51 protein-coding genes, 1 rRNA gene and 1 riboswitch (1 of these 53 running past the window's edge) are annotated in these 57,671 nt (G+C 49.9%); of the genes, 21 read left to right on the top strand and 31 right to left on the bottom strand.

Annotation, left to right across the window (positions count from 1 at the left end):
* From ACO1NT_RS04510 to ACO1NT_RS04475, 8 genes are all read right to left on the bottom strand, one after another.
* A protein-coding gene (locus tag ACO1NT_RS04510) for a PepSY-associated TM helix domain-containing protein (protein WP_449047209.1) crosses the window boundary here: on the bottom strand, positions 1-711 show its start. It extends 879 nt beyond the left edge of the window; only the first 711 of its 1,590 coding nucleotides appear in the window; its start codon is at positions 709-711; its stop codon lies beyond the left edge, outside the window.
* Positions 712-719: 8 nt separating this feature from the next.
* On the bottom strand, positions 720-995 hold the full coding sequence (locus tag ACO1NT_RS04505) for a hypothetical protein (RefSeq protein ID WP_449047208.1): 276 nt from the start codon (positions 993-995) through the stop codon (positions 720-722).
* A 2-nt stretch (positions 996-997) separates the two neighbouring features.
* Positions 998-1,282, bottom strand: coding sequence for a hypothetical protein (locus ACO1NT_RS04500; RefSeq protein ID WP_449047207.1), 285 nt, complete (start codon positions 1,280-1,282; stop codon positions 998-1,000).
* Between the two features lie 122 nt (positions 1,283-1,404).
* The gene (locus ACO1NT_RS04495) at positions 1,405-3,516 is read right to left on the bottom strand and encodes a M3 family metallopeptidase (protein WP_449047206.1); all 2,112 of its coding nucleotides are present in this window, start codon (positions 3,514-3,516) and stop codon (positions 1,405-1,407) included.
* Positions 3,517-3,581: 65 nt separating this feature from the next.
* Positions 3,582-4,967, bottom strand: a complete 1,386-nt coding sequence (gene hisS, locus ACO1NT_RS04490) for a histidine--tRNA ligase (protein WP_449047205.1) — start codon at positions 4,965-4,967, stop codon at positions 3,582-3,584.
* Positions 4,968-5,070: 103 nt separating this feature from the next.
* Positions 5,071-5,802, bottom strand: coding sequence for a ribonuclease III (rnc, locus tag ACO1NT_RS04485; RefSeq protein ID WP_449047204.1), 732 nt, complete (start codon positions 5,800-5,802; stop codon positions 5,071-5,073).
* 58 nt (positions 5,803-5,860) lie between these two features.
* The gene (fabF, locus tag ACO1NT_RS04480) at positions 5,861-7,114 is read right to left on the bottom strand and encodes a beta-ketoacyl-ACP synthase II (RefSeq protein ID WP_449047203.1); all 1,254 of its coding nucleotides are present in this window, start codon (positions 7,112-7,114) and stop codon (positions 5,861-5,863) included.
* Positions 7,115-7,141: 27 nt separating this feature from the next.
* Positions 7,142-7,378, bottom strand: coding sequence for an acyl carrier protein (locus ACO1NT_RS04475; RefSeq protein ID WP_079717265.1), 237 nt, complete (start codon positions 7,376-7,378; stop codon positions 7,142-7,144).
* Between the two features lie 378 nt (positions 7,379-7,756).
* Here ACO1NT_RS04475 and ACO1NT_RS04470 point away from each other — a divergent pair, with 378 nt between their 5' ends.
* The 3 genes from ACO1NT_RS04470 to ACO1NT_RS04460 all read left to right on the top strand — a co-directional run bounded on the left by ACO1NT_RS04470 (position 7,757) and on the right by ACO1NT_RS04460 (position 10,541).
* Positions 7,757-8,179 carry an IPExxxVDY family protein gene (locus tag ACO1NT_RS04470; protein ID WP_449047202.1) on the top strand — a complete coding sequence of 141 codons (423 nt, stop codon included), beginning with the start codon at positions 7,757-7,759 and terminating at the stop codon, positions 8,177-8,179.
* A 196-nt stretch (positions 8,180-8,375) separates the two neighbouring features.
* Positions 8,376-9,806 (top strand): pyruvate kinase, encoded by a 1,431-nt coding sequence (pyk, locus tag ACO1NT_RS04465; protein ID WP_449047201.1) that lies wholly within the window; start codon positions 8,376-8,378, stop codon positions 9,804-9,806.
* Between the two features lie 3 nt (positions 9,807-9,809).
* Positions 9,810-10,541, top strand: coding sequence for a TylF/MycF/NovP-related O-methyltransferase (locus ACO1NT_RS04460; protein WP_449047200.1), 732 nt, complete (start codon positions 9,810-9,812; stop codon positions 10,539-10,541).
* Between the two features lie 20 nt (positions 10,542-10,561).
* Here ACO1NT_RS04460 and ACO1NT_RS04455 read toward each other — a convergent pair whose 3' ends face one another.
* Positions 10,562-10,963: a hypothetical protein gene (locus ACO1NT_RS04455; RefSeq protein ID WP_449047199.1), complete on the bottom strand. Its 402-nt coding sequence runs from the start codon at positions 10,961-10,963 to the stop codon at positions 10,562-10,564.
* A gap of 120 nt (positions 10,964-11,083) precedes the next feature.
* On the opposite strand from ACO1NT_RS04455, the gene ACO1NT_RS04450 reads away from it, so the two are divergent.
* The 3 genes from ACO1NT_RS04450 (at position 11,084) to metE (ending at position 16,209) form a co-directional block, all read left to right on the top strand.
* Positions 11,084-12,904, top strand: a complete 1,821-nt coding sequence (locus ACO1NT_RS04450; RefSeq protein ID WP_449047198.1) for an ATP-binding protein — start codon at positions 11,084-11,086, stop codon at positions 12,902-12,904.
* Between the two features lie 14 nt (positions 12,905-12,918).
* On the top strand, positions 12,919-13,608 hold the full coding sequence (locus tag ACO1NT_RS04445) for a response regulator transcription factor (protein WP_449047197.1): 690 nt from the start codon (positions 12,919-12,921) through the stop codon (positions 13,606-13,608).
* Between the two features lie 55 nt (positions 13,609-13,663).
* Positions 13,664-13,780: riboswitch (SAM riboswitch) on the top strand.
* Positions 13,781-13,887: 107 nt separating this feature from the next.
* Positions 13,888-16,209, top strand: a complete 2,322-nt coding sequence (gene metE / locus ACO1NT_RS04440; RefSeq protein WP_449047196.1) for a 5-methyltetrahydropteroyltriglutamate--homocysteine S-methyltransferase — start codon at positions 13,888-13,890, stop codon at positions 16,207-16,209.
* A 53-nt stretch (positions 16,210-16,262) separates the two neighbouring features.
* Here metE and ACO1NT_RS04435 read toward each other — a convergent pair whose 3' ends face one another.
* On the bottom strand, positions 16,263-16,754 hold the full coding sequence (locus ACO1NT_RS04435) for a GNAT family N-acetyltransferase (protein WP_449047195.1): 492 nt from the start codon (positions 16,752-16,754) through the stop codon (positions 16,263-16,265).
* A 258-nt stretch (positions 16,755-17,012) separates the two neighbouring features.
* Positions 17,013-17,240: a hypothetical protein gene (locus tag ACO1NT_RS04430; protein WP_449047194.1), complete on the bottom strand. Its 228-nt coding sequence runs from the start codon at positions 17,238-17,240 to the stop codon at positions 17,013-17,015.
* A gap of 89 nt (positions 17,241-17,329) precedes the next feature.
* Between ACO1NT_RS04430 and trmD the strand changes: the two genes are divergently transcribed.
* From trmD to ACO1NT_RS04395, 7 genes are all read left to right on the top strand, one after another.
* Complete coding sequence (gene trmD, locus ACO1NT_RS04425) at positions 17,330-18,007, top strand: tRNA (guanosine(37)-N1)-methyltransferase TrmD (RefSeq protein WP_449047193.1); 678 nt, start codon at positions 17,330-17,332, stop codon at positions 18,005-18,007.
* Positions 18,008-18,243: 236 nt separating this feature from the next.
* Positions 18,244-19,653 (top strand): anthranilate synthase component I family protein, encoded by a 1,410-nt coding sequence (locus ACO1NT_RS04420; protein ID WP_449047192.1) that lies wholly within the window; start codon positions 18,244-18,246, stop codon positions 19,651-19,653.
* 10 nt (positions 19,654-19,663) lie between these two features.
* Complete coding sequence (locus tag ACO1NT_RS04415; RefSeq protein WP_449047191.1) at positions 19,664-20,326, top strand: anthranilate synthase component II; 663 nt, start codon at positions 19,664-19,666, stop codon at positions 20,324-20,326.
* A complete protein-coding gene (gene trpC / locus ACO1NT_RS04410) occupies positions 20,326-21,108 on the top strand; it encodes an indole-3-glycerol phosphate synthase TrpC (RefSeq protein ID WP_449047190.1) in 783 nt (260 codons plus the stop codon). The genes ACO1NT_RS04415 and trpC overlap by 1 nt, the downstream gene beginning before the upstream one ends.
* A 153-nt stretch (positions 21,109-21,261) precedes the next feature.
* Entirely contained in the window at positions 21,262-21,603 is a 342-nt protein-coding gene (locus ACO1NT_RS04405; RefSeq protein WP_449047189.1) for a single-stranded DNA-binding protein, read from the top strand.
* Positions 21,604-21,721: 118 nt separating this feature from the next.
* Entirely contained in the window at positions 21,722-22,804 is a 1,083-nt protein-coding gene (gene gcvT, locus ACO1NT_RS04400; RefSeq protein ID WP_449047188.1) for a glycine cleavage system aminomethyltransferase GcvT, read from the top strand.
* 12 nt (positions 22,805-22,816) lie between these two features.
* Entirely contained in the window at positions 22,817-23,551 is a 735-nt protein-coding gene (locus ACO1NT_RS04395) for a 2-phosphosulfolactate phosphatase (protein ID WP_449047187.1), read from the top strand.
* Between the two features lie 2 nt (positions 23,552-23,553).
* On the opposite strand, the gene ACO1NT_RS04390 is transcribed toward ACO1NT_RS04395, so the two are convergent.
* Positions 23,554-23,760: a DUF6358 family protein gene (locus ACO1NT_RS04390; RefSeq protein ID WP_449047186.1), complete on the bottom strand. Its 207-nt coding sequence runs from the start codon at positions 23,758-23,760 to the stop codon at positions 23,554-23,556.
* 21 nt (positions 23,761-23,781) lie between these two features.
* Positions 23,782-24,096 (bottom strand): rhodanese-like domain-containing protein, encoded by a 315-nt coding sequence (locus tag ACO1NT_RS04385; protein ID WP_449047185.1) that lies wholly within the window; start codon positions 24,094-24,096, stop codon positions 23,782-23,784.
* A 166-nt stretch (positions 24,097-24,262) separates the two neighbouring features.
* Here ACO1NT_RS04385 and ACO1NT_RS04380 point away from each other — a divergent pair, with 166 nt between their 5' ends.
* Positions 24,263-25,570, top strand: coding sequence for a M20/M25/M40 family metallo-hydrolase (locus tag ACO1NT_RS04380; RefSeq protein WP_449047184.1), 1,308 nt, complete (start codon positions 24,263-24,265; stop codon positions 25,568-25,570).
* An 89-nt stretch (positions 25,571-25,659) separates the two neighbouring features.
* Entirely contained in the window at positions 25,660-27,858 is a 2,199-nt protein-coding gene (locus ACO1NT_RS04375; protein ID WP_449047183.1) for a bifunctional alpha,alpha-trehalose-phosphate synthase (UDP-forming)/trehalose-phosphatase, read from the top strand.
* Here ACO1NT_RS04375 and ACO1NT_RS04370 read toward each other — a convergent pair.
* From ACO1NT_RS04370 to ACO1NT_RS04305, 14 genes are all read right to left on the bottom strand, one after another.
* On the bottom strand, positions 27,848-29,635 hold the full coding sequence (locus ACO1NT_RS04370; RefSeq protein ID WP_449047182.1) for a glycoside hydrolase family 15 protein: 1,788 nt from the start codon (positions 29,633-29,635) through the stop codon (positions 27,848-27,850). The genes ACO1NT_RS04375 and ACO1NT_RS04370 overlap by 11 nt on opposite strands.
* A gap of 101 nt (positions 29,636-29,736) precedes the next feature.
* A complete protein-coding gene (locus ACO1NT_RS04365) occupies positions 29,737-30,252 on the bottom strand; it encodes an N-acetyltransferase family protein (protein ID WP_449047181.1) in 516 nt (171 codons plus the stop codon).
* Between the two features lie 13 nt (positions 30,253-30,265).
* On the bottom strand, positions 30,266-31,447 hold the full coding sequence (locus ACO1NT_RS04360) for a M20 metallopeptidase family protein (RefSeq protein ID WP_449047180.1): 1,182 nt from the start codon (positions 31,445-31,447) through the stop codon (positions 30,266-30,268).
* Between the two features lie 13 nt (positions 31,448-31,460).
* Positions 31,461-31,907 (bottom strand): SPOR domain-containing protein, encoded by a 447-nt coding sequence (locus ACO1NT_RS04355; protein WP_449047179.1) that lies wholly within the window; start codon positions 31,905-31,907, stop codon positions 31,461-31,463.
* A gap of 13 nt (positions 31,908-31,920) precedes the next feature.
* Entirely contained in the window at positions 31,921-35,214 is a 3,294-nt protein-coding gene (gene secA / locus ACO1NT_RS04350) for a preprotein translocase subunit SecA (protein ID WP_449047178.1), read from the bottom strand.
* A gap of 152 nt (positions 35,215-35,366) precedes the next feature.
* On the bottom strand, positions 35,367-36,239 hold the full coding sequence (locus ACO1NT_RS04345) for a 1,4-dihydroxy-6-naphthoate synthase (RefSeq protein ID WP_449047177.1): 873 nt from the start codon (positions 36,237-36,239) through the stop codon (positions 35,367-35,369).
* Positions 36,236-36,493 carry a hypothetical protein gene (locus ACO1NT_RS04340; RefSeq protein ID WP_449047176.1) on the bottom strand — a complete coding sequence of 86 codons (258 nt, stop codon included), beginning with the start codon at positions 36,491-36,493 and terminating at the stop codon, positions 36,236-36,238. The genes ACO1NT_RS04345 and ACO1NT_RS04340 overlap by 4 nt, the downstream gene beginning before the upstream one ends.
* Entirely contained in the window at positions 36,493-37,269 is a 777-nt protein-coding gene (surE, locus tag ACO1NT_RS04335; RefSeq protein WP_449047175.1) for a 5'/3'-nucleotidase SurE, read from the bottom strand. The genes ACO1NT_RS04340 and surE overlap by 1 nt, the downstream gene beginning before the upstream one ends.
* A 98-nt stretch (positions 37,270-37,367) precedes the next feature.
* The gene (locus ACO1NT_RS04330; RefSeq protein ID WP_449047174.1) at positions 37,368-37,553 is read right to left on the bottom strand and encodes a CsbD family protein; all 186 of its coding nucleotides are present in this window, start codon (positions 37,551-37,553) and stop codon (positions 37,368-37,370) included.
* A gap of 130 nt (positions 37,554-37,683) precedes the next feature.
* Entirely contained in the window at positions 37,684-39,078 is a 1,395-nt protein-coding gene (locus ACO1NT_RS04325) for an OmpA family protein (RefSeq protein WP_449047173.1), read from the bottom strand.
* A gap of 442 nt (positions 39,079-39,520) precedes the next feature.
* On the bottom strand, positions 39,521-40,531 hold the full coding sequence (locus tag ACO1NT_RS04320; RefSeq protein ID WP_449047172.1) for an anion permease: 1,011 nt from the start codon (positions 40,529-40,531) through the stop codon (positions 39,521-39,523).
* A gap of 5 nt (positions 40,532-40,536) precedes the next feature.
* Positions 40,537-41,184 (bottom strand): DUF47 domain-containing protein, encoded by a 648-nt coding sequence (locus tag ACO1NT_RS04315; protein WP_449047171.1) that lies wholly within the window; start codon positions 41,182-41,184, stop codon positions 40,537-40,539.
* A gap of 92 nt (positions 41,185-41,276) precedes the next feature.
* Positions 41,277-42,314, bottom strand: coding sequence for a sensor histidine kinase (locus tag ACO1NT_RS04310; protein ID WP_449047170.1), 1,038 nt, complete (start codon positions 42,312-42,314; stop codon positions 41,277-41,279).
* A gap of 12 nt (positions 42,315-42,326) precedes the next feature.
* Positions 42,327-42,989 carry a phosphatidylserine decarboxylase family protein gene (locus ACO1NT_RS04305; RefSeq protein ID WP_449047169.1) on the bottom strand — a complete coding sequence of 221 codons (663 nt, stop codon included), beginning with the start codon at positions 42,987-42,989 and terminating at the stop codon, positions 42,327-42,329.
* 157 nt (positions 42,990-43,146) lie between these two features.
* Here ACO1NT_RS04305 and ACO1NT_RS04300 point away from each other — a divergent pair, with 157 nt between their 5' ends.
* From ACO1NT_RS04300 to ACO1NT_RS04280, 5 genes are all read left to right on the top strand, one after another.
* Positions 43,147-45,699 carry a DUF5686 family protein gene (locus ACO1NT_RS04300; RefSeq protein WP_449047168.1) on the top strand — a complete coding sequence of 851 codons (2,553 nt, stop codon included), beginning with the start codon at positions 43,147-43,149 and terminating at the stop codon, positions 45,697-45,699.
* 2 nt (positions 45,700-45,701) lie between these two features.
* Complete coding sequence (locus ACO1NT_RS04295) at positions 45,702-46,475, top strand: enoyl-CoA hydratase/isomerase family protein (RefSeq protein WP_449047167.1); 774 nt, start codon at positions 45,702-45,704, stop codon at positions 46,473-46,475.
* Positions 46,476-46,559: 84 nt separating this feature from the next.
* On the top strand, positions 46,560-47,264 hold the full coding sequence (locus ACO1NT_RS04290; protein ID WP_449047166.1) for a hypothetical protein: 705 nt from the start codon (positions 46,560-46,562) through the stop codon (positions 47,262-47,264).
* Between the two features lie 6 nt (positions 47,265-47,270).
* Positions 47,271-49,274: a hypothetical protein gene (locus ACO1NT_RS04285; RefSeq protein WP_449047165.1), complete on the top strand. Its 2,004-nt coding sequence runs from the start codon at positions 47,271-47,273 to the stop codon at positions 49,272-49,274.
* Positions 49,275-49,375: 101 nt separating this feature from the next.
* Positions 49,376-50,842, top strand: a complete 1,467-nt coding sequence (locus ACO1NT_RS04280; protein WP_449047164.1) for a glycine--tRNA ligase — start codon at positions 49,376-49,378, stop codon at positions 50,840-50,842.
* Here ACO1NT_RS04280 and ACO1NT_RS04275 read toward each other — a convergent pair.
* Both ACO1NT_RS04275 and ACO1NT_RS04270 read right to left on the bottom strand, forming a co-directional pair.
* Complete coding sequence (locus ACO1NT_RS04275; protein ID WP_449047163.1) at positions 50,837-53,167, bottom strand: glycoside hydrolase family 95 protein; 2,331 nt, start codon at positions 53,165-53,167, stop codon at positions 50,837-50,839. The two genes, ACO1NT_RS04280 and ACO1NT_RS04275, sit on opposite strands and share 6 nt — an antisense overlap.
* A gap of 5 nt (positions 53,168-53,172) precedes the next feature.
* On the bottom strand, positions 53,173-55,122 hold the full coding sequence (locus tag ACO1NT_RS04270; protein ID WP_449047162.1) for an alpha-L-fucosidase: 1,950 nt from the start codon (positions 55,120-55,122) through the stop codon (positions 53,173-53,175).
* A gap of 307 nt (positions 55,123-55,429) precedes the next feature.
* Between ACO1NT_RS04270 and cobA the strand changes: the two genes are divergently transcribed.
* Entirely contained in the window at positions 55,430-56,245 is an 816-nt protein-coding gene (cobA, locus tag ACO1NT_RS04265) for a uroporphyrinogen-III C-methyltransferase (protein ID WP_449047161.1), read from the top strand.
* Between the two features lie 12 nt (positions 56,246-56,257).
* On the opposite strand, the gene ACO1NT_RS04260 is transcribed toward cobA, so the two are convergent.
* Complete coding sequence (locus ACO1NT_RS04260) at positions 56,258-57,373, bottom strand: formylglycine-generating enzyme family protein (protein ID WP_449047160.1); 1,116 nt, start codon at positions 57,371-57,373, stop codon at positions 56,258-56,260.
* Positions 57,374-57,555: 182 nt separating this feature from the next.
* Positions 57,556-57,667, bottom strand: a 5S ribosomal RNA gene (gene rrf / locus ACO1NT_RS04255).
* Positions 57,668-57,671: the final 4 nt, after the last annotated feature.

The raw sequence follows: 57,671 nt of genomic DNA, 5'->3' as shown, positions 1-57,671 counted from the left end.
ATAAAGGGCGTTGCTGAACGGAGTAACCAGCACGGCTCCCAAAATGAGCATCACACCGGTTACAGCGAATATGAATTGGTAAGGGAACCCGATGACCCCGAGTGCGGTGTGCGCATCCGTCCAAATGGTTTTCCATTTGGACCAGGGACGGAACGTATAAAAGTTGGAAACGATTTTATCCCAATGCAGCAATAGGCCGGTGATGAGCGCAAGCAGGAAAAGAAAAGACACCAAACCAGCCACCACATAACCAAAAGGATAGCCTATCCGTACGGGCACTTCGTTTAACTGCGCCAGGAAATGGAGCCTGTAGAGAAACTCGCCTAAATCATAGGTAGACGCATAGGTTCCCGCTTCCCGCTTTTGGAAATCGTAATAAAAAAAGTGCGGTTCCGCTGCCCTGCCCTTATTGGTGGTATCTTTAGAAGGTTGCAGAGCGGCATATGCACGGAAACGGTTGGGCTGCATGGTGAAGGACAGGTCGCGGCCGCGGAGATCATGCACCTTATCCAGCGAGTCTAGCAATGCATTAAAAACGACGGTGCTTGCGTAAGGCCGGTATTTGCTGGAGGCATCGTTTTGCCAGGCAGCAATTTCGTCTTTGAAAAACGCAAACGATCCCGCAAAGAACATCACGTAGAGTACGGCCGCTATGAAAATACCGCTAATGGTGTGGGTATGGAAATATACGTTGTATCGTCTAAGGTTCATGGCCGATATCAGTTAAAAAAGGGAATACAAAAAACAAACGTCAATAGGGCATAGATCAACCAGATCTTCCAGGCGCTATCGGCCAGAAGTGCGAGAAGCAACAGCACCGCCCAGAGAACGATGCAGCTAAAGTATGCGGTTATCAATACGTCCCCGGGGTTAAAAAAGCGGGCCAACAGGAGGTGGAACGAAACCGAAACGGCATAACCGCCGAAAAAGCCGGCCGCGATCTTCAATAACCGTACAATCGGTGACTTGGTGAGGTATTTCTTATTGGCTGGCATAGTTACGAACGGATGAGGAGTTCCAACAGTAGACTGACAACAGCCAACACGAACAGCTGGCGGCCACGAATAAACCCAAATGGGGCCAACACTACCACCAAACTCCCTGCGCACATGGCATAAGCCAGCACTGCAAACGATCCGGCTGCCCAGCCCATCGCAACCACCAATAGCACCCAGCCCAAAAGAAACGCCAATGCAGCGAGCCATCTGGGCATTACCGGCCGGCGTTTACGATAACACAGGTAAAAACCAGCGAAAAAAAGCAGTGCAATGAATGTATACATTTGTTTCTAGCGAGACAAATGTATAAAATTGTTTGTATTAAGTCTAAATAATCAAACAAAAAGCTGCTCCCTCCTCTCAGGATACGGCCCGAAGTGGACAGCTTTCTCTAGCTACGGCTTTGTTAATCCAGTCCGCGTTTCCGCATTAAATGCACGGGATCCGGGTCAGCACCCCGGAATTTACGGTAGAGTTCAGCCGGCTTTTCGGTCCCGCCCCTTTCGAGGATGTTTTGGCGGAATGCATCGGCCGTAACTTTGTCATACAGGCTGGTTTCCTTAAAGGCTGCGAATGCATCGGCATCGAGCACCTCCGCCCAGATATAGCTGTAATAACCCGCCGAATAGCCGCCAGAGAAGATATGGTTGAAGTAAGTGCTTCGGTGGCGCGGGATGATTTCATCAATCAATCCGGCTTTTTCCATCGATGCTTTTTCAAATTCCTCTGCGCTCACTGTAATGGGACTGGTAATGGTATGGTAGTCGAAATCAAGGATCGCCGACGCCAGGTATTCGACGGTAGCAAACCCTTGACCAAACGTCCCGGCACTTTCCAGTTTGGCAATCAATGCGTCGGGAATGGGTTCACCGGTTTCGTAATGTTTGGCATACTCCTTCAGTACGGACGGATCTTCTGCCCAGTTCTCCATCACCTGCGATGGAAGTTCCACGAAATCGCGCGATACGGAGGTACCCGATAGACTTCGATAAGATACATCCGACAGCAAGCCATGGAGGGCATGGCCAAATTCATGGAACAGCGTGTTGGCTTCGTCAAAGGTAAGTAGTGCCGGCTGGGTACCTACCGGCGGGGTAAAATTACATACATTCACGATGATGGGCGCAACACGTTGACCATTTTCATAGTATTGGCGGCGGAAGGAGCTCATCCAAGCGCCGGGCCGTTTCGACTCACGGGGGAAGTAATCGACATAGAAAATCCCTACCAGGGTGCCATCGGCTTCCGACACTTCGTACACCTCCACTTCTGGGTGGTATGTAGGCATATCTTCCCGCCGTTTAAACCGGAGCCCATACAACTTGTTGGCCACGTCAAAAGCACCCTGCCGAACGCTGGACAGGCTGAAATACGGTTGTAATTCCGCTTCACTCAATGAAAAGCGCTGCTGGCGGATTTTTTCCGAATAATAACGCCAATCGTAGGGCGCTGCCTGGAAGCCTTGGCCAGCTGCTTCTATTTCCTTTTGGATATCATCCGCTTCCGTCTTCGCTTTGGCAATGGCCGGCACCCATAGATCATCCAGCAGTTTCCTCACGTTAGCCGGGTTCTCGGCCATGGCCTCTTCCAACACGTAATGGGCATGGGTGGGATATCCCAGCAGGTTGGCCTTTTTGAGGCGGAGGTTAGCAATCTCTACCAAAATATCACCGTTATCATTATCGTTGCCATTAGCGCCGCGGTTTTTATAGGCCTCCCAAATCTGTTGGCGTAGTTCGCGGTTGTCCGCATATTGAAGGAACGGCATCACACTTGAATTTGACAGCGTGAATACCCACTTCCCTTCATACCCTTTGGCATCAGCGGTTGCTGCCGCCGCGGCTTTCAGCCCGTCCGAAAGACCTGCGAGTCTATCCTCGTTGTCGACCACCAATTCAAATGCATTTGTTTCCGCCAAGACGTTTTGGCCGAATTGGGTGGTTAATTCGGCGAGTTGTGTGTTGATTTCCCGCAATGCTGTTTTATCGGTATCGCTTAGGTCGGCGCCATTTCGTACAAAGTTCTTGTAACTGCGTTCCAGCAACATTTCCTGCTCGCCATTGAGGTCGAGGCTGTCTCGCTGGTTCCACACTGCTTTGACACGGCCGAAAAGCTGCTCGTTCAATGAGATATTATCACGGTGTGCCGCCAACTTGGGAGCCAATTCGGTATCCAACGCTTTCAGCGTATCGTTGGTAGTGGATGAGCTCAGGTTAGAAAACACGGACGACACGCGCGCAAGGAGCCGCCCGGCATCCTCAAGTGCCAGAATGGTATTTTCGAACGTTGGCGCTTCGGTGATACTCGCGATGGAATCAACTTCGGCACGGTGTTGGCGCAAGGCCTCCTCATATGCCGGCTTGAAATGCTCGCTCTTAATTTGATCGAATGGGGGCACCCCGTTTGGAGTATCATAAACATTCAGGAATGGGTTGCCCGTCGCTTGCTTCGTGTCGTCACACGACACAATGAACGCTGTGGAAATCATCAATAGGGGTAAAATCTGTTTATTATTCATGTTGGTGCATATGGATTGGTGTGCGGCCAAAGATAAGCATTAGGTTTCTTTCAAACCAACGCGGGCTAAGGGACCAGTCGGGCACGCAGTTCGGCCTCGGTCAGTTTCCATTGTTCGCCAGACGCCATATCCTTTAATGAAAACCGTCCCTTAGCAATTTCCTCTTCGCCAATAAGAACCACAAAAGGGATTTTCTTGTGATCGGCGTAAGCGAGTTGTTTTTTCAATTTGGCGGGGGTGGGATAAAGCTCGGAAGGAATGCCCGCAGCGCGCAATTTCTGAAGCATCGGCAGCGCATATAACTCGGCCAACTTATCGAAGTTGCTGATAAGCACTTGTGTAGACTGTACCGTCGATTCGGGGAAAAGCCCCAGTTCTTCCAATACATCGTATATCCGATCGGCCCCGAAAGAAATCCCCACACCGGTAATTCCCTTAAGCCCAAACATGCCGGTGAGGTCATCATACCGGCCGCCCCCCCCGATACTGCCCATGGTTGCCTCATTGGTTTTCACCTCGAAGATACACCCCGTATAATAGTTAAGGCCACGGGCAAGTGTAATATCCAATTCCACGAAGCGGTTAAGCAGGGCGGTATCGCCAGAAAGCTTCTCTACATATCCCAGAACGACTTCAAGCTCATCAATACCGGCAAGACCGGTGGCCGATGCTTGCAGCACATCTTTAAGTTGTTCGATTTTTTCGATGTTGGTGCCCTGCAGCTGGATAATCGGCTGCAGTCTTTCCACGTCTTCCGTGTCAAAACCACGGGCTAGCAATTCATTGTTCACGCCTTCCAAGCCAATCTTATCCAACTTGTCGATGGCGACCGTCATATCGACAATCAGTTCCGGCTTTCCCAGTATCTCTGCGATGCCAGCCAACAGTTTGCGGTTGTTGAGCTTTATGGAAAAGTCCCGCAGCCCAAGCTTGGCCAATGCCTCGTGGTAGATGAGTACGAACTCGGCTTCATTGAGCAAACTATCGGATCCCACGACATCCACATCGCACTGGTAGAATTCGCGGTATCGGCCACGTTGGGGCCGGTCGGCACGCCATACGGGCTGTATCTGAAACCGCTTGAACGGCAACGTCAGTTCATGCTGGTGCATGACCACATAGCGGGCAAAAGGAACGGTAAGGTCATACCGCAGTGCACGTTCCGTGATATGCGGAATGAGCGGGGTGGAGGCACGCGCCTCCAGTAGGTCTGCCGGCGCTTTGGCGAGGTAGTCGCCAGAATTGAGTATTTTAAAGATTAGTTTATCTCCCTCATCACCGTATTTCCCCGTGAGTGTTTGGAGGTTCTCAAAGGAGGGTGTCTGAATCTCCCGATAGCCGTATTTGATAAACACCGATTTAATGGTGTTGAAGATATGATTGCGCTTTTCCATTTCCGCGGGCGAAAAATCACGCGTGCCCTTGGCCAATGAAGGTTTGATTATTGCCATGCGGCAAAGGTAAGGATTGATAGGCTAATTTACCTATCTGCTTGTTTGCTTATTTCCCGATTTGCACGGCAAAGTGCAAAAAGCAAATGGCGAAAAGCAACCATCAAAGCACGTTCAGTGCTTCGCAGGCCTTCTCGGCAGCGATCTTCTCAGCGCTTTTCTTGTTATAGTCGCGCCCGGTACCGTATACTTCGCCATTGACGACCGCCTCGATCGTAAAGATCTTGACACTATCGCCCGCCGCATTCTCCGCTTGGACGAAACAGATTTCCTTGCCGGCCTGCTGGCACCATTCAATCAGCCGGCTCTTGAAATTGGTCTCGGTTTGCTCCAGCAATTGGATATCCACGTGGGGCTTGATGATCCTGTTGATCAGGAAATTTTTCACGAAGGCATATCCTTTGTCCAGGTAGATAGCTCCCACCAAAGCTTCAAATGCATCACCCAATAGCGACCCCTGTTTATTGGGATAATGGACCATGCGGGCATCATATTGGATAAGTTCGCTGAGGCCCAATTTCTTGGAGAGCTGATTTAGATGGGCACGGCTCACAATTTTCGACCGCATTTCGGTAAGGAACCCCTCGTCTTTATAAGGATATTTCTTGAAAAGCAATTCAGCCACCACCGACCCCAATACCGCATCGCCCAAAAATTCTAGCCGTTCGTTGCTGTTTTTGGTGCCGTCTTTGATGGGCACCGCTACGGACTTGTGACGGAAAGCCAGCTGGTAGAGATGCAGGTTGCCCGGAACAAAGCCAAGCATGTTCTTCAGCGCCCTCACATAGCGGCGATTGGGTGAAAAATGCAGTTTGTAAATCTTCGAAACAGGCATCTGGTTACTAACTGAAAAACACGCAAAAAGGAACCCTCGTTCGCGTGGAATGCCTTAATTACCCTTCGTATTTCTTGAAAATGACCGTGGCGTTGTGACCACCAAAGCCAAAAGTATTGCTCATGGCCGCATTCACGGTCCGCTTCTGCGCTTTATTGAATGTGAAGTTTAATTTCGGATCAAGATTCGGGTCGTCTGTGAAGTGATTGATCGTAGGCGGTACGATGTCGTTCCGGACGGCAAGAATAGAAGCGATAGACTCCACGGCGCCGGCAGCGCCTAAGAGATGGCCTGTCATCGATTTCGTTGAGCTGATATTCAACCCATATGCGTGTTGGCCAAACAGCTCCAAGATGGCCATGATTTCGCTAGGGTCGCCTACCGGCGTAGAGGTGCCATGCACGTTGATGTAATCGATGGCATCCTTGGTAAGTTTGGCGTCCGCAAGTGCATTGCCCATGGCGAGCCGAGCACCAAGGCCTTCCGGGTGCGACGCAGTAATGTGATAAGCATCGGCACTCATGCCCGCTCCGACGAGTTCGGCATAAATCTTCGCTCCCCGGGCCTGGGCATGTTCCAAGCTTTCCAACACGATGGCTGCACCGCCTTCTCCAGCCACAAACCCATCCCGGTCCTTATCGAAAGGCCGCGATGCCGTTTGGGGGTCGTCGTTACGGGTGGATAGCGCATGCATGGCATTAAACCCTCCGATGCCCGCTTCGTTGATGATGGCTTCCGAGCCCCCGCTGATAATGATATCGGCATATCCGGTACGGATATAATTCAGGGAATCGATCAATGCATGGGTAGATGACGCACATGCGGATACGGTTGAGAAATTCGGCCCCCGCAGCCCGTGCCGCATGGAAATATGGCCGGGTGCGATGTCCAAAATCATCTTCGGAATAAAAAACGGGTTGAAACGGGGCGTTCCATCACCGCCTGCAAAGCTGGTTACCTCATCCAAAAAAGTCTTAAGGCCCCCAATACCCGATCCCCATATCACACCGATACGGTTGGTATCTAGTTTATCGAATGCCAGCGATGCGTCAGCAATCGCTTCATCCGTAACAGCCAATGCATAATGTACAAATGGATCTACTTTCCGGGCCTCTTTGCGCTCCATGAAATCCTCGGCGTTGAACCCCTTCACCTCACAAGCAAAACGCGTCTTGAATTTCGACGCGTCAAACTTAGTGATTGGAGCAGCGCCGCTTACTCCTTTGATCAGGCTGTCCCAAAATTCGGGGACAGTATTCCCAATCGGAGTAAGCGCACCTAACCCTGTTACTACTACTCTTTTAAGCTCCATTTATAACGATTGGCCTAATGAATTTAGTTAGTTAACGTTTTTTTCTAAATAAGCGATTGCTTGTCCTACCGTGCTAATGGTCTCAGCTTGGTCATCGGGAATGGCAACGTTGAATTCCTTTTCGAATTCCATGATCAACTCCACGGTGTCGAGTGAGTCGGCGCCCAAATCGTTGGTGAATGAAGCTTCCGGGGTCACTTCGTTTTCGTCTACACCTAGCTTTTCAACGATGATTGCTTTAACTCTTGATGCGATATCAGACATGATTCTATAGTTTAATTGTTTAATAAATCTGTGCAAAGAAAAATAAATTTCGGCAAATAGTAAAACATATTTGATTTTTGGGGCATTATTCAGGTTTTTGCCGCAAACTGAATTAGCGTTTTTATATCAGCGATTTAGCGTAAATTTTAGTTCGCCCGTTTAACCTCGGTTAATTATCCTTGAGACTGTTTGTGCCTTCCCTTCCTTACCTGCATGGTAAATGCGCGGTCAGTCGTTTTTGTTTTTGTAGATTTTGCTATATCATTCATATTTTAGTGGCAGCAAAGAACCGGGCCTGCGAGCCCACAAAGTAAACCGATCAATTTGCGATGATGCAAGCAAATTTATCTAAGTTTGCGCTGAATATAGAAAAATACTTTGAATAAAGTCACATTAAAATACGAATTGGACCTCGATTTCGTATTGGTTGCCATTACGTCATCACTCAGGGACTACCGGTTGTGCCATTTTATCAATAAGGCGACAGGACTTAAACTGTGCAAAATGGCCGACTATGAAATCGGGATGCCTCCGCCCGTTGGACGGGCATGCTTCAGCAGGTATGCCGATGTCGACGAGGTCAACGAGACTGAATATTACCTCTTGGCCAACAAGGGGTTGGATGGGGGGATATTGGTGCCGGAAATGCGCCATTCCGATTATTTCCTGCTCATCAAACACTTCATCGACGACGATGACCTCACCGAACTGTTGGACCATATCGTTGCGATAGCCGATGTGGTTGCGGCAAGTGAAATCTCGCCAGAAAAATTGAAATCCAAAGAAAATCTGATATTTTAGTGCCATATTTACGCTATAAAATGGTCTCTTAGCGGTAACATAGAGACCGGTAAATTCTTTCATTGCATGTAAAAGAATTTATCTAAGTTTGCCGAAGTATATCAAAGTGTATCCATCACACCATATTAGAAGACAAACAAATCGAACGGTTGCCCGCACAAGGCACGCGTATAAAGACACATTAACACTGCAATAAATGGAAAAGGTTCAAAAGCGAACTAAAATCGTGGCCACATTGGGCCCAGCATCAGCAAAGAAGGAAATATTAACCAGCCTCATTGCCAAGGGGGTGGATGTTTGTCGGCTTAATTTTTCGCACGGTAGCCAGGAAGACCACCTCGCGGTCATCAACACCATACGGGAAATCAACAGCGAGTACAACATGAATATCGGAATTTTGGCGGATCTCCAAGGCCCTAAAATCCGGATAGGCAAGATGAAAGAAGGTGGCGCGGTACTCTTAAACGGGGCTCAGGTTGAAATCACCACCCACGAACTGGTGGGGGATGAGAGCCGTATTTACATCACTTACCCCGAATTCCCGAAAGATGTAAACGAGAATGAAATCATCTTGCTTGACGACGGTAAAATCCAACTGCGCGTGTTGCGCAGCAACCTGAAGGATACGGTGTGGTGCGAGGTCGTACACGGCGGCGTGCTTACCTCGCGCAAAGGGGTGAACTTGCCGAACACCAAAGTATCCATACCAAGCCTTACCGAAGAGGACCTCGACAACCTACATTTCGTGCTTCAATACGATGTGGAGTGGATCGGCATGTCTTTCGTGCGGAATGCGGAAGATATCGTGCGGCTAAAAGAGGTTATCAGGGAAGCAGGGAGGTCGTCGCAGGTAATCGCGAAAATAGAAAAGCCCGAAGCCATCGATAACATCGACGCCATCATCGAAGTGACAGACGGCATCATGGTAGCACGGGGCGACCTCGGCGTGGAAATGCCCATGGAAGACGTTCCCGTACTACAGAAAATGATCGTTAAAAAATGCCGCAACGCCTCCAAACCGGTTATTATCGCTACCCAGATGCTGGAGAGCATGATTACCACACCCCGCCCTACGCGGGCTGAGGTAAACGATGTGGCCAACTCGGTGCTCGACGGTGCCGATGCCGTCATGTTGAGCGGCGAAACATCTGTTGGCGAGTTTCCCGAAATCGTCATCGAGACCATGAGCAAGATCATTGTGCATGTGGAACGGACATCGTACCCCTATTACAGCTCAAAGAACACACCACACGACGATGAGTCGGTCATCCCCGATGCCATCTGCGGCTCGTCCGTTTACCTGGCAGAGAAAACCAGTGCCTGCGCCATCGTGGCCATGACGTATTCGGGCTATACCGCCTTTGAAATATCGAGCTATCGACCCAATGCGGACATCTACATTTTTACAGGCAACCGTGCGCTGCTCAATACGTTGACACTCCTGTGGGGGGTGAAGACATTCTACTATGACAAGTTTGAAAGCACAGATGGCAGTATCCATGACGTCAACACGCTGCTGAAATCGAAAAAGCTCGTGCAGCCGGGGCAAATCGTTATCAATACAGCGTCTACCCCGCTCCACAAAAAGGGAAAGACAAATACAATCAAGGTAACCGAAATGGAATAACGGATGGATATCCACGAGGTTACAGACCGAATGACCACCAAAGCGCTCGCTTGGTGGTATCGCCTTACCAACCATGATAAGGCAGCCGTCTTGCAAGTCAAGATGGAGCAATTGACGTACCTCACCGCCCAGGACCTGCTCAATCTATATGGGGTAGCCCGGGAAGTGGAAGAGGCGCGGGTGGCCGGCTTATTCATCGAAGCCGGCTGTGCGCTCGGGGGATCGGCCATCGCACTCGGCAAGGCAAAGGCCACCGCCCGCGAACTCCGCTTATATGATGCGTTCGACATGATTCCGCCCCCGTCAGACAAAGACGACGCTGATGTGCACGCCCGATACGAAGAAATAAAAAGCGGTAAATCAAAGGGAATTGGTGGCGACACCTATTATGGATATACGGAAAACCTACAGGAGGTGGTCGCCGACAACTTGGCTAAACATGGGCTTCCACACCAAGAAAACAACATCAAGCTGATTAAGGGATATTTCGAAGATACGCTCTACATTACCCAACCGGTAGCTTTGGCCCACATCGATTGCGATTGGTATGCATCGGTAATGAGCTGCCTGATCCAAATCGAACCCCACCTTTCGCCGGGGGGGAAACTCCTATTCGATGACTATTACGATTGGTCCGGCTGCCGCCATGCGGTAGATGAATATTTCAACGATAAAACCGGATACACCTTTCTCCAGGTGGGCCGCAAGCTCCACGTGACCAAAACGGGGCGCTAGGACCACTCGGCTCCGAGGGTCTACTCCTTTGGCTTCCGGTTTTCCAGGGTATCCCTTGGCTTATAGCGTTCGCGGAGGAGGCTGTCGGGCTTAATATTACCCGCGCTGTCCGGTCTTACGTTAATGATCCGTTCAGCAGGTTTGCCTTGGTAAACATTGGGCATGGGCACACAATTGTCGCCTTGGTATGCGTTCGGCATGGCTATCGCATAGTCACCCTGGTATACGTTCGGCATCGGAGAGGTGTCGAACATCCGCTCGCCGGGGCGCTGAAGCTGCCGCTTCGAGCGCACGGGGCCCACCAACACCTGGGCTTCGGGCTTTTCCAAACGTAAACTATCGTTACCATCGCGCTCTTGTTGGGCCAGCCCAATCGCAGGCGAACTAAAAAGAACGATTAAAAAAATACAGAGCCTGTTCATAACCCTAGTAAATTGGTACATTCAAAAGTAGCGAAAAATAACCGCTCCGCGCGTAATGCACCATGTTAAAATTTGTTAAAAGCTACCGTTTGCTGCGCAGCTTGTGTATTTTTGTAAGGAATGAAGCACAAAAAAAGCATTGGACTGATCATCGGCTTGATGACCTTGGCCCTTTTGGGGGTGGTAGCCATGCAATATTTTTTCATCCGCCAATCCTACGTGCTGAAAGCCCAGCTTTTTGATGAATCTGTAAAAGCCGCACTCAATGCGGTGGCCTCCAAGGCGGAGAAGCGCGAAGTGATGCAACTTGCCGCTGCGCAACGCAAAAACAAGGAAAGGGCCGAGCGTGAGCAACGAAAGCTCGAAGAACAGCTCCGGCTGAAAACGGAAATCGAACAGCTGCGCCAAAAACAAGCAGAATTGCGCTTGGCATTCCTAAAGCAGGAGGAGGAACTGAATCAAAAATTCCCCATCGTTATACCCATTGAAAATAACGATTTTTATGAAACGTACATCAATAATCCATTTCATCAGAACCTCGTATCGGTAAGCTATCAGTCAAACATTGTCATAGACAATGGATTCCAGCGGAACGACAACTCCATCGGACTCGCCGCCACCCGAAGGGTACCAACCATTAAGGCAAAAGACGACAGTGTGCGCTACTTCATCCCGATGGGACCTGATGAGTTCAACACCACGCGGCTCAAATACGCTATAAAGGCATTTCCCCCCCGGCAAGACCTCAAGATGGATCGTGAGATTGCCCGCAAGGAACGGGAACTGCAGTTATTGCAAGCTAACACGTTGATGGACACCATTGCCATCATAAGTGGCAAGAATCCCATGATGGTACAGGGTTTTGAGGCGGAGATGGAGCTATACAAGCGTCCCCTCAGTGAGCGCATCAACGTGGGGTACATCCGGTCAGAACTCGAAAAAGAACTGGTTGTCAGAGACATCGAGTCGCCATTCGATTTGATAATCAAAGACCGCAACACCACGCTTTATGCATCTTTCGCCAACTTGTCGGAGGCAGAAGAAGCGGATCCGCAGAGTCTATACACCACCGAGCTCTTCCGGGCGGATAACCACAATTCGTCTGGCCGCCTTGCGGTATATTTCCCGAACAAAGACAACCTGTTGATGGGAAACATGACCGTGATGCTATTTTCGTCGGTGACGCTGTTGCTGGTATTGGTCGGAAGCTTTACCTACACCATTTTCACCATGCTCCGCCAGAAAAAAATATCGGAGATGAAGACAGACTTCATCAATAATATGACGCACGAGTTCAAGACGCCGGTAGCCACCATCATGATTGCCAGCGAATCACTCAGAGACGCGGAAATCGCGGCCGACCAACAGCGCGCCACTCGACTGGCCAACATTATCTACGATGAAAACGTACGCTTGGGCAACCACATCGAGCGCGTACTCAATATTGCCCGCCTCGAGAAAGACAACCTAAAGCTGGAACACCGGCCCGTAGATATCAACGACTTGGCACAGGCTGTGGTGGATAGCATGGAGCTGCAGCTGCTTAAACATGGAGCCAAGGTAAACACGCACCTCGACGCGACAGAGGCCGTTGTATCGGGCGACGAGCTACACCTGTCCAATGTGCTGTTCAACCTCTTGGACAATGCCATAAAATACAGTAACGAAAATCCAGATATCATCATCAGGACCAAAAGCAACGGCAAGCACATACACATTACGGTGGCCGATAAAGGCATCGGCATGAGCCGCGACCAACTGTCGAAGATCTTCGACCAATTCTACCGTATCCCAACCGGAAACCGCCACGACGTAAAAGGCTTCGGCCTGGGGCTTAGCTATGTCAACGATATCGTAAAGCGTTTGGATGGGAAAATACATGTACGGAGCGAAAAAGACAAAGGCACCACATTTGAAATTACATTACCGCTCGAACGATAGGGAGACCCACCATTATGCAAAAGATTCTACTGGCTGAAGACGACCCCAACCTGGGCGATATCTTGAAAGATTACCTGGAACTGAAGGGCAAATTCGAAGTTACGCTCTGCAAGGATGGCGACGAAGCGCTGCGACAATTCAATAAAGAGACTTTCGACCTTTGCATACTCGACGTGATGATGCCACGCAAGGATGGCTTCACACTAGGCAAAGAAATACGCAAAACCAACACAGACATACCCATCATCTTCGCTACGGCCAAAGGAATGATGGAAGACAAAACCGAGGCCTTCGGACTAGGGGGCGACGATTATATTACCAAACCGTTTCGCGTGGAAGAACTCCTGTTGCGCATCCAGGCCTTGCTCAAGCGGGCGACGCGTGAGAAACAGGAAGAAACATATGCCGACCAATTCGACATCGGGAAATACCATTTCGACTACGTGTCGCAACAAATCAGCTATGGGGAACAACAGCAAAAACTATCAACCAAAGAAGCTGAATTGCTCCGCCTGCTCTGCATTAAGAAAAACGACGTGTTGACGCGCGAGGAAGCTTTGTTGAAAATCTGGCACGACGACAACTACTTCAACGGACGCAGCATGGATGTCTTCCTGAGTAAATTGCGCAAGTACCTGCGCGACGACTCCAACGTGGAAATCGTCAACGTGCACGGCAAGGGATATAAACTCCTAGTAAGTTAGTAGACCATCTGTAAAAATATTTGTGGTTTCCATAATTTATCCCGACCTTAGCGGCCGCTTATGGAGAAAGGCAGAGGGAATGGACCCTGTGAAGCCTTAGCAACCTGTCTACAGACAAGGTGCTAAATTCTACTCTCCCCCACTAAAAAGCGGGGGTAGGGAAAAATAAGCAGACACAACTGACCCTTGTGCCGTCTCCCCAAAGCATCCAGAAAAGACTTCTCATTCCACAGTGGAAGGAGGTTTTTGCGTTGTACATTCATTTATTTATACAATATCATGTTAAAAACCAACAATTTGGGTTACCCGCGTATCGGTGCCCTTCGGGAGCTGAAAAAGGCCAACGAAGCCTACTGGGCAAAAAAGATTAACCAGCAGGAGTTGCTGGAGGCCGCGCGCACCATTCGCGAAGGAAATTGGAAAACCCAACAGGAGGCCGGCATCGCCCTCATCCCTTCCAACGATTTTTCGTTCTATGATCAGGTGCTGGACCTCACGCTTACCGTAGGTGCCATCCCCGCCCGCTACGCAGGCTTCACCGTTGAAGGTGCCTCTTCTTACAACCTCGACTTATATTTCGCCATGGCACGTGGTTTCCAGCAGGGTGGACTCGACGTAACCGCCATGGAAATGACCAAATGGTTCGACACCAATTACCACTACATCGTGCCGGAGTTTGTGAAGGACCAGCAGTTCAGCCTCACTTCCGAGAAGGTAGTAAATGAATTTAACGAAGCCAAGCAATTGGGCATCACCACCAAGCCGGTGCTACTGGGCCCCATCACCTACCTATTGCTGGGTAAAGAAAAAGAAGCCGGCTTCGATCGGATCGACCTTATTGACCGCCTGCTGCCCGTTTATGAAGAAATATTGGGCAAGCTCGCCGCGGCAGGTGCCGAGTGGGTGCAGTTTGACGAGCCTTTCCTCGCATTGGACATCGACGACAAAACCCGCGCACTTTACCAAACGGTTTACAGCCGCCTCGCCGCTGCCGCAAAAGGCACCAAACTCGTTGTGGCCACTTACTTCGAATCGCTGCGCGAGAATGCAGGAACGGCATTGAACCTACCCGTACAGGCATTGCACATCGACCTCGTACGTGGTGAAAACCAGCTCGACGAGCTTTTGGGCAGCGTACCTGCCGGCCTTACCCTTTCGCTCGGTGTGGTGGATGGCCGCAACATCTGGAAAAACGACTACGAGGCGTCCCTCAAAAAAATCAAACAGGCTGTTGATGCATTAGGTGCCGACCGCGTATGGGTTGCACCATCCAGCTCGCTGCTGCACGTCCCGTTCGACCTCGATCTGGAAACCAACGAACAATCGCTTCCGGCGGAAGTTAAAAACTGGCTCGCTTTTGCCAAGCAAAAGCTTACCGAGGTGACCGACCTGGCCGCGCTGGCGACCGGCGATGCGGACAGCGCCGTTACTTCGCGCTTCGAGGCCAACAAAGCTGCTCAACAAAGCCGCCGCACCTCTGCACTCATCCATCGCGACGATGTGAAAACGCGTGTAAAGAATATTACAGACGACGATGCCAAGCGGACCAGCCCCTTTGCCGACCGTAAGACCAAGCAACAGGCGAAGTTCAACCTGCCTGCCTTTGCCACCACCACGATCGGCTCGTTCCCGCAGACCAGAGACGTGCGCAAATGGCGTGCTGACCTCAAAAAGGGAGCCATCAGCCAAGCGGAGTACGACAAGCTTATCGCCGAAGAAACCGAGCGGACCATCCGCCTGCAAGAGGACCTCGACATCGACGTACTGGTACACGGCGAATTTGAGCGCAACGACATGGTCGAATACTTCGGCGAACAACTATCGGGCTATGCCTTCACCAAAAATGGCTGGGTACAGTCATACGGTTCACGCTGTGTGAAACCCCCCGTTATCTATGGTGACGTTTCCCGTCCGAATGACATGACCGTTTATTGGTCAGCCTACGCACAAACCCTTACCAATCGCCCCGTAAAAGGGATGCTTACGGGTCCGGTGACCATTTTGCAATGGTCATTCGTGCGCAATGACCAGCCACGGTCTGAAACCACCTATCAAATTGCCCTGGCTATTTTGGATGAGGTGCAGGCATTGGAAAAAGCCGGTATCAAAATCATCCAGATCGACGAGCCGGCTATCCGCGAGGGCCTGCCCCTCCGCAAGGCCGACCACAAGGCGTACCTCGATTGGGCCGTGCGTGCATTCCGTGTGTCGTCCTCAAACGTAGAAGACGATACGCAGATACATACCCACATGTGCTACTCGGAGTTCAACGACATCATCGAGCATATCGCTGCCATGGATGCCGACGTAATCACCATCGAGACATCGCGTTCGCAGATGGAGTTGCTCGATGCCTTTGCCGACTTCAACTACCCGAACGACATAGGCCCCGGTGTTTACGACATCCACTCACCGCGCGTACCAAGCAAGGAAGAGATGGTGAAACTGCTTGAAAAAGCAAAAGCCGTTATCCCTGCCGGACAGCTTTGGGTTAACCCTGACTGCGGCCTGAAAACCCGCGCTTGGCCCGAAACGAAAGCCGCGCTGGAATCCATGGTTGAAGCTGCGAAGACACTACGCGGCGTGGCTGCAACGGTGTAGCCACATCCATCCATGTTATTTCGAGCCCCGTTGCTATCAGGCAGCGGGGTTTTTTAATGCAATGGGGCTTTCCACACCATTTTATGGATATTGAAATCTCGGCCGAACGCATGTACCACCGTATGGCCATGCTGTTGGAAAACAAAACCTACTTTCTCGTAGCAGCGTTTCGCGGCTACATTTTCATCCCATACATTGAGATCCACGGTGTCACAACCATATAAGCGTACGCATTCCCCTACCAAGGCCGTAACGAACCGATGCCCTAAACCTTTGCCGCGTGTGGAGGGGTCCCCGATCAGGATACGGCCCAAGCGCGGCCAGCCGCAGTCTTGTGGAATGATTTCGCCGAAAGCGACAGGAACGGCATCAAGTAGCCCTACATATTGTGGCCTATCGGGGTGCTCGTTTCTGTATTCCATCAGTTGGTCAACGTTTAAGGGGAACTGGAAATGACCGCCCGAATACTGGAACAGCAACTCTGGAGAAGTGACCCACCGCTGCAGAAAAACAAAATCTGCCGGTTCAAAATTTCGAATTTCCAATTATGCCTCCTTGTCTAACGTTTGGAAGGCAATAATACACATTCCAACATAATCGACAGAGACCAAAATTTCCGTGGCACCTAATTACATAATGCAGCCTGGTGCTTCCTGCCGAAGGCACCTACTCATTATCAGCTTATGGAATAACGAAATAAACGTCATCAATAAACTAAAGTCCGTTTCCTGCGCGGCCAGCTGCTCCGCAATACGTTAGACCTATTCTTTATCTTCACGCCGGAGAAACAGCGGCGCTCAAATTTATCCCTCCATTAAATGGCGCAAGTATACAGCCGGGTTGTCCAAAAATGATTTGGTTAACTGATCGTGCTCCGTTTCTTGGTAAACCGTTTCTTTGATCCCATCCGTATCAAATTGATAGATCACAGCCCCGGGGTAACAAATAAGCATGGGTGAATGCGTGGCAATGATGAACTGTGCCCGCCCGCTATAGGTTAGCCGTTGGATTACAGCGATAAAGGCTAGCATGCGATGTAATACGCAGCTATATGCTATAACCTTCTGAAAGGGCATATAAAACTATGGAGTGATTACGGCCAAAACCTTATCTTTGCCCGATGCGGTTTGATATCATTACGGTACTGCCTGGCTTACTGGAAAGTCCCTTCGCACATTCCATCCTGCAACGTGCACAGAAAAAAGGGCTTTGTGAAATCACCGTGCACAACCTGCGCGACTATGCCGACAACAAGCATCGAAGTGTAGACGACTACCCCTATGGCGGCGGCAGCGGTATGGTGATGCAGGTGGAACCTTTTGCAAAATGCATCGAGAAGCTACAGACAGAGCGACCATACGACGAAGTGGTTTTCATGACGCCGGACGGCGAAACCCTCAACCAGTCCATCGCCAACAATCTCTCTACCAAAGGCAACCTCCTCATCCTTTGTGGGCACTATAAGGGTATCGACCAACGTATCCGTGACATCTTCGTAACGCGCGAAATCTCCATCGGCGACTATGTGCTTTCGGGTGGGGAATTGCCCGCCGCCGTGCTCGTGGACGCTGTGGCGAGGCTCATACCCGGCGTACTGTCGGACGAGACTTCGGCACTCTCCGACTCATTTCAAGGAGGGCTGCTGGATGCGCCGATTTATACCCGCCCGGCAGACTGGCGCGGGCATAAAGTGCCCGAGGTACTGCTCAGCGGCAATGAAGCGGCGATAAACCGATGGCGCGATGAGCAGGCATTGGCCCGTACCGAAACCCGGCGACCGGACCTGCTGGATGATTAAGTGGACAACAAAAGGCAAATACCCTCAAAATAAAATTTGTTTCGTTAATTTTTTTTATATTTTTGCTCCGTATGATTATGAATAAGTTCCACATTGGATTATGGTGGTGTCATGGCGTAAATAACGTCGGGTCAGAAGGAACGATAATATATTCCTAATCAGCCAAGGCTTTAGAATATTCGGCCCGACGTTTTGAAGAATCCGTCGGGTTTTTTTGTGTGATTAAGTTAATGAATATGGCATACCGATTTAAAACGGCTTACAAACAGTTGCTGGCCGATACCACGACGCCGGTGAGTACGTACCTGCGATTACGCGATGTGTTTCCGAACAGTCTGCTGCTGGAAAGTTCCGACTACCACAGCCGCGAAAATAACATGAGCTACATTTGTTGCCAACCGATTGCGGGTATACAACTCGACCGCGATGCGCTCGAAATCCAATACCCTGGGCTTCCCGCGGCCCGGAAACCGGCCGCGGAAATCAACCTCCGTGAAGAGGTGTCGGCCTTCAGAAGTGCCTTTACCGACAACGGCGGAGGCGAATTCAACTTCATTTCCAATGGCCTTTTTGGCTTCTTTACGTTTGATACGGTAACGCATTTCGAAGACATCCGGTTGGAAACGCCGCCAGACCCCCAGCGGGACATCCCCTTTATGCAATACCATATTTATAGGTATGTAATTGCCATAGACCATTTTCGAAACCAACTTTTCATTTTCGAACACCAGTTGAAAGACGACGACAGTCCATCAGGACTTGAAAAAATCCAGTACCTCATCCAGAACAAAAACTTCCCGGAGTATCGGTTCTCGCTCAATGGCGATGAATCATCGAACATGGGCGATGTAGACTTTAAAACACTGGTGGAAAAGATGAAAACCCATATTTTCCGTGGCGATGTGTTCCAGATTGTCCCATCGCGGGGATTCTCGCGCCCGTTCCTAGGCGACGAATTCAATGTATACCGTACATTGCGCTCCATCAACCCGTCGCCCTACCTGTTTTACTTCGACTATGGCGATTTCAAGCTTTTCGGCTCATCGCCGGAGGCCCAGTTGACGATCCGCAACCGCGAGGCGACCATTTATCCCATTGCGGGCACTTTCAAGCGTAGCGGGAACCAACAGCAGGACGAAAAAATAGCAGAAGCCCTGAAGGAAGACCCCAAAGAGAGTGCGGAGCATGTGATGCTCGTTGACCTGGCGCGCAACGACCTGAGCAGGCATTGCGAAGATGTGCACGTAAAAACCTACAAAGAAGCGCAGTACTACTCACATATTATCCACTTGGTTTCCAAGGTCTGTGGTTCGCTACGCGACGGGGTGAACTCATTCGACGTGGTGGGCGACACATTTCCAGCGGGTACACTCAGTGGTGCACCCAAACACATGGCCATGCAACTCATCGATCGGTATGAAAACCATCAGCGGGGGTTTTACAGCGGGGCCATTGGCTACATGGGGTTCAACGATGATTTCAACCACGCCATCATGATCCGCTCGTTCATGAGCAGGAACAACACCTTACACTACCAAGCGGGAGCGGGCATCGTCGCCGACTCCGACCCCGAAAAGGAACTTCAGGAAGTAAACAACAAAATCGCCGCCTTGCGTAAGGCAATGGAACTGGCACAGGATATTTGATAGTAATACCATGGACACCGTTCAAAAGCAATCACCCCGGATACTGGTGATCGACAATTATGATTCATTCACGTTCAATCTAGTGCACCTACTGCACGAATGCGGGTACGGCGCTACCGTATGGCGCAACGATAAGTTTGCCCTGGAAGAGGTGGCCAGCTTCGACAAAATCCTGCTGTCGCCCGGCCCAGGCGTCCCCAGCGAAGCCGGCCTGCTTTTGGATGTCATCCGCCGATACGGGTCTATAAAAAGCATCCTGGGCATCTGCCTCGGCCAACAAGCGATTGCTGAGGTCTATGGGGGTACCCTGTACAACCTCAGCAGGCCAGTGCACGGCACCGCAACGCCACTGTTCATTAAGGTGGATGATGAACCCATCTTCCACGGGTTGCCGCAATCCTTTCCCGTAGGGCGATACCACTCGTGGGCCGTGGCCCACGAAGGATTTCCCGATGTGTTACGCATAACCGCCGAAGATGAACACGGCGTAATCATGGCCTTGGCCCACAAAACACTCGACGTAAAGGGGCTGCAATTCCACCCCGAGTCGGTACTTACGCAACATGGCAAAGCCATGATTGCAAACTGGCTAGCCCCCACCGCCGAATGTGCGCCTCCAGCCTCCGGGCACCCATCATCGCTTACCCACAACCCCTCTCAGATTATCGGATAATGACTATTTTAGATAAAATAATCGCTAAGAAAACCGTTGAGGTGGAACAGGCAAAAGCCACTATCCCCCTTGCCATATTGGAACAAAAGCCGCTCTTCAGGCGTTCGTGCCTTTCCTTGCGTGATGCCATGCATGATCCGGAGAAGAACGGAATCATCGCCGAGTATAAACGGGCGTCGCCTTCGAAAGGAATAATAAATGATCGGGTAGCGGTAGCCGCGGTAGCGGGCGGCTATCAGGCAGCCGGCGTGTCTGCCGTGTCTGTATTGACAGACCAGCCCTTTTTTAAGGGTAGCCTGGGTGACCTCCTCGCTGCCCGCACGGCATTAACGATACCACTGCTCCGTAAGGAGTTCATCATAGATGAGTACCAGCTAGTGGAAGCAAAGGCCTATGGAGCGGATATCATCCTATTGATTGCGGCTGTGCTAGATACAAAGCGGATTAAGGCCTTGTCCGAGTCAGCAAAATCCCTGGGATTAAACGTATTGCTGGAAGTGCACAACCGTCAGGAACTGGATCGCAGTATGATGGACAGTGTAGATGCCATCGGTGTAAATAACCGTAACCTGAACGACTTCTCGGTTTCGCTCGACCATTCGTTGGAATTGGTGGATTTGATTCCCGAAAGATTCGTCAAGGTCTCCGAAAGCGGTATCAGCCATCCGGACACCATCCGTCAGTTACGGGTAGTTGGTTTCGAAGGGTTTCTCATCGGCGAGAACTTCATGAAGACCGCCGACCCCACAAAAGCAATCAAGGAATTCGTGAAAAACATCTAAGACCCCCGCCAAAGCCGATTATAAACGGATATATCCGGATATATCCGTTTATCATACGGCTATTTCCCTTTGGAGCTCCACCTTTGCTTTGTCGATGGTTAGCAATGCCATCGGTCGTTAATCGATTGTTTCACTATTTATTTTCTAAGCATCATGGCTTCATTAAAAAACAGCGTTAGGCTAACCGGGTTTTTAGGACGGGATCCCGAAATGAAAACACTCAATGAAAACACGAACCTTGCCCGGGTATCGTTGGCTACCAATGAACGGTACCGCAACGAACACGGCGAATGGGCTACCAATACGCAATGGCATAACCTCGTGTTTTGGGGGCGCCAGGCCGCCTTCGCCGAAAAAGCATTGACCAAGGGTTCCGAAATTGCCATTGAGGGCAAGCTGGTAAACCGCCAATATGTCGACAACGACGGCGTAACCCGTTATGTTACCGAAGTAAACGTGAAAGAAGTGCTTCAGCTTAGCCGCAAGCCGGCGTAACAAGCCTTCTGCCGGGGTGCACAAGGCCAGCTTTGTGCACCCATTGGTCCTCTTTGTCGGGAAATTGACTTTTACCCGCTTTTTTCCTTAGCTTTGCGGCAAAAGTTAATGCTGGTTTATGGCAAAAAACACCGCTCTTACTGATGTACATATAGCCTTAGGTGCCAAAATGGTTCCTTTCGCAGGCTTTAATATGCCGGTCCAATACTCCGGTATCAACGATGAGCATGAGACCGTCCGGAACGGCGTCGGGGTATTCGACGTGAGTCACATGGGTGAATTTATCCTCAAAGGCGACGGTGCGCTCGACCTGATCCAAAAAATCAGTGCCAACGATGCGTCCCGGCTGACGGATGGGAAGGTCCAATACGCCTATATACCCAATGAAACCGGTGGCATAGTTGATGACTTCCTTATATATCGGATCGATGAAAAAACCTATTTCCTCGTTGTAAACGCCTCAAACATCCAGAAAGATTGGGATTGGATCTCCAAATACAATACCGCCGGCGTAACCATGAAAAATATTTCTGACGAGACGTCTCTCTTTGCCGTCCAAGGCCCCAAATCAGCAGATGTGCTCGATGGTCTTACCGATATGGACTTAGCAACCATGAGCTATTACACGTTCGCCAAAGGTACCTTTGCGGGGATAGACAATGTACTGGTATCGGCCACCGGTTATACCGGAGCAGGCGGGTTTGAGGTTTACGTGGCCAACAAAGACGCAAAAAAGGTTTGGGACGCGATTTTCGAAGCCGGCGCAGCATACGGCATCAAGCCCATCGGCCTTGGGGCTCGCGATACGCTACGATTGGAAATGGGCTTCTGCCTCTATGGCAACGATATCGACGATACCACCTCCCCACTGGAGGCCGGGCTAGGTTGGGTTACCAAGTTCACGAAAGACTTCGTCAACGCTGATGGACTGAGGAAGCAGAAGGAAGCGGGATTGAGAAACAAGCTCGTGGGATTCGAGATGATTGATCGTGGAATACCGCGGCAGGGATACAATATCCTGGATGGCGACGGCAATATCATCGGCCGGGTTACTTCGGGTACGCAATCGCCTACCCTCAAGCAATCCATCGGGCTGGGTTATGTAGCCGTGGACCATGCCAAGGAAGGAACGGAGATATACATCGAAATACGCAACAACCAGGTGAAAGCGGTGGTTGTAAAACCTCCATTTGTAAAGTAGTAACAACAGCGGATGACCTTAAAAAGCGTGAATGTATGCCTAAGCCCCGCCTTACTGCCATTTTATGAGCTGGATAATACGACAGCGGTAGTAATCGATATCTTCAGGGCTTCATCTTCCATGTGTTACGGACTAGCAAACGGTGCGCACTCGATTATCCCTGTTGCCGAAATAGACGAATGCTTGGCCTATAAAGGCAAAGGTTATCTGCTAGCGGCCGAACGAGACGGTGCGGTGGTAGAAGGGTTTGACTTTGGCAATTCGCCCTTTTCGTATACCCCGGAAAAAGTGGCCGGGAGAACGGTTGTACTGACAACCACAAACGGTACCCGGGCCATCCAACATTGCAAAAGGGCAAAAACGGTGGTGATGGGCTCCTTCCTGAATATCAGTGCCCTAACCCAATGGTTGAAAAACCAAGATGGCCATGTGCTATTGGTTTGTGCTGGATGGAAAAATCACATGTGTTTGGAAGATACCATTTTTGCCGGTGCCGTGGTCGATCGGCTCCAAGCTGCCGAAGTAACCATGGACGACGCCGCATATGCCGCCCAGCATCTTTACCATAGCGCCCGGGAAGATCTTGCAACGTTCCTAGCAGAAGCCTCACACAGCAAACGTATGAAGCACCTCCACATTGAAAAAGATATTGCCTTTTGCCTGCAGGAAGATGTCGTGGCAGCCATACCCGTGCTGAAAAACGGCGAGTTGGTTTGCTTATCCGAGTGTGTTCCTATAGCTCAATAAGGTCATTTATTCTTTTCCTGCGTGAATTGTCTGACGAGCTTCAACAACCGGTACTTCAAATAGGCAAGCACCAATAAAATGGCTACAGAGATAGCGAGTATCAGATACTTCGACCCGTTATCGTCACTGCTATAAGCTGCAATTGTGGCGAACGACATCAAAATCAATCCGATATTCAACATCACGTTATAAAAGAAATATCGCTTCATAGCAGGCAAGTAGCCACAAAATCAATACACCTCCATATCAGGGTCGAACGCATCACGCCATGCCAATATTCCACCCGCTAAGTTGTAAAGGTTGTCAAATCCTTCCCGTTCAAGCAGCATGACGGCTTGGGCACTCCGCTTGCCGCTACGGCAATGGATAATCACCGGCTTATCGCGCGCTATTTTATCTTTTTCAAGAACGACATCAGCCAATGGGATATGCTCCCCATTAATATGGGATGTTTCATATTCAAAATCTTCCCGTACATCAATCAACTGAAAATCTTCGTTGTTATCAACCTTCGACTTGAGTTCCTCAACCGTGATTTCTTTCATTTGTTTATTATTTGCTTTTCAATTTGTCAATACCTGGCCACTTTGGCGGAATCATATCAGGTCAACAATCCCCATTCAGTACTCAAAGATAGCGGTTATCCGGCAATTAGAAGCAGGAAAGTACGGAAATTTGTCTAAATTTGAGGGTGCACATAATGGCAACATCATGATGAAACGGTTAGGTTCGACTCTACTAGCGCTTTGTTTACTGGCAGGATGCGCCAGCCGCCAATCACCGCAGCGGGTGGTTGAGACCAATGAGGTGAAGCGGATATTGCACACACTGGCATCAGACAGTATGCAGGGACGGGCGGCATTTACACCGGGTGTGGAGCGTGCAGCTGATTTCATCGCTTCGGAATTTACTAAAATCGGATTGCATTCCTTTACTGATGAGCCCGACTTCAGACAGACGTTTGACGTTGTGCAAATCCGCCCCGCTACTTGGGAAGTCACATTTGACGGAGTAGAAATACCGGAGGACCGTATTATTGTATCGAGTAATAGGCCGGGCGTAAACTGGAATACCGATCCCGATGTATCTCTGATCCGGATACAAGCGGGTGAGGATTTCGCACAACGCTTTAGGGCGGTCGCCACCGGGGGGAAAGATGCCGTCGTGGTCATTGACACCAGCTATGCTGGGCTCTTTAGCCGATACCGGAGCTTCATGATGCGTGAACGTGTGAGCCAAGAGCCAAATGGTTCCCCCACGCCCTCCATCGTATATGTTTTAACCAACCATATCCCCACATCATTCCGCGTGGCTTTCACCAATACCATCGAGGAGCAGCCTTTGTTTAACGTGATCGGTATGCTGCCGGGTAAATCCAGGCCGCATGAATACGTCATCTTTTCAGCGCATTACGATCATATCGGCATCCTTGATGCCGTGGGCCAAGATTCGATTGCCAACGGGGCCGATGATGATGCCTCCGGCGTATCGGCTGTTATAAGCTTGGCTAATTACTATAAAAAACGCGATGACAATGCGCGCACCCTATTATTCGTTGCTTTTACGGCGGAGGAAATCGGCCTCGTAGGGTCGAAATATTTTGCCACACAGGTCAACCCCGAAGAGGTGGTTGCCATGATCAACATCGAGATGATCGGCAAAGATGCCCGTTTCGGCCCCAACTCGCTATATGTAACAGGGTATGACCAATCCAATTTGGCGAAAATCATGCAGCGGAATGTGAAGGATACAGATTTCACCCTCCACCCCGATCCTTACCCAACCCAAAATCTATTCTATCGGAGCGACAATGCATCGTTAGCGGCGGTAGGTGTGCCCGCCCATACGTTTGCTACCGTGCAGATCGATCAAGACCGCTACTATCATACGGTGAAAGACGAGGTAGGGACCTTGGCAATTGAAAATATCGTTTCATCCATCCAAGCAATTGCCACGGGGGTGAAGACCATCGTTTCGGGTGAAGATACCCCTACCCGTGTTCCGAAATTAGGACGGTAGCACCAAACTTTTGGCGGTTAATTTCGTTATCTCTATATAGATGGGCATTAACCAAGCTAATAATCGAACTCAGGTTAATAATCAAAACGGTGAGTAAAACCATTATTGTATCCAATCGGCTACCCATAAAAATCACAGCGGATGGCAGTGGCTACGTGTTGCAACCCAGTGAAGGCGGGTTGGCAACTGGTTTGGCCTCCATCCACACGCAAGGCGAGAATACATGGATCGGTTGGCCCGGTATCATACTCGAGGATGCTAAACAAAAGGCTTATTTCACGGAAGTGCTGAAAGCGAAACGGCTAGCACCACTCTTCCTGGACGATGACGAGATACGAGGTTTCTATGAAGGGTTCTCCAATGAGGTGCTCTGGCCCATTTTCCATTACATGCCCAATTACGCAGTTTATGGACTGGACAATTGGCAGACCTACGTGCGGGTGAATGAAAAATTTCGCGACCTGGTACTTGAAGTTGCCGAGCCGGACGACACCATCTGGGTTCACGATTACCAGTTACTTTTACTGCCCGGCTTACTTCGCAACGCACTGCCGGATGCTTCGATCGGCTTTTTCCAACATATCCCGTTCCCTTCCCAGGAGTTATTCCGCTTGATTCCTTGGCGGCGCGAACTGCTGGAAGGGATGTTAGGTGCCGATTTATTGGGTTTCCACACTTTCGATGATGTAAGGCATTTCATTAGCTCGGCCACCAGGCTCACCGGCACAAACAACAATTCCAACAAGCTGGAGGAAGATGGACGTACCATCGTGGTGGAACCCTTCCCGATGGGTATAGATAGCAACCGGTTTTCGGCCTTGTCAGCAGACGAGCGCGTGACTAAACGCGTCGCCGAGCTGGAATCGAACTTCAAAGACCAGAAAATCATACTGTCCATAGACCGTCTGGATTACAGCAAGGGTATACTGCAACGATTGGAAGCGTTTGACTTGTTCCTAGCCGAAAATCCAAGCTTCCACAAACGCGTGACATTATATATGGTGGTCGTACCCTCGCGCGATACCGTACCGCAATACCGCGAGCTCAAAGACCAGATAGACCGCCTGGTCGGTCACATCAATGCGGAATATGGCGTATACAATTGGTATCCGGTGGCTTACTTCTATCACGGATATCCGGTAGAGGAAATATCGGCACTGTACAACGTGGCCGATGTTTGCTTGGTAACACCCATGCGCGACGGGATGAACCTCGTAAGTAAGGAATACATTGCCAGCCGGAACGATCATACGGGAGTGCTTATCCTCAGTGAAATGGCAGGAGCCGCCAACGAGCTGATCGATGCCGTGATTGTGAATCCAAATAACGTGAACGATATTTGCGACGCCATGCTGACAGCATTGAACATGCCCATGGCCGAGGTAACCAGACGCATGAAGGCCATGCGCCAAATCGTATTCAAATTTACTGTACAGCACTGGGCAAACTTATTTATGAATAGACTGGAAGAGATAAAGAAAGTACAATCGAACACTCGGGCCCGGTTGGTTGGGTCAGTCATCGAGGATCAAATCATCACCCATTATAAATCGGCTGCCAGCAGGTTGCTACTGCTCGACTACGACGGCACACTGGTCGGGTTCCAAGATGATATAGATAAGGCGTCGCCCGATGACGAGCTGTATCGGTTGCTCGATAAGCTAGAGACCGACATCAACAACCACCTGGTAATCATTAGCGGCCGAAAGCACAGCACGCTGGAACAGTGGTTCCAAAACAAACCTTATAGCCTCATTGCCGAACATGGCGTCTGGACGAAAGAACCACACGCGGAGTGGCGGTTGAAAAGCGGTTTGTCCAATGCGTGGAAGGAAGAAGTGGGTGCCTTCATGGAATCTTATGCAGACCGCACACCTGGCGCATTTGTCGAAGAGAAGAGTTTTTCACTCGCTTGGCATTACCGCAAGGTTCAGCGCGATTTGGGGCCCTTGCGGGCGAACGAACTTATTGAAGGCCTACGCGATTATTCCGCCTCATACGGGTTACAGCTGCTCGATGGGGATAAAGTGGTGGAAATACGGAGTGCCGAAGTGAACAAAGGGCGGGCAACGCTGGATATTCTCCACGAAAACCGCTATGATTTCATCCTTTCCATTGGTGATGACCGCACTGACGAAGATACGTTCCACGCGCTACCTCCGGAGGCGTTTACCATCAAAGTCGGTACTGAAGTATCGGCTGCCCGGTTTTACCTGAAGCACCACCGTGACGTGCGGCGGCTGCTTCAGCGGCTTGCCGACGAAACCCCGCAAACCGCTAACCCATAAAAATCGGCTGATCCAGCTTCATCGAGATGCGATAGGCTGCGTTCATGAGCCCAACGTGGCTATATGCTTGGGGGAAGTTGCCCCATTGGCTCCCATCGGACTCGTCCACGTCTTCACTGAATAGCATGAGGTGGTTGGCATAAGTGAGTAGCTTCTCAAATGTTGCAATGGCCTCATCCACACGGCCGACACAGGCAAGGGCCTCCACGTGCCAGAAAGCACAGATAAGGAACGTAGACTTGGGCTTACCGAAGTCGTCGGAATGCACGTAGCGGTAAAAAAGCCCCTCCGGAGTTTTCAGCTCCTGTTCGAGTGCCGAAAGGTGACGGCGTGCCCGCTCGGAAGACGGATCGAGGTAATGCATCATAATCAACTGCAGGGTGCTGGCGTCAAGGTGTGGGCTGCCAACCGCGTTTGTATATACCTGCCGGTCGGCGTCATAACTCGATTCGATATAATGTGCTGCGCGCTTCATCAGGGCTTCCGCCCGGCTAATCAACTGCCCGTCGCCGATGACGGTCCCGATCTTTCGTGCCGCCGAGCTCCCCGCCCACTGGAAAAGATTGGTGTAACAGTGGTGGTTGGCAAAATTCCGGAACTCCCAAATGCCCGCATCTTTTTCGTCGATGGTCCTTTCGATCTTTTCCAGAATATAATCGACCCAGCGACCTGCATCGGAACGCTCCTTGAAAACAAAACGATAATCCGTATATAATGGCAATAGGGCAATCATTGCCTGCCCATACACATCGTTCTGGATATGTTCATAAGCTTGGTTGCCGATCCGCACGGGTTGATTACCCTGGTATCCTTCCAACCCCTCCAATATCTGTTCCGTGAGCTCGGACTGTCCGTTTATTCCGTAAAGGGGTTGGAGCCTGCCCGTATCCGCATGGGTAATGTTGGTGATGTAATTTGCATATAGCTCCATTTCCTCGAATTGGCCGATGTGATTTAACGCCGTAATGACGTAATAACTATCGCGTAGCCAACAGAAACGGTAATCCCAATTACGGCCGCTGCCGGGATATTCCGGCAAACCGGTGGTACCTGCCGCGATGATAGCACCGGTATCTTCGTATTGGTGGATTTTTAAAACAAGGGCGGATCGGATGACGGCCTCCTGGTAGAATGCCGATATGGTGGCGTGCTTGATCCAGGTGCGCCAATAATTCGTGGTTTCCCGCAGAAAATGTTCGACCGTGCGCTCCAGCGGCGCCTCAAGCGGCTGTCCGTAGGTCAGGGCCAGGTACGTGGTTCCGCCCAATACAAGGGTCTCTTCCCCGAAAAAGTGGCTCACAGGTACGTTCGTCGTTAACCGCATCTGCTCAATACCGTTATTGAAGTCAACATGGTTGCTCCCCCGGAACTTATTGAACGTCTGTGCACCGTATGCACTTACGGGCTCGCATACAATACGAACACGCGGACGGCCTGTTAAGGGTTCTACCTTTCTAACCAGCATCAGTGGCTTGAAGTAACGTTCGTATTGCCTGAATCGCGGGGCAAAATCAGTGATGCGGTATGTTCCTTCAGCAGTCGTTATCTCGGTTCGAAGCACATTGGTATTTTCGATATAATACTGTTTGCTTGTAAATTCGCCCACAGGCTGTATCGAAAATCGCCCACCCTTATTGGGATCCAATAATCCACCGAAAACGAACGAGCTATCAAAAGAAGGCCAGCACAACCAAGAAACATTACTGTCTTTATGGACGTGCGCCAAATAGCTGCAATTTCCGATAACTCCACTATGATATATATGCCTATTTCCCATATGTGTGATGTTATTCGTATTCCAAATAAAGGAAATACGAGTACGATGTGTATCAAATTTAAGAAAACACATGGCATTAGCGAGAAAACTTGGAAGATTGTTTACCGTTCGTGCCTCAATTTCTTCTGCATCACATAATCGTTTAGCACATAACCGTGGTAGGGGGTATCCACCGTATCGACGATCACGAAGCCTTGCCCACCGTAAAACTTCGACGCGGGATTGCCTCGGTTCACATTCAGTTCAAGAGACGAGTAACCTGCTGATAATGCGGCTTGTGCAACATGGTCAATCATGAGCCGACCGGTACCCTTCCCTTGTTCGGATGGTTTCACATATAGTTTTTCGATCCGCATGGTTTTTGGATTACCGGGTTTGGGCCGGAACCCGACGAACCCGATGGCAACATCACCCCGTAGCGCTAGCGAAAAACGCTGCCCTGTTTCGAGTTGCCTTCGCAATGCCGGATCGGAATAAATCAGTTTGAGCATGAGACGGATCTGGCCGTGGTCAATGTAGTCCTCATAGGTAGGCCACCAGATATCGTGGGCCAACTGGCGAATTATTGGCAAATCTACTTCTGTTACCTCATGTAATGTTACGTTAGTCTGTGCCATGCACGTAAGGCCATTAGCCGGTCAGCCGGCGAAGGGTGATATAGGCCATCAAACCGGTGCTCAGCGCCAGGGCATGCTCGTCGATATCGAATGTAGGAGTGTGTACAGCCGATGTGATACCCTTGGCTTCGTTACGTGTACCTAACCGATAAAAACAGGCATCCGCCACTTGCGAATAATAGGCGAAATCTTCGGCCGCGAGCCAGAGGTCAAGATCAACAACATTCTCCTTGCCGAGGAAGTCTTCCGCATAACCGCGGATTTCGGCCGTCAGCTTCTCTTCGTTGACCAGAAAAGGGTAACCGCTACGCACCTCGAAGTCGCAGGATCCCCCCATGCTTTCGGCAATGCCCATAGCCATTTTCACCATCCGTCCGTGTGCTTCTTTTCGCCATTCCTCATCAAAAGTGCGGAACGTACCCTCCAGGTATACGGTATCAGGGATCACGTTGGTAGCACCATTCGCGATAACCTTGCCAAAAGACAGCACACTAGGTATTTTAGGGTCTGCAAAACGACTGACCACCTGTTGCAAGGCGATGATGATATGTGCCGTGATGACCACGGGGTCGATGTTTTGCTGAGGTTGGGCGCCATGCCCCCCTTGCCCGCTCACCGTTACATATAATTCATCGGTGGATGCCATGTACTTTCCCCCCCGAAAGCCTACTTTCCCTACCGGAATCAGCGGCATCACATGTTGCCCGATGACCGCTTGGGGTTTCGGGTTTTGCAATGCTCCGGCTTTGATCATAAGGCTGGCGCCTCCCGGTAACCGTTCCTCCCCAGGCTGGAATATGAGTTTGACCGTTCCCCCGAAATCCGCTTTCAACGATTGAAGGATATGTGCCGTACCCAACAGCGAGGCGGTATGTACGTCGTGCCCACACGCATGCATCACGCCAACATTCTTCGACCCATATGCACGCCCCTCCACTTCGGTAATGGGTAGGGCATCCATGTCGGCGCGTAATGCAACGACCTTATCGGAGGGTTGCTCCCCATGGATAAGTGCGACAACCCCGGTATCGGCCATAGGTGTATAGGGAATACCAAGCTGATCAAGCTCGCCTTTCACGAAGGCCGATGTTTCGTATTCGTGGAAGGAAAGCTCGGGGTTTTGGTGCAAGTGACGCCGCCATGCCACCGCCTTCCCATGGATTTGGTCTGCAAGGGAGCGGATTTTATCTTTCATTGCTTACCTCCATTTACTGATACACGTAAATTTCTTCGGTAAATACGAACACATTATTGAACTGCTTACGTAAACCTTGCATAAGATCCTGTGCTTCGCTTCTACTTCTGAAGTCACCTACTTTCACCCGGTAGTTAGGCTCTTCGTAACTCAGGTACGTATCGATGCCCTTGTACAGTCGCTTAAAGCGGGCTTGTTCGGCGTAAGCCTGGGTGCGGTCCGGTCCGGAATAAATCTGGACGCGAAACCCCGTTGCCTTGGTTCGGGTGGCATTTTCCTTGTCTACGGGAGCTCTGCTAGGGGAGGTTGCCGTTATATTGGTCCCCTTCCGATTCCGTTGCATGAGGCTGATTAGCGGGTCGGCAACGACTTCCACTTTGCCCCGTTCCTGCGCAAGCCCTTCCATGCAAGAAAAACCGAGGAATAGGATGGTGAATATGACGAAACCTCTTTTTTCCATAATCTTTAGCTAGTTATGCGCCGTGACAGTTTTTATACTTTTTACCGCTGCCGCAGGGACAAGGGTCGTTTCGGCCTACTTTCTGTTCATTTCGAACGGGCTGGGTACGTTGTACCTCGCGGGTATCCTCCATAGGCGCCCCGCCACCGGCTGCTCCCACTAGTTCGGGCTTCGATGTCTTTACCCGCGTTTCCTGCCGGGGTACAGGCCTTGCTTCACGCACGTCTTGGGGCTGCTGTTGCGGGATTTCCCCTTTGAACAGAAAACCAACGACGTCTTTGTTCATCTCGATCAACATATCACGGAACAAGTTGAAGGCTTCCATTTTATAGATAATGATAGGATCCTTTTGTTCGTACACCGCATTCTGGACAGATTGTTTCAATTCGTCCATATCCCGTAGATGTTCTTTCCAAGCCTCATCAATCAACGCTAGGACGACACCTTTTTCAAACGACTTGAACACTTCCTTGCCGCCCGATTCAACCGCCTTTTTCAGGTTTGTTGCCACTTGAATCCCACGAAGGCCATCGGAAAATGGAACAACAATATTTTCGATTTGCTCACCCCGAGTAGCAAACACATCGGTCAACACGGGCAGCGTTTGTTTCGCTATTTTCTCGGCTTTCTCCCTATAAAAAGAAATAATCCGTTCAAAAAGTTTTTCCGTCAGCGATACGATGCCGCTGTCTGCGAATTCCGCCGCATCTATGCCGGGATCCAATGAGAATATCCGAATTACCTCCAGCTGGAAATCGTCGTATGAACCGGCTTCCTTGCCTGTGGTTACAATATCTTCAACGACATCGAATACAGTATTATTCAAATCTACGTCCAAACGTTCGCCAAACAATGCATTCTTACGCTTTGCGTAAATCACGCTCCGTTGGGAGTTCATTACATCGTCATACTCAAGGAGGCGCTTGCGAATACCGAAGTTGTTTTCTTCCACCTTCTTCTGTGCGCGCTCTATGGATTTCGTAAGCATGCTATGTTGCATGACCTCACCTTCCTCTACGCCCATTTTTACCATGATGTTGGAAATCCGCTCAGAGGCGAACAACCGCATCAACGGATCTTCGAGCGACACGAAGAATTGTGAAGACCCCGGATCGCCCTGGCGGCCAGCACGACCGCGCAGCTGGCGGTCCACACGGCGAGACTCGTGTCGTTCGGTACCGATAATCGCCAATCCACCGGCATCCTTTACTCCAGGCCCTAGTTTGATATCAGTACCCCGACCGGCCATATTGGTCGCAATCGTTACCATTCCCGGTTGGCCGGCTTCGGCAACGATGTCCGCCTCTCGCTGGTGTAACTTGGCATTCAATACGTTGTGTTTCACACCGCGTAGCTTTAGCATCCGGCTAAGCAACTCGGATATCTCCACAGACGTGGTACCCACCAACACCGGGCGGCCCTCTTGGGTAAGCCGATGGATTTCTTCCGCTACTGCGTTATATTTTTCACGGGCGGTCCGATAAATCAAGTCGTGCCTATCATCACGCTGGATAGGCACGTTGGTCGGAATTTCAACCACGTCCAATTTATAAATCTGCCAAAGCTCTCCCGCTTCCGTCACGGCCGTACCCGTCATACCGGCCAGTTTGTGGTACATACGGAAATAGTTCTGCAACGTAATGGTTGCATAGGTTTGGGTAGCGTCTTCGACCTTTACATTTTCTTTGGCTTCGATGGCTTGGTGTAATCCATCGGAATAACGCCGGCCCTCCATAATACGACCGGTTTGTTCGTCGACGATTTTCACTTTTCCATCATCAATGATATATTCATCATCACGCTCAAATAAGGTGTATGCTTTGAGAAGTTGGTTCACGGAGTGGATACGCTCTGATTTCACGGAGAAGTCACGCATCAGGTCCTCCTTTTTAGACAGCTTTTCCTCCGGGCTAAGGTCTGATTTCTCAATTTCAGCTACATCGGTACCCACATCGGGCATGATAAAAAAGTTCGGATCCTCTCCGGAAGCAGTAATCAACTCGATGCCTTTTTCTGTGAGCTCTACCTGATTGTTTTTTTCATCAATGACGAAATAGAGCTCCGCATCTACTTTCGGCATGTTCTTACTCTGTTCTTGGAGATAGAAGTTTTCCGTCTTTTGAAGCACCTGCCGATTGTTGCTCTCGCTGAGGAACTTGATCAATGCTTTGTTTTTCGGCAACCCACGATGGGCGCGCAAAAGGGCGAGACCGCCGCCTTCGGCATCCGAGTCGCCGGTGGCAATTGCTTTCTTTGCCTCATTCAACACGCCGTTAATGAATGCCTTCTGGGTGTTCACCAGTCGCTCAATACGGGGCTTGAGTTCATAAAACTCGTGTTGGTCGCCCCGTGGAATGGGACCTGAAATAATCAGCGGCGTACGTGCATCGTCAATCAGCACCGAGTCGACCTCATCGACCATGGCAAAATGCAGCTTCCTTTGTACCAATGCCTCGGGCGACTGCGCCATATTATCGCGCAGGTAATCAAAACCGAATTCGTTGTTTGTACCGAACACGATGTCGGCCATATAGGCGTTGCGTCTAGCCGGCGAGTTGGGCTGGTGCTTATCGATACAATCTACGCGCAAGCCGTGAAATTCAAACAATGGACCATTCCACTCCGAGTCACGCCGTGCAAGATAGTCGTTCACCGTTACGATGTGGACACCCTGACCGGATAATGCATTCAGGTAGGCGGGCAATGTGCCCACCAATGTTTTACCTTCGCCGGTGGCCATCTCGGCAATCTTGCCCTCGTGCAAGACGATACCACCGATCAACTGTACATCGTAATGAACCATGTTCCAGGTTACTTCGGTGCCAGCGGCTATCCAGGTGTTTTGCCAGATGGCCTTATCGTCCGCAATTTTGATGTGCGGTTTCAACGCAGCAAGCTCACGGTCGAAATCAGAGGCAGTAACGGTTATTTCCGTGTTTTCGGTAAAGCGCCGGGCGGTCTCTTTAACCACGGCAAATGCCTCGGGAAGTATTTGCATCAATACCTCCTCCAATTGGCGATCACGATCCTTCCCCAACTTGTCTACCTTGTCGTAAATCGCCGTTTTCTCGGTCATCTCGACGCCTTCTTGGTCGGCCTCCACTTTCAATGCCGCAATCTCCTTATCGATATCGGCGAGGAACTCGGCGATACGCTGTTTGAAATCAGCCGTTTTTGCTCGCAGTTCGTCGTTGGTAAGGGCGGCTAGTTTCGGATACTCTTCCTTGATTTTGGCTACTAATGGTTGAATATGTTTGATATCCCGGTCTGACTTGCTGCCGAATATTTTACTTAAGAATGTTAACATCTGCGATCGTTTATTATCTGACACCCCTCTCCGTCAATAATGACACCAAAAACCAATTTCCGCCAATATGACATACTGGACAAAGTTAGTCATTAGATTTTAGATTGCAGATGTTAGATTGCAGATTGTGGCCGCCGCGATGTCGGTCGGGATTACCCCATAGGCTCCAAGAACAACTTTTCTGATGTCCGGGGTATCAGCTGCAACGACCACGCCTTGTCAAAAAGCGCACGAATAGCCCCGCGACCTTCGTCACCGAGTGCAACCGAAAATCGATTAACATATAACTCGATGTGTTTATACATAACCTCTTCACTCATTTCCTGTGCGTGTGAGCGGATAAAATCGATGCCAGACTGCGGATTGGCAAACGCAAACTCAACGCTTTTGCGGATAACCCGGTTTATCTTATGCTTAATATCGTTGGGCAATCTGCGGCTCGCCACAATGCCGCCCAATGGAATAGGGCTCCCTGTCGTTCTTTCCCAGTAATCACCAAGGTCTATAACCTTAAATAGTCCTTTACTTTGATAGGTGAAGCGGTTTTCATGGATGATGAGACCGAGGTCTATGCGTTCCTCTATAAGGGCCTCTTCGATGGCTGAAAACACCATTTCCTTTTTGTTGACCAACTTTGGGAATGCCAAGCTAAGTAAAAAGTTAGCTGTTGTATACCTTCCTGGAATACCGACCGCCAATGGTTCACCACATGCCTGTACGCGGTCGCTCGCCGTGGAAAGCCGCTCTGCGAGCCTTGAATCTTTGGCAATCAGTAACGGTCCCACGCCGAACCCCAGGGCACTGCCTGAATCGAGCAAAACATAGCGGTCCGCTACGTACGCATAGGCGTGGTAACTTAATTTTGTGATGTCCAATTCGGCATTGAACGCCTTTTGGTTCAACGTCTCGACATCGTTGTAGTGAACATCGAAACTAAGCCCTTCGGTATCAACCTTATGGTGGATGAGTGCGTCGAAAATAAACGTGTCATTGGGGCAGGGGGAAAATCCGAGCGAGAGTCTCATGCTAACGATAATTTCTCGATAAAAATTAAAAAGAGCAGGGCTACAAACGTAACCAGCAGCACGCCACGGGCACTTCGATCCAGCGCCTGCCTGTAAAAAAAGCGGAGGAGCAATAAGTTAATGGCCGCCGCGATAACGTACAGGCTCAACGGGTTCATGGTTACGGCCAGCGGAGAAAACGCCTTAAGCAGACACGCTAATGCCGGTGCCAATACGCCTAAAAGGCAACCTAAAAAGAAAGAATTCCGCTGCATTATTTACCGTCAAAACTCCATGAATTAAGCCCCGGTATCGCATGGTGGGCAGTCATATCAAATTGGACGGGCACAATGGAAGCATATCCATTTTGGAGGGCCCACACATCGGTATCTTCTCCGCGATCCCGCAGTTGGAATACACCGGTAAGCCAATAGTAGCTACGATTGCTCGGATCTGTCCGTTCGTCAAATTCTTCCGCCCATTTCGCATCCGCCTGCCTGCATATCTTAACCCCTTTGATCGTCTCGCCCTTTGGGAAGTTCACATTCAATAATGTGCCTTTAGGCAATCCATTGGCGATTACCTGTTTGGTTATGCTTCGGATGTAGGGCCGGCAATTAGAAAAGTCGGCGTCATATTCCAAATCGTCGTACGAAAATCCAATAGATGGGATATCCTCGATAGCGCCCTCCACCGCGGCCGACATCGTGCCTGAATACAATACATTAATCGAGTTGTTAAGACCGTGATTAATCCCCGAAACACAAATATCGGGCTTCCGGCCCTTGAAAACCTTATTTACGGCCAGCTTGACACAATCGACGGGTGTACCTGAACACTTGTACATTTCGACTTCGGGATAAATATAGATGCGATCGATACGGAGAGGCTTGCCGATGGTTATTGCATGGCCCGTGCCAGACTGCGGCCCCTCCGGCGCCACCACCGTGACATCGCCTATCTTCTGCATTTCTTCCATCAATACTTTGATACCCGGGGCGGTTATGCCATCATCATTAACCACGAGGATAGAAGGCTTTCTCTTTACCATTGGGCTAAGTTAAAAAGAAAAAGCGTTACTGGTGCTGATACCCGTAACGCTTCCGCGTAATTTTACATTAAATTAAAATGCTTACAACTACAACAGGGCTATAGCTTATTTAACCAATCGATCACCTCATCCCGTGCCTTGCCGGTCTTCTTCTGGATGCGGCCGATCAGTTCATCCTCTTTTCCCTCTTCGTACAGCAGGTCATCATCCGTCAGTCCAGCATATTGCTGTTTCGCCTTCCCTTTCAACTCGTTCCAAGTACCTTTTAACTTTAAATTACTCATTGTTCTATGTTCTAATGATTCAACTAACATATAAACAAACATACGGCCGATAGGTTTGGCTGGGCACAAAAAAAACGGCCAACCTTATTGGGTTGGCCGTTTTTTACAGCAATCCTAAATCGAATACTGCTTAGTTTTTGATCTCAACGCGACGGTTAAGTACGCGGCCTTCTTCAGTAGCGTTTGAAGCGATCGGTGCAGATTCGCCGAAAGCTTGAACGTTGATTTTGGCAGCGTCAACGCCAGAGTTAACCAAGTATTGTTTTACTGAGTTAGCGCGGTCTTTTGACAGCGTCATGTTGTAAGCTTCAGTGCCTTCAGCAGAAGCGTGGCCGTCTAACGTAACGGTTGCACCGCTTTCGCGCAATTCAGAAGACAACCGGTCAAGGATTGAGTATGACTCGGTTTTCAATACAGAGCTGTCGAACTCAAACTGGATATTTGAATACGTACCGGCAACCGCGGTGGTTTCAGGCTCTGGGAACTTAATGGGGCAACCTGCTCCGTCAACTTGAGTACCTGCAGGCGTACCTGGGCATTTGTCAAAGCGGTCAGAAACACCGTCACCGTCTTCGTCATTGTTCAATTCGTCAACAATGCCTTCCAATGTAGACACACGTTGTTTCAACGCTTCAAGCTCGTTGCGCAATGAAGGGTCTTTCAACTCATCATACAAGGTAGACACAGGGTTGTGCCAAGTCAAATCCGGTTTCGAAGAAGAGCCTAAAGAGAACTCTAAACCAGCGTAAGTGTAAGAGAATTTATCATTGGCAGCACGGTCAACAACCGGTCCGAACAATGATTTGTCGTCAACAAAGTTCATAGTGTAACCCAAGTTCAAGGCTACGCGATCAGAAAGTTTGAATTTAACACCTACACCTACGGGGATGTATGCTTCGCGCTTAAAGTCACGATCTCCCGTCAGTTCACGGTCGGAATTCACTTCTTCACCCCATGCACCTTTGTTATCCCAAGCACCGGAAGAGCCGTCAGCATCCGTATAACCTACCGGATTGAAGGCCATAACACCATAACCGACACTTGCATAGAAATTAACCACGTTTTCACGACGCAAGAAATCGATGGTAGCCAATTGGAATACACCATTCAGGCTAGCGGCATACTGTACAGACGTTTCTGCCGATTGATAACCGGCATTACCTGCTGCACCGTTAGCTGCATTGAAAATGTAATCGTTGGTAAGCCCCCTGTTGTTGTAAGTGAAAATCCTACCACGGTTGGCAGCGGCTTCTAAACCAAACCAGCTTGACAATTGCTTACGGACAGTGATACCGTAGTATTCGCGCAGCTTATAACCACCGAAACCTACTTTTTGATTAAACGCGTTCGATCCACCGATGAGTACGGATGGGGTAGTAAAACCACCGTTTACACCGATAGACCATGTCCTGTATTGGGATCTTCCTCCAAATACAGTCGGCTCTTGTGCCTGCACTGTATCGGTGAGCCCGAAGGCCGCTACAAGCGAGCAAGCAACTGCCGTTTTGATTGTAGAATAATTCATACTCTTGTTTTTTTTAAGGTTAAAAATTTTTAATTGTCTAATTTCTCGCAAAAATAACCAATAGTTTGATTCCCGCAATATTTGCAAATACTATTCCAGTTTTTTTCCTTTTTATGATTTTCTAAAAAAAACCACGGGAAAACATGCGCTTTTTTACCCCAAACAACTACTTCATCCCTGACACACAATCATTTACAACAAAACAGCACATGCAAATTAAACTTCGACATCCAGTAGACGTGTCACGCTTATCGCCGTACTTGCCGCAAAATAACATGACCATTTCCTCCACGATACCGAACTTCAAATGTCTATTTTTTTAGTCAGTCTAGCAAAAGCGCTGTAAATCTACAGATTAATTGCTTCCGTTCCTAAATTTTTATGATTTATCTTTCGCCATCACAAATCGCTACGAGCCTATGCGCTTAGAAAAACCGCGCACCTAAAAAAGGTAATGGATGACGGTATAGGTAATGCCGGCCAATACAGCAGATACCGGAATGGTGAGCACCCACGCCCAAAGCAGGCTGATGGTAACGCCCCAACGCACAGCTGACACACGCTTTACCACGCCGACTCCGATAATTGACCCCGTAATGGTATGGGTGGTAGATACCGGGATACCGAAATGTTCCGTGATACCCAATGTAATCGCCCCCGCCGTTTCCGCTCCCACGCCTTCCAGTGCATTCACTTTAGTGATTTTGGTCCCCATTGTCTTTACGATTTTCCATCCACCGCTCATCGTCCCCAACGCGATGGCGGAATAGCAAGTCAACGGTATCCATTCGGGCATGCTATCTCCGGATTGCAAATAACCACCTGCCACCATGGCCACGAAGATAATGCCCATCACTTTCTGCGCATCGTTGCCCCCGTGGGCAAAGCTCAATGCCGCCGACGATACCAATTGTAGTTTCCTAAACCACCATTCCGCTACCGATGGCCTCGCTCGCTTGGATATGTTGATGATGATCAATGTAATGATGACGGCGATAATCATACCCACGGCCGGTGCCAGCACGATAAATGAGATGATTTTCAGTGTGGCATTCAAGTTAATAGCACCGACAACACTGTCGCCTAAAATAAAGGCATGCGTCATACCGGCCCCCGCAAACCCACCGATCAGTGTATGCGACGAGCTGGAGGGCACCCCGTAATACCAGGTAAATAGGTTCCAACCAATCGCTGCCACCAGCCCCGCCAGGATCACATCCAATGTGATGTACTCCTCCAGTACGGTCTTCGCTATCGTATTGGCAACTTTGTGGTCGGTGAAATAGAAATATGCGGCAAAATTGAACGTCGCCGCCCAAAGCACCGCTTGAAAAGGAGACAGGACCTTGGTAGACACAATGGTGGCAATGGAATTAGCCGCATCGTGGAAACCATTGATATAGTCAAATGCAATGGCAAGGACGATGACAACAATCAATAGCGTGCTGATCATATGGCTTAGGCGTTTTTCACTAAAATGCTTTCCAATACATTGGCCACGTCTTCACACTTGTCGGTAGCGGTTTCCATAGCCGCCAATACCTCTTTGTACTTGATCAGCACAATGGCGTCTTTCTCAAACTCGAACAGCTCACCCACCGCCTTATCAAAAATATAATCGGCTTTATTCTCAATACTGTTAATACGTACGCAGGAGTCGGTAATGTTGCGGATGTTCTTCAGGTTGCGTAGTTCGTGGACGGCCTTGGCCACATCTTCGGTTGCCTCCAGAATCAAATCCGCCATTTCGATAATGGGCTCCGTAATCCGCTCAATCTTATATAACTCGATTCGGTTGGACGCGTCATGTATGAAATCGGCCACATCATCCAAGGAACTTGTCAACGTATGGATATCCTCACGGTCAAACGGTGTGATGAAATTTTTTCCGAGTTCCAAATGGATTTGATGCGAAATATCGTCCCCACGATGTTCCAGGTCCTCGATTTTCCGGCAAAGCTCCTTCCGCTTGTCGGAATCTGCCAGGTTCACAAGCTCCTTCAACAGCTTCGCCATATCAATGAGGTTGCTGCTTGCCTGTTCAAATAATGGGAAGAATTTCTTGTCTTTAGGAACGAAATACTGGAATATGCTATTGAGCGACATAAGCGGATTTTATTTATGCAAAAATATGACGCCAATGTTAAGTTAATGTTAATTAACAGCGCTTTTTCAAATTTAATGCCAGCAAGGCAACCCTACATGGACGGATTCACCTTCTCCAGGGTAAAGGCAAAAGTAGTTCCCACACTCTCCGTACTGCGTACGTTGATCGTTTGCTCGTGTGCTTCGATGATGTGTTTCACAATGGCCAATCCCAAGCCCGAACCGCCTATCTTCCGCGATCTGCTCCTGTCTGTCCGATAAAACCGCTCAAAAATGCGGGGTAGGTTCTTCTCGTCAATCCCGATACCATCATCTGTCACCTCCACCAATATCGTTTCGAAAAGCTCATATACTTTGATATCGGTTTGGCCGCCTTGCTTACCGTATTTGACGGAGTTGCTGATGAGGTTCACAAACACTTGTCGTATCTTCTCCCGATCTGCCCTCACCAGGGTAGGGTGCTGGTATTTTTCTTTAAAAACCAACCGGACACGGTAAGCCGACGCTTTATCCTCCATCGATTCGAGTACCTCCTTGATCAACACGACGAGATCAAATTTCTGGTGATTGATTGGAACTTGTCCACTTTCTAATTTCGATATTTCATCAAGGTCTTTTATCAAAAAAGACAGCCTGTCCAGATTCGAAGATGCTTTCCTCAAAAACTGGGTGGCCATCTCGATGTCTTCCTGCATCATACCATCCTGCAGCGCATCTACATACCCTTGAAGCGCAAACAACGGTGTCTTAAACTCATGCGCCACGTTGGAAAGGAACTCCCGCCGAAACCGCTCCTGTTCTTTCAACCGATCTATTTCTTTTTTCTTCTCCTTGGCCCAATCCCGCACTTGCTGCTCAACGTCGTTAATCGGGTCGTCACTCATTTTTTCGCCCAATGCCTCCTTAAGGTCTTTGCCCAGCTTCAGGTTGTGGATTAACTTGTAGATGAGCTTGATCTTGCCGTAGATATAACGTTGGAATAAATAGTAGAATGTCAGGAAACTGATGGCGAATGAGATAGCGAATGTAACCAGGAAATGCTGCCAACTATGCTGGAAATAAAAATTCACGCACGCGATAGACAACGCTACGGCACACGCATTGATGAAAACAAGCAGGATAAACCTCATGGCATTAGCAAATCACTGATCAAAGCGGCCGAGGATGGTAAGGCCACCGGATACCTTATCCCCGATCTTGACGTCCACTTTTGCGCCCAAGGGAAGGAAAACGTCAACACGCGACCCGAATTTGATAAAGCCAAACTCTTCCCCTTGCGTTACGGCCGCGCCTTCTTCCACATACCAAACAATACGCCGCGCCATGGCCCCAGCTATTTGGCGGAACAGGACCTCTTTGCCCGTTGCCGTCCGCACCGCGATACTAGTCCGCTCGTTAAGCGTAGACGACTTCGGGTGCCACGCCACCAGGTATTTACCAGAATGGTAGCGGAAGAAGCTGACCTTTCCGCTTACGGGGTTGCGGTTGATGTGGACGTTCACGGGCGACATGAAAATAGATACCTGTATCCGCTTATCGTGGAAGTACTCCGTTTCTTCGGTTTCTTCAATCACCACCACTTTCCCGTCGGCAGGGCAAAGTATGGTGTGGTCATCGGTGATAATACGCCTCCGCGGATTCCGGAAAAACTGCAAAACGGCAACCAATAGCAGGAACGAAAGAAGATAGGTTGTCCATACTACGAACGTACTGCCTGATATAAAGTAATGGACTAAGGCATTGGCCATGAAAATCACCAATACAACGATAGCGATGCTGGTATATCCTTCTTTATGGATGGTCATTTATAGAAATTAATGGACAAACTTAGATATTTTTCTTCTATATACCATAGCTGTGTGGTCGCCAAATGGCTCTTTTTGTCCCAAGTTTTTAAACTTCCCAACAAATTGTATCTTGTGAACGTTTATACTCGTCGGGTATGAAAGAGAACGGGCCGCTATGAGAATACGATTCACCGCTTTGAAAGGAACACTGCTGCTGATGGCCACCATAGCCTTTTCCTCACTTTTTGCGCAGCCGACCATTCGTGGTAGGGTCACCGATGCGGCCACCCATGAAGGGATTGCCGGTGCCACCGTAGCACTATTGTACACGGTGGGGGGGCCGTCGGGCACATCGACCGATAGCTTGGGAAACTACACCATCACCCCAACAGGGCCAGCAACCGCGGTCCGGTTTACGGCATTGGGGTATAAAACGCTTACCAAAAGGCTGGATACCGTCGCCTTACAGACCATCAATGTGGAATTGGAAGAAGATTTCTTGCCGCTTGATGAAGTGGTCGTTAGTGGGAAGGGGAGGTACCGCAACCGTAATAATCCCGCAGTAGCGCTCATTCGCAAGGTCATCGAACATAAACGCGTTAACCGGTTAACACGTTTTGACCACGTTTCATTCGACGCCTACGAAAAAATAATGATGGCGGTAAGTAACGTACCTAAGTTTGTCGCAAACAATGCACTAACGAAGGGCTATCGCTTCGTATTCGAGAACGTTGACACAACCTTGGTCCCCGGGCGATCGCTTTTGCCTATTTACCTCGAAGAAAACATGTCAAAACAATATCGGCAGCTTTATCCGAAGGCCACGAAAACGGTCCTCGTCGCCAACAAAAAAACCGAACTTGATGCCCGGTACGTCAATAATGATAATATCCAAACGTATTTCAATTTCATCTACGCCGATGTGGATATTTACGAAAACAACGTGTTGATTCTAAACAAACCTTTCCTCAGCCCAATTGCCGACGCCGCACCGTTATTCTATAAGTTTTTTATCACCGACACCATTTCCTCAGCCGAAGGCCAGTTTGTTGACCTGACGTTCGTGCCAAGGAACCAAACAGACCGGCTTTTCTCAGGGAGGCTACGCGTTACATTAGATGGCAACTACGGCATATGCCGGGCCGATATCCGGGTAGACCGGCGAGCAAATCTCAATTGGGTGAACGACCTCACCCTATCGCTTCGCTTCCAACGCCACGATAAGGGCATTTACCTGCCGGCTTATTCCGATATGAAAATCAACTTTGGGCTACAGGGGAGTGACGGTGGTGCTTTCGGCCAAAGGACACTGGTATATTCAGGATACGACACCGACACCGTCATCCCGCCAACGATATTCAGTGGACAGCAAACATCGGTGGTCGCCGGTGCCAACGCACGGTCCGCCGCATTCTGGGATAGCAAACGGCCACTAGCATTGACCTCCACCGAGGCAAAAACGTATGCCAACCTGGATAGCCTCCAAAACAACCGCTCGTTTAAACGGACGTTAAAACTGGGGTATTTGCTTGCCCAAAGCTATGTAAATACCGGGCCGGTCGAATTCGGCCCCGTGGAACACACCTATAGTTTCAACGAGCTCGAAGGAAGTCGTATCCGGATCGGCGGAAGAACGACCGGTGAGCTCTCCGAAAAAATGTATGCGGAGTCTTATTTGGCATATGGAACCACGGACAAGCAATTGAAGTACTATGGGAGTGTGGCATACACGCTCAATAGGCGGAAGCTGGGTGAGTACCCCGCACATTACGTGCAACTCACCTATCAATACGATGCGCGCGAACCGGGACAGCTGTTGGGGTTTCGCAACGGCGATAGCTTTATCCGCTCATTCCGTAGCGGCAAGCAGGACAAATGGAGTTATTTTAACGTGTGGAAACTCAGTCACCTCGTCGAGTTCGGGCAACATTTTATGCTCCAGACCTCTTTGATTTCACAGCGGGAAGACCCCGCGGCCAACCTGTATTTCATTACCGCGGCACACAACCCTGATACCGTGCGCACGCTGCGTACCTCGGAGCTGGGATTCGACCTTCGCTGGGCCCCCCATGAAGCGTTTTTCCAAAGGAACCTCGAACGGACACCGATAACCAATGAGTTCCCGATATTCAACCTGCGCTATAAAATGGGCCTAAAAGGACCTTTTGGTGGTCAATACAACTACCATGCACTCCAGCTGGGCGTATCAAAACGCCTATTCCTTTCACAACTGGGTATAGCCGATGTAAACCTGGCCGCCGGTTACATATTTGGTACCGTACCTTTCCCATTGCTCGATATTCCCTACGCCAGTAGATCCTATGCGCTGGAACAAGACGCTTATGCACTCATGAACGACTTGGAGTTTGTGAACGACCAATACATCAAACTGCATGTGGAACACCGGTTACACGGGTTTATATTGAATAAGCTTCCCCTGTTGAAAAGACTGAAGATACGTGAGATAGTTGGGTTCAAATTGCTATACGGTAATGTTCGCCCGGAGAATAGGCCGGAGAGCAACCCTTCTGTTTTCATACTCCCAACAGATGGCGACGGCAACAGAACGACGTTTACCATGGGTCGTCGGCCGTATATGGAGGCTAGCGTGGGATTGGAGAATATTTTGAACGTGCTCCGCGTGGAATATGTACGGCGATTATCGTACCTTAACCATCCCGATATCGATAAGGGGGGGATTCGATTTAGTATTAAAGTAGACTTTTAATCATGATTTATCAAAATTTAAGCATCGACGACACAGGGTATATTAGGCGGATTACCATTGCCCGTGAAGCGAAATTAAATGCATTGAATATAGCGACTCTTGCAGAGCTGCACGACGCCGTTACGACGGCATTGGCTTCGGAAGCAGTGAAGGGGGTGATATTGACCGGGGCGGGGGAAAAAGCGTTCGTAGCAGGAGCAGATATCGGCGAATTCGCTTCCTTCAACGCAGACCAAGGACGGGCACTAGCGCGAGAGGGGCAAACCACCGTGTTCGATGTGATACACCACGCCGCCAAACCCATTATCGCAGCGATCAATGGCTTTGCCCTCGGGGGTGGCCTGGAGCTTGCACTAGCCTGCCACATCCGAGTTGCAGCCAACCATGCCAAGCTAGGCCTGCCAGAAGTTTCGCTCGGACTCATACCGGGATACGGAGGTACCCAGCGCCTTACCCAGCTGATCGGGCGCGGGCGCGCGCTGGAGATGATCCTCACCGGTGATATGGTCACGGCAACCGAAGCGCAGGCATACGGTATTGTAAACCACGTCGTCGAGCCTATGGAACTACTCACCAAAGCAGAAGGTATCCTCCATCGTATATCATCACGGTCGCCACGGGCCGTCGCCGCCGCTATTTACGCAATCAACGCAGGCGCTGGAAACGCGCGCGCGGGTTATGAAACCGAAATCGACCAGTTCGGCCGGTGTTTCGATACGACGGATTTTAAAGAAGGGGTTTCCGCTTTTCTAGAGAAGCGGAAACCAAATTTTTGATTGGGACCGGCCATCGAAAATACCGTAAAACAGGGATTTCCATTTCAACGCTATCCCTGTATCTTTGCGGCAGAAATGACATTTATGAAGACCATCATACGTAACGGCCACCCACTTAGATATCGCCTTCCCCTATTTTCGCTTATCCCGTTGTGTCTTCTCCTCAGTTCATGTTTTCAGCTAATCGAGGAAATCACCGTAAACACCGATGGCTCAGGTACGCTTGCCCTTACAGCGAATCTTAGCCAAAGCCGAAGCAAGCTTGCCTCCGTGATGCTATTGGATAGTGTAAATGGATATAAAGTGCCCTCAAAAACCGACATCCGAAAGGAAATGGCAGAGGTCGCGAACACATTACGGTCAATAAAAGGAATAAGTAAGGTAAGCCACACGGTCGACTTCGACAAATACATAATAAACATACGGTTCTCATTCAACAACGTGGCGAACCTAAATGACATCACCGCACTCATTTTCGATAAGCTGGACATCAAGGCATCCGACAACTCATCCTATAGCTATCATGCGGAAAGCAAAACGTTCAAACGGTCGTATGCCGCAAACCCACAGGCCAAATCAGAATATGGGAAATTGAAGCAAGAAGATAAAGCAATCTTTGAAAACGCCACATATACCAGTATTTACCGTTTTGACCGGCCTGTCTTCAAACAAACCAATAGCAGGGCAAAAGTCGCCGCCTCCAAAAAAGCGGTTATGCTGCAATGCAGGGTGCTCGACCTTATTGAAGGTAAAATCGAACTTTCTAACGATATCCAACTCGCACAATAAATACTCATGAACAAATTTTATCAAATACTCGCAGCGCTCGCTTTCGTATCGTCGGTTTCGGCACAGGATCTTGCTCATAAAATTCCACACGATGCATTTGCGGTGGTGAATATCCGCACAGACCACTTTTTTGAGCTATTATCCGTCGATGACTTCGATCGTTCATCCATCGGCAAAATCATTATCGAAAAAACACGCGATGCAGAACTTCAAGGCGTAAATAGCATTGTCGATTTCGGTATAGCATTAGACCGACCGGGTTACTTTTATGCGATGCTTTCCGACAGCGTCACCTACAACAGCTTCCTGCTGCCCATTGCCAACATAGAAAAGTTCGAAGCCCATTTTGCGGCGGACCAAGATATCCATGACCATGGCTCCTTCAAAAGCTTCACCAAAGCCGGCGCGGGCAACACCATTATATTTGCCTGGAACGACGACATGCTCTCTATCACAACACCGAATTTGGTTGACAATTACTTTCAACAGGATGCCGTCGCCGAAAGGTACGGGATCCACAATTACAGCTATGCTGATTATTACAACCAACTCCCGGCGGAAGAGGAAGTGGCCGATTGGGATGGCGCAGGGTGGGTCGAGACCGATAACGGCTATGACTCCGTTTATGTTGATATTCCACCACCTGCGCTTCCAGATAGTACGGCGTGGCCAGAAGAAACCGACAGCCTATATGTCGACAGTGCCGATTGGGAGGGCATTGCTGTGGCTGCCGACTCGGCATACCTTGAGGCAGACAGCCTAATCTACAATGATAATTACATGATCGACTCCATATCGCCGGAGGAGAATCTCTATGATGAATATTACGCGGCAGATCAAGAGGTAAAGCAGCAATTAGTTACGGAATGGGGAGCTGCATTTGTCCTGTCGCAGTTTGAAGAGATGCCCGTAGCGAGTGTGCTCACCAACCGGTCATACCTATCAAGCCTGAGCAAGGACGCCTTGGCAACGGTTTGGGTTCCAAGCTTTGAAGCTATTTATACCACTTTACTCCCTGAGCTCAGCGAGTTCGGCAGAAACGGAAACCTTTTTAGCTATTATGGCAGTCTGCAGCTCGGGCTGTTTGCCGACAACGAAGGGTTCAAGCTCAAATCCCAAATGGAACTGGAAGGAAGAATGGCAAAAAGCTTTAAACGTATGTACGGCGGGAAGCTTAACCGGAAATTCCTCAAATACATCAATTCGGACGACGCCATCGGCATATTTGCATTGGCTATGGATACGCGAGCTTATCTGGAGGAATTACCCGCTTTGATAAAAAACACCTACGGCGCTTTGCTTGAACAGTATGAGGCAGATATCGCCCTCGGAACAGATCTGGTGTCGCTCCTCCTTGATGAAGCAGCAATAGCTAAAGTGGCTAAAGGCGATGCCGTATTCGTACTCAATGGAATAACACAGCAGGAGGTACCGTATATTAGCTACGAATATGATGAAGACTATAATTACATTGAAGTTGAGAAAACCAAAATGGAAACGATTCCCGATTTCCTGCTGATGTTTTCGTCGGACGACACGGAACTATACGGCCGCATCATGTCTTATGCTACAAACAAAGGCTATTTAACCGAACAGGACGGCATCTATTGGATGAGCCAGGGCGAACTACCTTTTGACCTCGCATTCACACGCAGAAACGGGATTGTATTTGTGGGCACATCGGTAGACCAGTTAACCGGAATCGCTGAGGGCAGCTACCGAGGTAAATTAGACAGGCCGACTCGTCGCCTGCTGACCAAAAACAAGGTTTCGGGGATATTACGTGCCAATAAACTGGCCAAAGAAATTCCAACCGAACAGCTCGCTTCCCTTAACCGCTATATCGCGTTCCAAAAAATTTTTGGCTCGATGGGCGACTTCTATTTCAAGTCAAACGGCGTAAAGGGCAATCGCGTCTCCGGCGAGTTCGTTGCACAAACGCCAGAAGGTTTCGACAACGCTATCATATACTTGTTTAGCTTGGTAGACTACGCCCTTGAACAGCGTTAACCCATCGGCAACCCGAAGGTTAGCGGCCATACATAAAGGCCTCCAAATGGAGGCTTTTGTTGTTTGCATATCAGTGGCTTTTTATCTATGTTTGCCGTCTTATGAGCAAACAGACGGACGACTTCTTCAAGCAAGTGGTTTCACACGCCAAGGAATACGGGTTTGTGTTCCCTTCGAGCGAGATATACGACGGCCTTAGTGCTGTCTATGATTACGGCCAGTTGGGGGCCGAACTAAAAAACAACCTGAAGCAATATTGGTGGAAGGCCATGGTGCAACTCCATGAAAATATCGTGGGTATCGACGCAGCCATCTTCATGCATCCTACTACCTGGAAAGCTTCCGGACATGTGGACGGATTCAATGACCCGATGATTGACAACAAGGACTCGAAAAAGCGCTACCGAGCCGACCAACTCATCGAAGATAAAATTACCCGCTACGAAACCGATGGCAAAAGCGAAAAAGCCCAGCAATTGCAGGCTGACCTTGACGGGGCGCTGAATGATGACGACCTCCCCCGTCTGAAAGCGATTATCGAGGAACACAACATCGTGTGCCCCATATCCGGCACGAGAAATTGGACCGATGTACGGCAGTTCAACCTGATGTTTTCTACACAGATGGGTGCATCAGCCGAAGGGGCAGAAACCGTTTATTTGAGACCAGAGACCGCTCAGGGTATTTTCGTTAACTTTCTGAATGTACAGAAAAGCGGACGGATGAAGATCCCCTTTGGTATTGCCCAAATCGGGAAAGCATTCCGCAACGAAGTCATCGCCCGCCAGTTCATCATGCGCATGCGCGAGTTCGAACAAATGGAGCTGCAATTTTTCGTGCGGCCCGGCACCGAACTCGATTGGTATAACAAATGGAAGGAAACACGATTGAAATGGCATTTGGCAATCGGCGGCGACAAAGCTAAATACCGCTACCACGACCACGTGAAATTAGCACACTATGCCAACGCGGCGGTGGATATCGAATACGAATTCCCGTTTGGGTTCAAAGAAGTGGAGGGCATCCACTCGCGCACCGACTTCGACCTTAGCCAACATCAAAAGTTTTCAGGTAAGAAGCTGCAATATTTCGATCCAGAAATCAATCAGAATTATGTTCCTTACGTGGTCGAAACGTCCATTGGGCTAGACCGACTATTCCTCACGGTACTATGCAACTCCTTCGAAGAAGAAGACCTGAGCACCGAAGAGAAAAAGGACTCGAGGTCAGTACTCCGCTTCCACCCAGCACTTGCGCCTATAAAAGCCGCTATCCTGCCACTTACCAAAAAAGACGGGCTACCCGATAAGGCAAGGGAAATATTAAATCGGCTGAAAATCGATTTCAATGTCAGGTATGACGAGAAAGATGCCATCGGTAAACGCTACCGCAGGCAAGATGCCATCGGTACACCTTTCTGCATTACCGTAGATTATCAATCGTTGGAAGACGATACTGTCACGCTGCGGCACCGCGATAGCATGGAACAGGAGCGTGTGGCCGCCTCAGACCTGGAACGCATCATCGGCGATTTGGTGGGCTGGAAAAACCTACTGACAGGCCTATAAGCCGGTAAGGTTTTCCGCTGGTATGAGCTCGCCGTTTACCAATACATCAACAGCGGGTGCGCCGGATGGTGAATGGATGCTATAGTCGATTACCTTACCATCCCGCCAGGCGATATCCACTGTGTAATTTCCGCGTGCTTTCAAACCTTTTACCTCCCCCGCTTTCCATGCGGCTGGTAGGGCGGGGAGCAGGTGGATAAAACCCGCATGGCTCTGCAGCAACATCTCTGCGATACCGGCCGCCCCCCCCAAATTACCGTCGATCTGGAAAGGCGGATGTGCACAGAATAAATTTGGATATGTGCCGGCATTGGCACGTTCATAGGTCGTCTCGTGGCCAAATGCCGGCTGCAATAACTGCCGTAAAATCTCCAATGCATGGTCGCCATCCTGCAACCGTGCCCAAAAAAGAATCTTCCAAGCACGGCTCCAGCCGGTTCCGCCGTCGCCACGTACCTCCAGGGTCTTTTTGGCCGCCGCTGCCCATTCGGGTGTGGTCTGCGGAGAGATAAACGCCGCCGGATACAGCCCGTAAAGGTGCGACACATGCCGGTGCTGGGGCTCCGGTTCGGCGTAGACGTCCAACCACTCCATTACCCGTCCATCCGGACCGACCTGTACCGGTGGGGGCAAGTGCGCTAAACTAAGCGACAATGAATCCACAAAAGCATCCCGCAGCCCCAATGTGTCGGCGGCGGCGATTACATTATTATATAATTCCCTTACGATCTGATTATCGATTGTCGGGCCCATCACCACACTCGCGCGCTTACCGTTGGGCATCAAAAATGCGTTCTCCGGTGAAACCGAAGGTGCCGTTACTAACCAGCCATGGGTCGGTTCTTTTATAAGCATATGGTGATAGAACAAGGCTGCATCGCGCAATACGGGATACACGTCCCGAAGATAATCGGTGTCCATGGTAAATAAATAGTGCTCCCAAAGGTGGTTGCACAACCAGCCGGAGGCTGTACTCGCTCCCCAGGATGCCTGTTCGCCCGGCGCCGAATAACCCCATACATTCGTCATCATGTAACATACCCAACCTGGTGCGTTGTAATAGGCCTTCGCTGTGTTCCTACCCGCTTCGGCAATGGCTTTGATCATGTCAATAAACGGCCCATGCAGTTCGGACAGGTTGCCGACCTCTACCGGCCAATGGTTCATCTGGGCATTGATATTGAGATGGTAATCGCCATTCCAAGGTGTTTGTACGCGGTGCGCCCACAGTCCTTGCAAGTTGGGCGGCAATAACCCTGGCCTGGTACTGCAAATACTGAGGTACCGGCCGTATTGGAAATACAATGCCGCCAAGGCATTATCGTCCGCCGGGTTGTCGAAGAACCTTTTCAATCGCTGGTCGGTCGGTATGTCATTGGTTTGCGGGCCGGAAATATGCAAAGACACGCTGTTGAACAACTGTTGAAAAGCCGACACGTGCCGCGCTTTCTGCGTTCTATAGGGTGTCTCCAAGGCGTTTTCCATCAAGCGGGCCGACCGCCTTTCGTAAGCATTGCCCCTAAAATCCGTGGCAGCGGAAAAGTAAAGAGTTGCTTCGTCCGCGCCGATGAGCTTCAAGGCCTTACCTTCGCTAACCAACTTGCCCCCAACGTGCTCGATGCGGACACGCGCCAAATAACGCATCCCGGTACCGCCGCGGCCATCGTTCAGTGTACCAAAAAGTTGCAATTCCTCACCGACCATCCGTAGCTGTGCATTCTCCGTCCGCGCCATGGTCACCGAAAAAGTCAACGCCTTCTGGGTATCCGCGGAAAGCCGGATAACCCCCACGTCACCATCAAACGAGGTGAAATACTCCCGTAAGTAGGTGATTCCACCCCGTTTATAAGACGTTTCCGCAGTGGCCGTTGGTAGATCGAGGCTCCGCCGGTAATCCACCGCTTCGCCTTGTTGGTCGTCGTATTGGATCTTCAGCTCACCGAGCGTTTGGAAACAACCATACGGTACATCGGCACCATTGCCGTGGCCACTACCGTCTCCTACACAGACGAAGTTAGCACCCACCCATTCTTCAGCTTCGTCGTTCCTGCCCTGGAGGAGTAACCGCTGGATTCGATCCACGCTTTTGTAGGCGTCATAATTGTTTGGATCCTGCTCGCTGCCAGACCAAAGCGTGATGTCATTCAGTACAATTTTTTCTTGGTTAAGGCCGCCATCGGGCATCATGCCTAATCGGCCATTGCCCAACGGCAATGTCCCCTCCCAAACCGTTGCAGGCTTGTCATACCACAGCTGCAAAGCTTGTTGCGCATGCGCCGTTTGGAAAAAGCCCCAACATAGGGCCAACCATCCTAATTTTTTCATGGCATTTATTTAGGCCTGTCCCCTGCTTCTTGGTCGTAAATATTAAATTCCGCGATCGATACCGGCGATCGATCGCCTACGACGCCTGCAACCGCATCAATAGTAAACCGGAAATAGCGTGCCTCCACTTCGTCGTCAAAAGCCACGTACTGCATCGCCGGGTTTGCAACGATGTTGGCGAACTCGCCAAGGGCAACGGTCTCCCATGTATTTCCATCATTACTGGTGGTTAATTGAAATCTGCTTACAAGGCCAGCGGTTTCACCGTCCTGCCTCGGCAGGTAGCTAAAGCCGGTAACCGTGTGTGTACGTCCCATGTCAATCGCCACTTGTTGTGGCAGTTTCTTTCCTTCCGTCAGCCAAAAGGTCTCTGTACGGCCATCGACGGCTAATGCAGGGTCGCCATTTTCGAAGCCATTGTCAATCAGCCGCCACCCCGTGCGGTCGACACCGACACGCTCCATTACACTATGGGATGGACGACTTGGATTCGCTTCTTTGAACAGACCGAAATCACTCAGCGCCACGGCGACCGGTGCGAATAAACGCAGCCGTAGCCGGTGGGCGGTAACGGGTTTCTCCAGGGGGATAATCCGACTAGCCCCAATGCTGGTTGCATGGGCAAGCGGCGCCCATTCCCCGCCTTGCCACATATCCACCCACACGCTATCCAGTCGTTGGCCAAGTTTGATGTTCTCGCGCAGGCGAATCAGGTCAAACGTCGTCGCACGCTCCAGGTCGATAATCAATTCGGGAGATGTCACACCGTCGTCGCTGGCCCAATAGCTATAACGGTCGTTATCAATTAAGTTTCGCGCACCGAAATGATCGGTATCGCCATCACGGACATTCGATGTTTCAAAGCGAGCTTCGGCAGCCAGGTTCGTTGAGAATGTTTGGGCTAGCTTTTTGCCAAAGCCTTCCAGCGACGCTACATCCGCTGCGTGGAGCAACCCATTTGTGTCTGGCGCAAGCCCTAAATTCAGCGCCGCTCCACGCCCCACGCTTTTAAGGTATAGGTCGAAAAGTTGGTCGGGGGTTTTTACCTGATGGTCCTGTTCGGGGTGGTAGAACCAACCCGGCCGAAGCGGAACATCGCACTCCGCGGGAATCCAAAATTTCCCGTCACGTTGGCCACTGCCCAAAAAACGATCGTCGACATGGCCGGGAGCGGCCTTTCCTCCATCCGGACCAATGGGAGTGAAGGTCGCCCATGACGTTTCAGGGGCAATGCCTTTTTCGTTCCCCACCCACCGAGTATCGGGACCAATATCGCTGAATATAACAGCGGTCGGCTGCATCTCTCGGGTGATAGGCCAGGTCTTTTCCTCCCATTCGTAATAAGTGGACCGGTCGATGCGCCGCATTTCATTAGCACCACCATAATATCCATCACCGCCGTTTGCTCCATCATGCCAACTCGTAAACAGCTCACCATAACCACTATACAATTCTCGCAACTGTTCACGATAAGCCTCAGCATACTCTTCATTGCCGTACGCTGCGTCGTGGCGGTCCCAAGCCGATACATATATGCCAAATTGCATGCCCTGCTTATGGGCGGCTTCCATAAATTCCTTTACCATGTCCCCTTCGCCGTTGCGCCATGGGCTATTTGAGATATTATAATCGGTGGTTTTGGTGGGCCAAAGGCAAAATCCGTCGTGGTGTTTTGCAACTGATATTAGTCCATTGCACCCTGCTGATTTTGCCGCAGCAGCAATTTGGTTGGCATCGAAGTGCTGCGGATTGAACAAGCTGACCGGAGCGTCACCAAAACCCCATTCCTTGTTCTGGAAAGTAGTCGGGGTGAAATGGATAAGGCAATAAAGCTCCATCTCGTGCCAGTTCAGTTGCGCCGCCGTCGGTATCGGCCCGTAGGGCGCCGGCTCATTTTTTGTCCGGTTACCGGATGAATCGCACGAGCCAATAACGATTAGGCCTGCCAGCCACATCAAATTCAAATATCTTTTACGGTTAATATCTATCATAATGAAATGGTTCTATCGAAAAGTAAAGATAATAGTTTGATGGATAGAATAAACCCATTGCGAGAATAATTGAGTTTTTGGGTAATACATTTGCATATAAAAATTATAGAAATGTGTTGCTATCTCGTTCGTTCTCAGAGCCCTCTAAAGACATCAAAATTATATAGCTGAAAATCAAAAAGTTATTTAACAAAAAATGGGTTTTTCAAAAAACACTATAAAAAAGGTAGACTTTGTGTATATTTGTGCCGTATTACCAACTATCAAAGATATGGGACAAGCATCATTTATAAGAAAACAACAGGTAGATCCGCGGATCACGTTGGTCGGTGCAGGACCTGGGGATCCGGACCTCATCAGTTTGAAAGGTATTAAAGCCCTGAAAACCGCAAATGTCATCCTTTATGACGCGCTGGTAGATGAACAATTGTTGACCTATGCACCCTCGGAGACGATCAAAGTATATGTCGGCAATCCGTCCGGCGACGAAAATTTTTCACAAGATGTTGTTAACCAGTTGATGGTTGATTACGCGTTGAATTTCGGTCACGTAGTACGGTTGAAGGGTGGTGACCTTTTCGTTTTCGGCCGCGGATATGAAGAGTTGGAATACGCGGCTTCATATAGTATCGAAACCTCGGTTGTTCCCGGGATTTCAAGTGCCATTTCGGTACCCGGCTTGCAAGGCATTCCCGTAACCCATAAGGGGGTAAGCAATAGCTTATGGATCCTTTCAGGATGCGACGACGAAGGGAACCTTTCGGCAGAATTAAAGGATGCAGCTCAAAGTCGTGCAACAGTCGTGGTGCTTTTGGGTTTCGATAAGTTACCAGAAATCGTCGCCCTTTACCAGACTGCCGGCAAGGGGCGCTTGCCGGTCGCGGCCATTCAGAACGGATCGATGGCGAATGAAAAGGTAGCCATTGGTATTGTCAATACCATTGTAGAGGTCACCGAAGAAAAACAACTCGACAACACGGGACCCGTATTACTGGTGTTCGGATCCGCAGTCGAGCTGAATCGGCAGTTCCACCCTATCCGTAGGTTTTTCCAGCTGACAGCGTGTAGTGAGCACATCGGCGAATAACAGGGCCGTTCGCTAACCTTTTGGGGCAGGTTGGTCACTTACGCAACGGAAACCTAGGTTGTTGCTTCCACTACTGATTTCCCCTTTTCCCCGGCTGCCAGCGATATAGCGTTCACAATACTGTTCATTACAAAGGAACGACCCCCCACGCTGTACCCGTTTCACGGTTCCGGGCTCCAACGGGTCGTAGCTATCTTTTGGCCCTTCCGGGTCGTGGGCGGGACTATTCTCATAGTAGTCTGGACGATAATAATCCGAGCACCATTCCCATACGTTTCCATCCATATCGTACAAACCCCAAGCGTTGGGACCGTATGATTTGACGGGTGCAACACCTTTGAAGCCATCTTCACCGTTATCTTCTGTGGGAAAGCTTCCCTGGTATACATTGGCTATCCACCGACCCTCGGGTTTCAGGTCATTGCCCCAGTAATACTTGCTATCGGAATGCCCCGCGCGGGCGGCGTACTCCCATTCGGCTTCCGTCGGCAGCCTTTTGCCGGCCCATTTGGCAAAAGCCGCTGCATCGGCATAAGCTATATGCACTACAGGCTCATTTTCGCGGCCCTCAAGATCACTTCCCGGTCCTTCGGGCTGTCGCCAACTTGCACCGGGGACATAACTCCACCACTGCAGGTGATTGTTCAGGCTCACCGCTCGATCTGGTGGCGTAAATACCGCAGAACCTGGCTGCAACGCATCCAGGGGCACATTCGGGAAATCCTTCGGATCCAGCGGGCGCTCCGCGATGGTTTGGTAGCCCGTTGCCGCTACAAACCTGGCGAATTGCGCATTAGTCACCTCGTGCTCGTCCATCCAAAAACCACCTACAGTTACTTCATGTACCGGGCTCGCATCAGCGAACTCCGCAGTCCCCATAAGGAATTTCCCGCCTTGAACGTAAACCATGGTAGCGTCATCCGCCCCCAGAAACGTATGTTCCTTCTCAGATTCCGCAATTGCGGCCGCGCGTGAGGGAATTCCGTGCGAGACGCAGGTTACGGTGCTATCAACGATAGCCGCAGATGCCGCCCGCTTGCCATCTTGAGGTGTTTGGTTACAAGCAGCCGCCAGTACTGCGACCGAAGCAAATAAAAAAACACGTATGAATCGATGTTTCAAAACCATGGGAACTATACTCTATGACACTAAGTTAAACACTTGCAATGAAAGGTTAAAGATATGGTTTTGGCCATTAATTATAAAAAGTATTGGTAAAAGAGAACCCGGGGGGCTTCTAACCTCCCTCCTTGGATATTTTGGGGCGACAAAAAAAAAGCCCCACGGTTTGCACCATGGGGCTTTGTAGGTTTTGGCGCCGACCTACTCTCACGCCTTTTACGGCAATACCATCGGCTCTGGCGGGCTTAACTGCTCTGTTCGGTATGGGAAGAGGTGATCACCGCCGATATAGGCACCAGTAAAT

This window comes from Parapedobacter sp. (assembly GCF_053550995.1).
The sequence above is the reverse complement of the archived record's forward strand: the minus strand, read 5'-3'. Positions and strand labels throughout refer to the sequence as shown.

Coding starts and splice junctions, on each gene's coding strand:
- ACO1NT_RS04505 (WP_449047208.1), bottom strand. CDS start 995: ATGCCAGCCAATAAGAAATACCTCACCAAGTCACCGATTGTACGGTTA.
- ACO1NT_RS04500 (WP_449047207.1), bottom strand. CDS start 1,282: ATGTATACATTCATTGCACTGCTTTTTTTCGCTGGTTTTTACCTGTGT.
- ACO1NT_RS04495 (WP_449047206.1), bottom strand. CDS start 3,516: ATGAATAATAAACAGATTTTACCCCTATTGATGATTTCCACAGCGTTC.
- hisS (WP_449047205.1), bottom strand. CDS start 4,967: ATGGCAATAATCAAACCTTCATTGGCCAAGGGCACGCGTGATTTTTCG.
- rnc (WP_449047204.1), bottom strand. CDS start 5,802: ATGCCTGTTTCGAAGATTTACAAACTGCATTTTTCACCCAATCGCCGC.
- fabF (WP_449047203.1), bottom strand. CDS start 7,114: ATGGAGCTTAAAAGAGTAGTAGTAACAGGGTTAGGTGCGCTTACTCCG.
- ACO1NT_RS04475 (WP_079717265.1), bottom strand. CDS start 7,378: ATGTCTGATATCGCATCAAGAGTTAAAGCAATCATCGTTGAAAAGCTA.
- pyk (WP_449047201.1), top strand. CDS start 8,376: ATGGAAAAGGTTCAAAAGCGAACTAAAATCGTGGCCACATTGGGCCCA.
- ACO1NT_RS04460 (WP_449047200.1), top strand. CDS start 9,810: ATGGATATCCACGAGGTTACAGACCGAATGACCACCAAAGCGCTCGCT.
- ACO1NT_RS04455 (WP_449047199.1), bottom strand. CDS start 10,963: ATGAACAGGCTCTGTATTTTTTTAATCGTTCTTTTTAGTTCGCCTGCG.
- ACO1NT_RS04450 (WP_449047198.1), top strand. CDS start 11,084: ATGAAGCACAAAAAAAGCATTGGACTGATCATCGGCTTGATGACCTTG.
- ACO1NT_RS04445 (WP_449047197.1), top strand. CDS start 12,919: ATGCAAAAGATTCTACTGGCTGAAGACGACCCCAACCTGGGCGATATC.
- metE (WP_449047196.1), top strand. CDS start 13,888: ATGTTAAAAACCAACAATTTGGGTTACCCGCGTATCGGTGCCCTTCGG.
- ACO1NT_RS04430 (WP_449047194.1), bottom strand. CDS start 17,240: ATGCTAGCCTTTATCGCTGTAATCCAACGGCTAACCTATAGCGGGCGG.
- trmD (WP_449047193.1), top strand. CDS start 17,330: ATGCGGTTTGATATCATTACGGTACTGCCTGGCTTACTGGAAAGTCCC.
- ACO1NT_RS04420 (WP_449047192.1), top strand. CDS start 18,244: ATGGCATACCGATTTAAAACGGCTTACAAACAGTTGCTGGCCGATACC.
- ACO1NT_RS04415 (WP_449047191.1), top strand. CDS start 19,664: ATGGACACCGTTCAAAAGCAATCACCCCGGATACTGGTGATCGACAAT.
- trpC (WP_449047190.1), top strand. CDS start 20,326: ATGACTATTTTAGATAAAATAATCGCTAAGAAAACCGTTGAGGTGGAA.
- ACO1NT_RS04405 (WP_449047189.1), top strand. CDS start 21,262: ATGGCTTCATTAAAAAACAGCGTTAGGCTAACCGGGTTTTTAGGACGG.
- gcvT (WP_449047188.1), top strand. CDS start 21,722: ATGGCAAAAAACACCGCTCTTACTGATGTACATATAGCCTTAGGTGCC.
- ACO1NT_RS04395 (WP_449047187.1), top strand. CDS start 22,817: ATGACCTTAAAAAGCGTGAATGTATGCCTAAGCCCCGCCTTACTGCCA.
- ACO1NT_RS04390 (WP_449047186.1), bottom strand. CDS start 23,760: ATGAAGCGATATTTCTTTTATAACGTGATGTTGAATATCGGATTGATT.
- ACO1NT_RS04385 (WP_449047185.1), bottom strand. CDS start 24,096: ATGAAAGAAATCACGGTTGAGGAACTCAAGTCGAAGGTTGATAACAAC.
- ACO1NT_RS04380 (WP_449047184.1), top strand. CDS start 24,263: ATGATGAAACGGTTAGGTTCGACTCTACTAGCGCTTTGTTTACTGGCA.
- ACO1NT_RS04370 (WP_449047182.1), bottom strand. CDS start 29,635: ATGGGAAATAGGCATATATATCATAGTGGAGTTATCGGAAATTGCAGC.
- ACO1NT_RS04365 (WP_449047181.1), bottom strand. CDS start 30,252: ATGGCACAGACTAACGTAACATTACATGAGGTAACAGAAGTAGATTTG.
- ACO1NT_RS04360 (WP_449047180.1), bottom strand. CDS start 31,447: ATGAAAGATAAAATCCGCTCCCTTGCAGACCAAATCCATGGGAAGGCG.
- ACO1NT_RS04355 (WP_449047179.1), bottom strand. CDS start 31,907: ATGGAAAAAAGAGGTTTCGTCATATTCACCATCCTATTCCTCGGTTTT.
- secA (WP_449047178.1), bottom strand. CDS start 35,214: ATGTTAACATTCTTAAGTAAAATATTCGGCAGCAAGTCAGACCGGGAT.
- ACO1NT_RS04345 (WP_449047177.1), bottom strand. CDS start 36,239: ATGAGACTCTCGCTCGGATTTTCCCCCTGCCCCAATGACACGTTTATT.
- ACO1NT_RS04340 (WP_449047176.1), bottom strand. CDS start 36,493: ATGCAGCGGAATTCTTTCTTTTTAGGTTGCCTTTTAGGCGTATTGGCA.
- surE (WP_449047175.1), bottom strand. CDS start 37,269: ATGGTAAAGAGAAAGCCTTCTATCCTCGTGGTTAATGATGATGGCATA.
- ACO1NT_RS04330 (WP_449047174.1), bottom strand. CDS start 37,553: ATGAGTAATTTAAAGTTAAAAGGTACTTGGAACGAGTTGAAAGGGAAG.
- ACO1NT_RS04325 (WP_449047173.1), bottom strand. CDS start 39,078: ATGAATTATTCTACAATCAAAACGGCAGTTGCTTGCTCGCTTGTAGCG.
- ACO1NT_RS04320 (WP_449047172.1), bottom strand. CDS start 40,531: ATGATCAGCACGCTATTGATTGTTGTCATCGTCCTTGCCATTGCATTT.
- ACO1NT_RS04315 (WP_449047171.1), bottom strand. CDS start 41,184: ATGTCGCTCAATAGCATATTCCAGTATTTCGTTCCTAAAGACAAGAAA.
- ACO1NT_RS04310 (WP_449047170.1), bottom strand. CDS start 42,314: ATGAGGTTTATCCTGCTTGTTTTCATCAATGCGTGTGCCGTAGCGTTG.
- ACO1NT_RS04305 (WP_449047169.1), bottom strand. CDS start 42,989: ATGACCATCCATAAAGAAGGATATACCAGCATCGCTATCGTTGTATTG.
- ACO1NT_RS04300 (WP_449047168.1), top strand. CDS start 43,147: ATGAGAATACGATTCACCGCTTTGAAAGGAACACTGCTGCTGATGGCC.
- ACO1NT_RS04295 (WP_449047167.1), top strand. CDS start 45,702: ATGATTTATCAAAATTTAAGCATCGACGACACAGGGTATATTAGGCGG.
- ACO1NT_RS04290 (WP_449047166.1), top strand. CDS start 46,560: ATGAAGACCATCATACGTAACGGCCACCCACTTAGATATCGCCTTCCC.
- ACO1NT_RS04285 (WP_449047165.1), top strand. CDS start 47,271: ATGAACAAATTTTATCAAATACTCGCAGCGCTCGCTTTCGTATCGTCG.
- ACO1NT_RS04280 (WP_449047164.1), top strand. CDS start 49,376: ATGAGCAAACAGACGGACGACTTCTTCAAGCAAGTGGTTTCACACGCC.
- ACO1NT_RS04275 (WP_449047163.1), bottom strand. CDS start 53,167: ATGAAAAAATTAGGATGGTTGGCCCTATGTTGGGGCTTTTTCCAAACG.
- ACO1NT_RS04270 (WP_449047162.1), bottom strand. CDS start 55,122: ATGTGGCTGGCAGGCCTAATCGTTATTGGCTCGTGCGATTCATCCGGT.
- cobA (WP_449047161.1), top strand. CDS start 55,430: ATGGGACAAGCATCATTTATAAGAAAACAACAGGTAGATCCGCGGATC.
- ACO1NT_RS04260 (WP_449047160.1), bottom strand. CDS start 57,373: ATGGTTTTGAAACATCGATTCATACGTGTTTTTTTATTTGCTTCGGTC.